General features: G+C 53.2%; 55 protein-coding genes and 1 pseudogene (1 of these 56 only partly in view). 32 read left to right on the plus strand and 24 right to left on the minus strand.

What is annotated here, in order from left to right:
- The 3 genes in view from MIB40_RS07980 to MIB40_RS07990 are tightly spaced (at most 20 nt apart) and all read right to left on the minus strand, a layout consistent with a single transcriptional unit that may run on beyond the window.
- Positions 1-242, minus strand: the start of a protein-coding gene (locus MIB40_RS07980; protein ID WP_249692776.1) for a hypothetical protein. 328 nt of this gene lie to the left of the window's left edge; 242 of the gene's 570 nt are visible here — the first part of the coding sequence; the start codon lies at positions 240-242; the stop codon falls past the left edge of the window.
- A 20-nt stretch (positions 243-262) separates the two neighbouring features.
- Positions 263-874 (minus strand): class GN sortase, encoded by a 612-nt coding sequence (locus MIB40_RS07985; RefSeq protein WP_249692777.1) that lies wholly within the window; start codon positions 872-874, stop codon positions 263-265.
- On the minus strand, positions 862-3,033 hold the full coding sequence (locus MIB40_RS07990; protein ID WP_249692778.1) for a marine proteobacterial sortase target protein: 2,172 nt from the start codon (positions 3,031-3,033) through the stop codon (positions 862-864). Before MIB40_RS07990 ends, MIB40_RS07985 begins: the two co-directional genes overlap by 13 nt.
- Positions 3,034-3,226: 193 nt before the next feature.
- Between MIB40_RS07990 and pdsR the strand changes: the two genes are divergently transcribed.
- From pdsR to MIB40_RS08005, 3 genes are read left to right on the plus strand one after another with little or no spacing between them, the layout of a single operon-like run.
- Complete coding sequence (gene pdsR, locus MIB40_RS07995) at positions 3,227-3,922, plus strand: proteobacterial dedicated sortase system response regulator (RefSeq protein ID WP_249692781.1); 696 nt, start codon at positions 3,227-3,229, stop codon at positions 3,920-3,922.
- 36 nt (positions 3,923-3,958) lie between these two features.
- Complete coding sequence (locus MIB40_RS08000; RefSeq protein WP_249692783.1) at positions 3,959-6,121, plus strand: ATP-binding protein; 2,163 nt, start codon at positions 3,959-3,961, stop codon at positions 6,119-6,121.
- A gap of 33 nt (positions 6,122-6,154) precedes the next feature.
- On the plus strand, positions 6,155-6,514 hold the full coding sequence (locus MIB40_RS08005) for a rhodanese-like domain-containing protein (protein ID WP_249692785.1): 360 nt from the start codon (positions 6,155-6,157) through the stop codon (positions 6,512-6,514).
- Between the two features lie 85 nt (positions 6,515-6,599).
- Here MIB40_RS08005 and MIB40_RS08010 read toward each other — a convergent pair whose 3' ends face one another.
- The gene (locus tag MIB40_RS08010; RefSeq protein ID WP_249692787.1) at positions 6,600-7,007 is read right to left on the minus strand and encodes a hypothetical protein; all 408 of its coding nucleotides are present in this window, start codon (positions 7,005-7,007) and stop codon (positions 6,600-6,602) included.
- 432 nt (positions 7,008-7,439) lie between these two features.
- Here MIB40_RS08010 and MIB40_RS08015 point away from each other — a divergent pair, with 432 nt between their 5' ends.
- Complete coding sequence (locus MIB40_RS08015; protein WP_249692789.1) at positions 7,440-7,601, plus strand: hypothetical protein; 162 nt, start codon at positions 7,440-7,442, stop codon at positions 7,599-7,601.
- 83 nt (positions 7,602-7,684) lie between these two features.
- Here MIB40_RS08015 and MIB40_RS08020 read toward each other — a convergent pair whose 3' ends face one another.
- Entirely contained in the window at positions 7,685-8,593 is a 909-nt protein-coding gene (locus MIB40_RS08020) for an EamA family transporter (protein WP_249692791.1), read from the minus strand.
- Positions 8,594-8,709: 116 nt separating this feature from the next.
- On the opposite strand from MIB40_RS08020, the gene MIB40_RS08025 reads away from it, so the two are divergent.
- Entirely contained in the window at positions 8,710-10,203 is a 1,494-nt protein-coding gene (locus MIB40_RS08025) for an aminotransferase-like domain-containing protein (RefSeq protein WP_249692793.1), read from the plus strand.
- Positions 10,204-10,239: 36 nt separating this feature from the next.
- Here MIB40_RS08025 and MIB40_RS08030 read toward each other — a convergent pair whose 3' ends face one another.
- From MIB40_RS08030 to MIB40_RS08040, 3 genes are all read right to left on the minus strand, one after another.
- Positions 10,240-10,602, minus strand: coding sequence for a hypothetical protein (locus MIB40_RS08030; RefSeq protein WP_249692795.1), 363 nt, complete (start codon positions 10,600-10,602; stop codon positions 10,240-10,242).
- Positions 10,603-10,871: 269 nt separating this feature from the next.
- A complete protein-coding gene (locus tag MIB40_RS08035) occupies positions 10,872-11,099 on the minus strand; it encodes a hypothetical protein (RefSeq protein WP_249692796.1) in 228 nt (75 codons plus the stop codon).
- A gap of 207 nt (positions 11,100-11,306) precedes the next feature.
- Complete coding sequence (locus MIB40_RS08040; RefSeq protein WP_249692798.1) at positions 11,307-12,278, minus strand: DMT family transporter; 972 nt, start codon at positions 12,276-12,278, stop codon at positions 11,307-11,309.
- Positions 12,279-12,395: 117 nt separating this feature from the next.
- Between MIB40_RS08040 and MIB40_RS08045 the strand changes: the two genes are divergently transcribed.
- Together MIB40_RS08045 and MIB40_RS08050 are read left to right on the plus strand one after the other, a co-directional pair.
- On the plus strand, positions 12,396-13,331 hold the full coding sequence (locus MIB40_RS08045; protein WP_249692800.1) for a LysR family transcriptional regulator: 936 nt from the start codon (positions 12,396-12,398) through the stop codon (positions 13,329-13,331).
- Between the two features lie 261 nt (positions 13,332-13,592).
- Positions 13,593-14,195: a nitroreductase family protein gene (locus tag MIB40_RS08050; RefSeq protein ID WP_249692802.1), complete on the plus strand. Its 603-nt coding sequence runs from the start codon at positions 13,593-13,595 to the stop codon at positions 14,193-14,195.
- 79 nt (positions 14,196-14,274) lie between these two features.
- Here the strand turns inward: MIB40_RS08050 and MIB40_RS08055 are convergent, their stop codons facing one another.
- Positions 14,275-14,583 carry a DUF1272 domain-containing protein gene (locus tag MIB40_RS08055; protein ID WP_249692804.1) on the minus strand — a complete coding sequence of 103 codons (309 nt, stop codon included), beginning with the start codon at positions 14,581-14,583 and terminating at the stop codon, positions 14,275-14,277.
- Positions 14,584-14,807: 224 nt separating this feature from the next.
- Between MIB40_RS08055 and MIB40_RS08060 the strand changes: the two genes are divergently transcribed.
- Positions 14,808-16,880 (plus strand): tetratricopeptide repeat protein, encoded by a 2,073-nt coding sequence (locus MIB40_RS08060; RefSeq protein WP_249692806.1) that lies wholly within the window; start codon positions 14,808-14,810, stop codon positions 16,878-16,880.
- A gap of 697 nt (positions 16,881-17,577) precedes the next feature.
- On the opposite strand, the gene MIB40_RS08065 is transcribed toward MIB40_RS08060, so the two are convergent.
- The 7 genes from MIB40_RS08065 to MIB40_RS08095 form a co-directional block, all read right to left on the minus strand.
- Positions 17,578-17,796: a hypothetical protein gene (locus MIB40_RS08065; protein WP_249692808.1), complete on the minus strand. Its 219-nt coding sequence runs from the start codon at positions 17,794-17,796 to the stop codon at positions 17,578-17,580.
- Positions 17,797-18,090: 294 nt separating this feature from the next.
- The gene (locus tag MIB40_RS08070) at positions 18,091-18,999 is read right to left on the minus strand and encodes a hydroxymethylglutaryl-CoA lyase (protein ID WP_249692809.1); all 909 of its coding nucleotides are present in this window, start codon (positions 18,997-18,999) and stop codon (positions 18,091-18,093) included.
- A 25-nt stretch (positions 19,000-19,024) separates the two neighbouring features.
- Positions 19,025-21,043, minus strand: coding sequence for an acetyl/propionyl/methylcrotonyl-CoA carboxylase subunit alpha (locus tag MIB40_RS08075; protein ID WP_249692810.1), 2,019 nt, complete (start codon positions 21,041-21,043; stop codon positions 19,025-19,027).
- 6 nt (positions 21,044-21,049) lie between these two features.
- On the minus strand, positions 21,050-21,841 hold the full coding sequence (locus MIB40_RS08080; protein WP_249692812.1) for an enoyl-CoA hydratase/isomerase family protein: 792 nt from the start codon (positions 21,839-21,841) through the stop codon (positions 21,050-21,052).
- 39 nt (positions 21,842-21,880) lie between these two features.
- Positions 21,881-23,488: a carboxyl transferase domain-containing protein gene (locus tag MIB40_RS08085; protein ID WP_249692814.1), complete on the minus strand. Its 1,608-nt coding sequence runs from the start codon at positions 23,486-23,488 to the stop codon at positions 21,881-21,883.
- 22 nt (positions 23,489-23,510) lie between these two features.
- Complete coding sequence (locus MIB40_RS08090; RefSeq protein ID WP_249692816.1) at positions 23,511-24,680, minus strand: isovaleryl-CoA dehydrogenase; 1,170 nt, start codon at positions 24,678-24,680, stop codon at positions 23,511-23,513.
- A gap of 99 nt (positions 24,681-24,779) precedes the next feature.
- Complete coding sequence (locus MIB40_RS08095) at positions 24,780-25,184, minus strand: MerR family transcriptional regulator (protein WP_249692818.1); 405 nt, start codon at positions 25,182-25,184, stop codon at positions 24,780-24,782.
- Between the two features lie 212 nt (positions 25,185-25,396).
- On the opposite strand from MIB40_RS08095, the gene MIB40_RS19730 reads away from it, so the two are divergent.
- Positions 25,397-26,506 carry a GGDEF domain-containing protein gene (locus MIB40_RS19730; protein ID WP_249692821.1) on the plus strand — a complete coding sequence of 370 codons (1,110 nt, stop codon included), beginning with the start codon at positions 25,397-25,399 and terminating at the stop codon, positions 26,504-26,506.
- Here the strand turns inward: MIB40_RS19730 and MIB40_RS08105 are convergent.
- Positions 26,500-27,477: a hypothetical protein gene (locus MIB40_RS08105; protein WP_249692823.1), complete on the minus strand. Its 978-nt coding sequence runs from the start codon at positions 27,475-27,477 to the stop codon at positions 26,500-26,502. The genes MIB40_RS19730 and MIB40_RS08105 overlap by 7 nt on opposite strands.
- A 145-nt stretch (positions 27,478-27,622) precedes the next feature.
- On the opposite strand from MIB40_RS08105, the gene MIB40_RS08110 reads away from it, so the two are divergent.
- The gene (locus tag MIB40_RS08110) at positions 27,623-28,099 is read left to right on the plus strand and encodes an Lrp/AsnC family transcriptional regulator (protein ID WP_249692824.1); all 477 of its coding nucleotides are present in this window, start codon (positions 27,623-27,625) and stop codon (positions 28,097-28,099) included.
- Positions 28,100-28,142: 43 nt separating this feature from the next.
- Here MIB40_RS08110 and MIB40_RS08115 read toward each other — a convergent pair whose 3' ends face one another.
- Positions 28,143-28,595, minus strand: coding sequence for a hypothetical protein (locus tag MIB40_RS08115; protein ID WP_249692827.1), 453 nt, complete (start codon positions 28,593-28,595; stop codon positions 28,143-28,145).
- Between the two features lie 178 nt (positions 28,596-28,773).
- On the opposite strand from MIB40_RS08115, the gene MIB40_RS08120 reads away from it, so the two are divergent.
- From MIB40_RS08120 to MIB40_RS08130, 3 genes are all read left to right on the plus strand, one after another.
- The gene (locus tag MIB40_RS08120) at positions 28,774-29,895 is read left to right on the plus strand and encodes a PQQ-dependent sugar dehydrogenase (protein ID WP_249692829.1); all 1,122 of its coding nucleotides are present in this window, start codon (positions 28,774-28,776) and stop codon (positions 29,893-29,895) included.
- A gap of 117 nt (positions 29,896-30,012) precedes the next feature.
- Positions 30,013-31,014, plus strand: coding sequence for a 23S rRNA (adenine(1618)-N(6))-methyltransferase RlmF (rlmF, locus tag MIB40_RS08125; RefSeq protein WP_249692831.1), 1,002 nt, complete (start codon positions 30,013-30,015; stop codon positions 31,012-31,014).
- Between the two features lie 98 nt (positions 31,015-31,112).
- Positions 31,113-32,297 (plus strand): aminotransferase-like domain-containing protein, encoded by a 1,185-nt coding sequence (locus MIB40_RS08130; protein WP_249692833.1) that lies wholly within the window; start codon positions 31,113-31,115, stop codon positions 32,295-32,297.
- A 104-nt stretch (positions 32,298-32,401) separates the two neighbouring features.
- Here MIB40_RS08130 and MIB40_RS08135 read toward each other — a convergent pair whose 3' ends face one another.
- Positions 32,402-33,124: an NAD-dependent epimerase/dehydratase family protein gene (locus MIB40_RS08135; protein ID WP_249692835.1), complete on the minus strand. Its 723-nt coding sequence runs from the start codon at positions 33,122-33,124 to the stop codon at positions 32,402-32,404.
- A gap of 10 nt (positions 33,125-33,134) precedes the next feature.
- The gene (locus MIB40_RS08140) at positions 33,135-33,608 is read right to left on the minus strand and encodes an Lrp/AsnC family transcriptional regulator (protein WP_249692837.1); all 474 of its coding nucleotides are present in this window, start codon (positions 33,606-33,608) and stop codon (positions 33,135-33,137) included.
- Positions 33,609-34,168: 560 nt separating this feature from the next.
- On the opposite strand from MIB40_RS08140, the gene MIB40_RS08145 reads away from it, so the two are divergent.
- The 3 genes from MIB40_RS08145 to MIB40_RS08155 all read left to right on the plus strand — a co-directional run bounded on the left by MIB40_RS08145 (position 34,169) and on the right by MIB40_RS08155 (position 35,957).
- Positions 34,169-34,495, plus strand: a complete 327-nt coding sequence (locus MIB40_RS08145) for a hypothetical protein (RefSeq protein ID WP_249692839.1) — start codon at positions 34,169-34,171, stop codon at positions 34,493-34,495.
- Between the two features lie 56 nt (positions 34,496-34,551).
- Complete coding sequence (locus MIB40_RS08150) at positions 34,552-35,469, plus strand: SdiA-regulated domain-containing protein (protein ID WP_249692841.1); 918 nt, start codon at positions 34,552-34,554, stop codon at positions 35,467-35,469.
- Positions 35,470-35,747: 278 nt separating this feature from the next.
- Positions 35,748-35,957: a cold-shock protein gene (locus MIB40_RS08155; RefSeq protein WP_249692843.1), complete on the plus strand. Its 210-nt coding sequence runs from the start codon at positions 35,748-35,750 to the stop codon at positions 35,955-35,957.
- Positions 35,958-36,067: 110 nt separating this feature from the next.
- Here the strand turns inward: MIB40_RS08155 and MIB40_RS08160 are convergent, their stop codons facing one another.
- Positions 36,068-36,796 carry a substrate-binding periplasmic protein gene (locus tag MIB40_RS08160; protein WP_249692845.1) on the minus strand — a complete coding sequence of 243 codons (729 nt, stop codon included), beginning with the start codon at positions 36,794-36,796 and terminating at the stop codon, positions 36,068-36,070.
- A gap of 383 nt (positions 36,797-37,179) precedes the next feature.
- On the opposite strand from MIB40_RS08160, the gene MIB40_RS08165 reads away from it, so the two are divergent.
- The 5 genes from MIB40_RS08165 to MIB40_RS08185 all read left to right on the plus strand — a co-directional run bounded on the left by MIB40_RS08165 (position 37,180) and on the right by MIB40_RS08185 (position 41,945).
- The gene (locus tag MIB40_RS08165) at positions 37,180-39,102 is read left to right on the plus strand and encodes a vWA domain-containing protein (protein WP_249692846.1); all 1,923 of its coding nucleotides are present in this window, start codon (positions 37,180-37,182) and stop codon (positions 39,100-39,102) included.
- A gap of 79 nt (positions 39,103-39,181) precedes the next feature.
- Entirely contained in the window at positions 39,182-39,757 is a 576-nt protein-coding gene (locus MIB40_RS08170; protein ID WP_249692848.1) for a sigma-70 family RNA polymerase sigma factor, read from the plus strand.
- Positions 39,744-40,544, plus strand: coding sequence for a hypothetical protein (locus MIB40_RS08175; protein ID WP_249692850.1), 801 nt, complete (start codon positions 39,744-39,746; stop codon positions 40,542-40,544). Before MIB40_RS08170 ends, MIB40_RS08175 begins: the two co-directional genes overlap by 14 nt.
- 83 nt (positions 40,545-40,627) lie before the next feature.
- Positions 40,628-41,101, plus strand: coding sequence for a hypothetical protein (locus MIB40_RS08180; RefSeq protein ID WP_249692852.1), 474 nt, complete (start codon positions 40,628-40,630; stop codon positions 41,099-41,101).
- 76 nt (positions 41,102-41,177) lie between these two features.
- On the plus strand, positions 41,178-41,945 hold the full coding sequence (locus tag MIB40_RS08185; protein WP_249692854.1) for a hypothetical protein: 768 nt from the start codon (positions 41,178-41,180) through the stop codon (positions 41,943-41,945).
- Between the two features lie 44 nt (positions 41,946-41,989).
- Here MIB40_RS08185 and MIB40_RS08190 read toward each other — a convergent pair whose 3' ends face one another.
- Together MIB40_RS08190 and pdxR are read right to left on the minus strand one after the other, a co-directional pair.
- Entirely contained in the window at positions 41,990-42,436 is a 447-nt protein-coding gene (locus tag MIB40_RS08190) for a YaiI/YqxD family protein (protein WP_249692856.1), read from the minus strand.
- A 92-nt stretch (positions 42,437-42,528) separates the two neighbouring features.
- A complete protein-coding gene (pdxR, locus tag MIB40_RS08195) occupies positions 42,529-43,953 on the minus strand; it encodes a MocR-like pyridoxine biosynthesis transcription factor PdxR (protein ID WP_249692858.1) in 1,425 nt (474 codons plus the stop codon).
- A 123-nt stretch (positions 43,954-44,076) separates the two neighbouring features.
- Between pdxR and MIB40_RS08200 the strand changes: the two genes are divergently transcribed.
- A complete protein-coding gene (locus MIB40_RS08200) occupies positions 44,077-44,706 on the plus strand; it encodes a pyridoxamine 5'-phosphate oxidase family protein (RefSeq protein WP_249692860.1) in 630 nt (209 codons plus the stop codon).
- Here the strand turns inward: MIB40_RS08200 and MIB40_RS08205 are convergent.
- The gene (locus tag MIB40_RS08205; RefSeq protein WP_249692862.1) at positions 44,694-45,302 is read right to left on the minus strand and encodes a TetR/AcrR family transcriptional regulator; all 609 of its coding nucleotides are present in this window, start codon (positions 45,300-45,302) and stop codon (positions 44,694-44,696) included. The genes MIB40_RS08200 and MIB40_RS08205 overlap by 13 nt on opposite strands.
- Before the next feature lie 132 nt (positions 45,303-45,434).
- Here MIB40_RS08205 and MIB40_RS08210 point away from each other — a divergent pair, with 132 nt between their 5' ends.
- The 10 genes and pseudogenes from MIB40_RS08210 (at position 45,435) to MIB40_RS08255 (ending at position 54,810) form a co-directional block, all read left to right on the plus strand.
- Positions 45,435-46,550 (plus strand): efflux RND transporter periplasmic adaptor subunit, encoded by a 1,116-nt coding sequence (locus MIB40_RS08210; RefSeq protein WP_249692864.1) that lies wholly within the window; start codon positions 45,435-45,437, stop codon positions 46,548-46,550.
- Between the two features lie 2 nt (positions 46,551-46,552).
- Positions 46,553-49,654, plus strand: coding sequence for an efflux RND transporter permease subunit (locus MIB40_RS08215; RefSeq protein WP_249692866.1), 3,102 nt, complete (start codon positions 46,553-46,555; stop codon positions 49,652-49,654).
- 103 nt (positions 49,655-49,757) lie between these two features.
- A complete protein-coding gene (locus MIB40_RS08220) occupies positions 49,758-50,210 on the plus strand; it encodes a hypothetical protein (protein WP_249692868.1) in 453 nt (150 codons plus the stop codon).
- Positions 50,211-50,335: 125 nt separating this feature from the next.
- The gene (locus MIB40_RS08225; protein WP_249692870.1) at positions 50,336-50,782 is read left to right on the plus strand and encodes a CBS domain-containing protein; all 447 of its coding nucleotides are present in this window, start codon (positions 50,336-50,338) and stop codon (positions 50,780-50,782) included.
- Positions 50,783-50,853: 71 nt separating this feature from the next.
- Complete coding sequence (locus MIB40_RS08230; RefSeq protein ID WP_249692872.1) at positions 50,854-52,167, plus strand: ArsB/NhaD family transporter; 1,314 nt, start codon at positions 50,854-50,856, stop codon at positions 52,165-52,167.
- A gap of 33 nt (positions 52,168-52,200) precedes the next feature.
- Entirely contained in the window at positions 52,201-52,377 is a 177-nt protein-coding gene (locus MIB40_RS08235; protein WP_249692874.1) for a rubredoxin, read from the plus strand.
- 12 nt (positions 52,378-52,389) lie between these two features.
- Positions 52,390-53,415, plus strand: coding sequence for an HD-GYP domain-containing protein (locus MIB40_RS08240; RefSeq protein ID WP_249692876.1), 1,026 nt, complete (start codon positions 52,390-52,392; stop codon positions 53,413-53,415).
- 56 nt (positions 53,416-53,471) lie between these two features.
- Positions 53,472-53,624: pseudogene (locus MIB40_RS08245) on the plus strand (transposase); the annotation flags it as partial.
- Positions 53,625-53,814: 190 nt separating this feature from the next.
- Complete coding sequence (locus MIB40_RS08250; protein WP_249692880.1) at positions 53,815-54,177, plus strand: hypothetical protein; 363 nt, start codon at positions 53,815-53,817, stop codon at positions 54,175-54,177.
- Between the two features lie 114 nt (positions 54,178-54,291).
- The gene (locus MIB40_RS08255; RefSeq protein ID WP_249692882.1) at positions 54,292-54,810 is read left to right on the plus strand and encodes a HEPN domain-containing protein; all 519 of its coding nucleotides are present in this window, start codon (positions 54,292-54,294) and stop codon (positions 54,808-54,810) included.
- Positions 54,811-55,000 lie beyond the last annotated feature (190 nt).

Here is a 55,000-nt window from a genome sequence, read left to right on the forward strand (position 1 = left end):
AATGCCTGCTGCCGGTCCAGTAGAGGAAATAGATAACGACTGTGGCCGGCCATGGCATGCAAGCCAGACAGGGTATGCCGGTGCAGCAAGCGATAGCAACGCGGGCCGATCGGATAATAAAGGCTCAGACGGCCAGGGGATGAATCGTCAATGTCTGATTGATCCCGGTTGCCCTGGTTGAGGCTTGCGCCACACCGGTCTGACGGAGACTCAATAGTGCGAGTTGGAGAAGCAGGGTTCATGATAGATCCTCGATTGGCGATTAAAAAAACCACCGGGGTTTTTCCGGTCCGGTGGCGGCAACGATGGCCTGCGGGATGGGCACCGCGTTGACGACATAGCGCAAGGGGCCTCCCGCTTGCAGGGCATCGAAGGGGTAGCAGGTGACCAGCAGCAGGCGATCCCCCGCGTCCAGTGACAGTTCCTGATGACGGCTGTCCGCCACCGACATAGACTCGACACGGTAATGGCGTTCCCCGTTAGGGCCTTGCAGCGTTAACCGGTCACCGGGCACCAGCTCTTGCAAACCTTCGAAGTGGGTATCCCTGTGCGCACTCAGTACTGTTGTACCGCCGCTGTTGGGCGCCGCAGAGCCCAGCAGGTGGGTAGGGGCAAAGGCCAGATTACGGCCACTGGACCCGGCCAGTACTAGTTGGTCGAGTTTGATACGAGGGATCTGCAGACGAGCGATCGGATAACCGTCGGCCCAGGGCCAGGGGCGAACGGGTTCACCCTGTTGCTGGCTTTGCTGCCAGGCGAACTGCAGCAGCTGTTGCGCAACCAGTGCCTTGGCGTGGATAAAGCTGCCCTGGGCGAAGAGCAAGGCTCCGCCCAGCAACAGAACCCATGCCAGAATTCGGATCAGGCGGAGCATGGTAGCCTCCGCAGACGAGGCATCAACAACAGTAGGCAGGCCAATGCCATCAGCAATCCGCCCAGAGCGAGCAACAGGGGAGAATCGGTGGCGGTTTGTGGGAAGGCGCTCATACGGCTACCGGCTGGCATCAGGTTAGGAATGCGGTGAGCATCCAGCCCTTCAGTCTCGGGACGAATCGGTGTGCGTTCGACGGCAATCAGGCTGGTGTATTGGCTAACCAACTGATAATCGAGGGCCAGTTTCAGAATCTGCTGGCGTAAGGTCGATGTATCCTGCTGGCCCAGTTGCTGGTCTTCCAGCTGTTGAATCTGTTCGCTTGCCCAGAGTTTGGCAATGCCTTCGGCGTCCTGACTGAGGTTTTGCAGTGGCACCCGTTGCAGCCACTGACGGTTGCCGCGACGACCCTGAACTTCAACCGTGCCTTGCAGATTGTCGAGACGGCACAGCAAGGTTAAAGGCTCGCTGGCAAACAGATCAGGAGCTTGCTCGGGGCAGTGCTCGGCGCCCTTGGGCCAGCGGATTTCGATCTCGCTTAATTGTGGCGCGTCGAGTTTGTTCAACAGCGCCTTCATCTGTTGGGACACCTCGGCGATATCGCCGATGCGAGTGTAACTGCCCTGGCCCAATCGAGCCGCCTGGCGCATAAAGAAGTGATTAGGGGCCGTGCCAATGGCTACGGTGAACAAACGTCGCTTATCGCGCTGGCGTTCGATTTGTGCCAGTAGCGCTTTTTCATTACCGACACTGCCATCGGTAATAAAAATGACCTGGCTGGTATCGGCATTGCTGCGGGCTTGCTGGAACGCGGTGGCCAATGCCGGGGCGATCTCGGTGCCGCCATTAGCGACCAGTTTATCGACGAATCGCAGGGCCTCGGCAACGCTGAACAACGATGCCTGCATGGGCTGGCTGTAGAGTGCCCGGCTGTGGGAGTTGAACTCGATGATATTGAAGTAATCGTTTTTATCGAGTCGTCCCAATGCCTGCTTGAGTGCTTCCCTGGCTTGCTGAATCGAAGTGCCGCTCATTGAGCCGGAGGTGTCGATAATAAAAATCTGTTCACGGGTCAGGGGAGAGGCGTTGACGGGTTGCTCCACCGGGGGAAGCAGTTGCAAGAGGGCATAATAGTCGCCGTTGTTGGGATGGCTGGCAGTGGTGGCGTTGTCGTTGTTAGTGCTTTTGTCCTGGGTTTCAGGGTTACTGCTTTCAGCGCTGGATGGGGTCAAAGAGTGTTTTTCCACCAACACACTGGCACTGGGTTGTTGGCCGGCCGCCGGGGTCCAGCGCAGTACAAAGTCACGATCCATGGCCACTTTTCCGGCGGCCAGACCAATCTGGTACTGGTTGTTGTTGCGCTGCACTCGCAGTGGATGGCTGGGGCTAGTGAGCTCTGCCAGCGGCATGCCGGCATTCAGGTCGATAGCAATGGCGATGCGTTGGCTGAGGCCGTTATCCTTGATCTGGAACGGAGTGATCTCCGTCGCATCGGGTACCTGATCGGTAGCGGCTGACCAACCCGGTTGGGTGTCCGCAGCGGGTTGTTGGGCCAACACTTTTCCGGGAATATAGCGAGGCGTCAGGGTCATCGGCATCAGCAAACTGTAATGTCCGCTGTCGTAAGTGACCGGTTGCAGGTAGCTGATTTCGACCCGAATTTTCGCTCCCGGAGGAATGTTGGCGACCTTGCTGCTAAACAGGTTCGGGCGATGGCGCTCTACCAGGCCGGCGGCCTTGCCGGCTGCTCGAGCCTTGGCGTAGGTGGCTTTGGCCTGGTTTTTTTCCTGTATCTCGCCTTCGATTACTCGCTCGCCAATCACAATGCGTAACCGGTCGACGGTGGCCTGGTCCGGCAACGGAAACTGGTACAGGGCTTCGGCCCAGTTTGATCCCGGATTGAGGAACTGCTGGGACAGAGTGACTCTCGCCAGGTTGGTGTTCACCTGCAAGTGAGCCCTGCTATCCAGTTGAGGTGCCGGTTCCGATGGCAGGTTGTTGCGTTTCAGCATCAATACCGCCGCTTGCAAGGGGGCTTCATCGGCGCTTGGGCTAACCGGGTGAGTGGCAGCTTGGGAATATTGCACCAGAGCCACCTGAAGAATCAGGGCCAGGGTGATTAATAGGGCATCCTGTAAGGATGATTGCCGTTGCGTGTTCACGGGATTCTCCTGCATCAATGTAAGTGAGATAAATTTGATGCTTCCCATTAAAGGCCGTGGGCGGGGCAACACTGAGGCGAGTTTCTGGCAAGTTGCTGCGCAATTGTGATCAATTGTGGCAGTCGCTTGTACGATGCCCGGTAGCACTCGATAATGGGGACCGGTATCCATTGCATTAACCGAGGAGAGCAGCATGGGGCGCAGGGTGGCACTGGTCGAGGATGAGGCCGCAATTCGGGAGAATTACCGCGCGGTATTAAGTCGCCAGGGTTATGACGTGGACGTATACGATTCTCGCCACTCCGCAATGGCAGCGTTCCGGCAACGTTTGCCGGAACTGGCGGTGATCGATGTGGGGCTCGGCGAAGAGATTGAGGGAGGGTTCGACCTGTGTCGTGAATTGCGTACCATGGCACCGCGCTTACCCATTATTTTCCTGACTGCTCGAGATGATGAGATCGACGCCATCACCGGGCTGCGCTTGGGCGCCGACGACTACCTGACAAAAGATATAAGCAGTGCTCATATAGTCGCTCGAATTGTTGCCTTGTTCCGGCGTATTGATGCGTTACGCGAAGCTCCCGAGGAACAGAACCATCTCGAATGTGGCGATCTGAAACTGGATGGCGATTGCATGGAAGCCCGTTGGCGAGGTGAGGCGGTTAAACTCACCCTGACTGAATTCTGGCTGGTCAATTGCCTGGCCCGCCATCCCGGTCATGTAAAAAACCGTCAGCAATTAATGGATGCTGCTAATGTGGTACTCGACGACAACACCATTACCTCGAATATCAAACGGGTACGAAAAAAATTCCAGGTTGTAGATAAGGAGTTCAATGCCATCGAAACCGTGTACGGATTTGGTTACCGCTGGAACCGAAATGTGTAATCCATTTTTTCCAATGCATGGGGGGGAGCTGCGTCCATGCGGTTAAGAGCACAGCTGGCGATTCTGGCTCTGGTGACCCTCGCTTTGCCTTGGGCGGGTTGCCAATATGTGCAGCAGATGGAGCAGGTGCTGCGCAAAGGTCAGGAAGCCACTGTGCTGGCCAGCGCCCGAATTCTTGGTGAGAGCCTGGGTGATCCCCGTTATTTCTATCCCGATCAGAACTACCTCGACGAGGGTGGTGTGGCTGACAGTTACGCCTATCCGTTGTTGACCCCCATGTCGATTGACGGCTACAAAGACGATTGGAGTAGTCGTGTAGCGACTCGAACCTTTACTGCTAAAAACGATAATGGCTCAACTTTTGAAGCGCGGGTAAAAATTGGTGTCAAACGCCAACCCCCGGTTGCCGACAAGGGGTTGTATATTTATCTCTCGGTGAAGGCCGATCGGGTGCATTATGTTGTCCCGAAGGTTAATTACACCGATCCGGTGGCCGGCTTTGCCAATGCTCGCCGGGCGGCTCTTTTTACTGCCGATTCGTTCTGGTTGCAGCTCGAGCAGGCGGATGGCTCCCCGTTACATCTGGTGATCCAGACTGCAGCGCCGGGCAAGGTGAAAGCCAAGCGATTGCGTTTCGAAAAAGGCCGAGCCCCGGTGTCAAACTATTCGGCGATCGCTGGCCAATGGCAGGATACGCCCGATGGCTACAATCTGGAATTGCACCTTCCCCTGAAGCAGTTTGGCCAACGCTTTGCCTTTGGCGTGATTCACCCGGACCAGGACCAGTTACAGGTGATTGGTACTGCCCTGCAAGAGCGATTATCTCCGCGCAAACTGGTTTCTGCTATTGCTCGCATGCAGCAACCAGCGGGTTATCTGATCGAACCTTCATTGTCGTTACAACAAAAACTTCCGAAGTTAGCGCTGGAAGACAGTCGCTTTTTGTTAACTGATCGTTACCAGTGGGTGTTGGCTCAGCAGGGTCAATTGTCCGATCTGATCGTGCCGGCTTACGACAGTGCCGAGGGCATTATGGCGATACTGTATCGCTGGATTCTTGATGATAATACTCGGCGATTACAGCTGATTGGACAGGATCCAGGGCGCATCAATGTGCCGGAAATCGAAAGCGCGCTGGCGGGGGAGACCTCGGTGGGTTGGTACCGTTTCGCGGACAATCGGGCCGTCGTGATGGCCGCCTACCCGGTGCGGGATAAGGACCAGATTGTTGGCGCCGTGGTGGTGCAAAAAGGTACCGGTGATATTCTCCTGTTGGCCAGTGAAGCCTGGGGAGGCTTGGTTCGAGTCAGCTTGCTGGTCACGGTTGTGGTGCTGTTGGTTCTGGTAGGCTTTGCGGCCCTGTTGAGTTGGCGTATTCGCCGCCTCAGTCGGGAAGCCGAATCGGTTATCAATGAAGACGGGCGCCTTGCTGACGTGTTCCATGGCTCAAGGGCGACGGACGAGATTGGCGAGTTGTCCCGAAGCTTTTCCCGCTTGCACCTGCGAGCCTCGCAATACACCCAATACTTGCAGGGCCTGTCGAGCAAGCTGGCTCACGAGCTGCGGACACCACTGGCGGTGATTCGCACCTCGCTGGAAAACCTGCCCGTAGATGCCGCCAATCCGGAATCCGCCGAGTACCGCGATCGGGCGTTATCGGGGGCGGATCGCTTACGCTCTATCATCGATGCTATGAGTGAAGCGCGCCGAGTGGAACAGGCTATTGCCAATGCTGAAAACGAGCGTTTTGTGCTGGATAAGGTGATCGCCGGTATGGTGTCGGCCTACGCCGATGTGTATCCAAAGCACCGTTTCCAATTTCGGCCACCGGTCACCAGTTTGCCACTGCAGGGGGATCCGGATCTGGTCGTACAGCTACTCGATAAGCTGGTGGATAACGCCACCGGGTTTGCGCCGGAAGATAGCACCATCGAGGTGGGGCTAGAACAACAGGGCGCAAACTATGTTTTATCGGTCGCAAATCGAGGGCCTTTATTACCGGATGCCATGCAACAACAGCTGTTCGATTCCATGGTATCGATGCGACCATCCAACGACGGTCGTCATCATCTGGGCTTTGGTCTCTATATCGTACGCTTGATTGCGGAATCGTTTCGAGGCAGGGTGGAAGCGAAGAATATGCCCAGTGGCGAAGGGGTGGTGTTTCGTGTGTTTCTGAGCGCACCCGCAAACCAATAATAATGATGAGAATTTATTTAAAAGGGGGAGATTGTGATTAAACCATTGAGTGAATTGGTGGCCGAAGCGCGGCAACACTGCCAAAGCATCGATATCGAAGAAGCCCTGCAGCAGATCGATACGAAACCGTCTCCCTTGCTGGTGGATGTACGTGAGCCCGGTGAAACCCAAAATCACAGTGTCAAAGGGGCCATCAACATACCTCGGGGTGTGTTGGAAATGAAAATGGCCGCCCTCTGTCACGATCCCGATCAGCCGATCCTGATCTACTGCGCTACCGGTGGTCGAGCGTCTCTGTCGGCCGTGGCATTACAGAAAATGGGCTATCGCAATGTCAAAGTGATTCAGGGGGATTGCGAATTGATCGCCAACTCAATGAATCGGGATTTATGACCGGAACGAACCTGATCAAAAACTGGCTCACGAAGCAGATTCTCCGCTTTGTGAGCCCAAATAATCGAAATCAATCAGCGGTGCACTAGAAGCAAGGCCGATACTTTCCCTTGTGCAGTTTGACCTTATCCAGTTTCATATTGTCTGATTGACGCTGATAGGTATTGTCACCAATTTTTTCATAGTTACTGCAAGAGTAAGAGCGACCATAAACGGACGTGCAGAGCTTGCCATCTTCAACTTTCCAATGACCCACGTAATGGGTGTAGCTACCCGCTTGTTCGGCTCTGCGTTCTAGCCCGTAAATTTTTCCATCAGGATCATAGTATTCGTAGAAAACCCGCTTGCCGCATTCGCTGCCTACCGGGCGATAGTTGGCTTCCAAGGTATTACCAACCAGAATTATTGCGGCTTGTTCGCCTTGGAAAACGTCACCGGCGTTGGCGAGTGAGGAGGCACTGATCAGGGCAAGGCTTAAGATGAGCTTGTTCATAAAATATCTCCTTAATAATCTCAACCAAGGGAATATTTCTTACAGCAAAATAATTGTATTAACTCGCTTTTTAAAAACATTGATTAGCGTCAGTAGGTATTCCGCTATCCGTAAATTGGTTAGGACAGCCCTGAATATATTCAGGTAGAAGTCTGGGGGGGCGAATATGGCTTTTATCAAGTCGAAGCTTGCCTCTCAATACGGGAACTGGAGGGGGATTCAGGCGAGGCAGCCATTATCAGTCGCTCAGCAGGTCCTCTAGATAGCTTCCGAGTTTATATCAGCGAATCAACGCTGTTTTAAGCAGAGTTTTTACCCTGCTTTATTGTGCTTCTTCTATAGCCATTCTTGTGTCTGATCAAGATATCCGACTATAACGCTATGGTATTCTCCATACGGATTGAAACATTGTTACTCAGTAGGATATTTACGATGAAAGAAACCATCAAGAAAGTGTTCGGTGCCAAAGAAGTTGATCCTAAAGCTGAACCGGTCGTTGAGAGTGCTGCCAAACAAGAGTCCGTCAAAGAAAATGGCGCAGGCCAACAGAGCAAGAAAGAGTCCCCCGAAGGATGCTGCGGCTCTTGCTCATAGCTGACCGTTGCTGAACGCTCCTCGTCGTGTGTGAATAAAAACCCGGAATGTATTCCGGGTTTTTTTATATCCAAGGTTCCCCCTCAGGTGGTCTGCTTAATGGTTATGGCCTCATTGTGAATTGGCCTTTTCGCCCTTCCCCAGGGCTGCCATTGGCTGATCGCCAGGCCACCCAGAATGCAGACAAAGGCCAGCAGTTTCAGGGTCGAGACCTGTTCAGCGAAAAAGTAATGGCTGCCGATCAGACCGAACACCGGCGTCAGTAAGGTAAAGGGCGCCATGGTCGACAGCGGGTATTTCAGGGTCATTCGATTCCATATCCAGTAGCCCAGTAAGGTGGTGGGATAGGCCTGGAACAGAATCGAGAACCAGACCTCTTTGCTGAACTGCCCGGGCAGAGCGGTGAACGCCTCGGCACCATGAAACAGGTAGGCCAGTAATGCCAGTGGCAGGGGCGCAAAGGCCATGCCCCACACGCTAAAGGCGAATACCTGGGTAGTGCCCGACTTCTTTACGATCAGGCTCATCAGACTCCAGCTGAAGGCGGCAATCAGGCACAGGGGCAGGCCGTTAATCGGCACGGAACCGTCGGTCAGCATCAGGCATATCATCAGGCCGATGACCGCCAGTGCGGCACCAATCCACTGCTTGAGAGCAATGCGCTCTTTCAGTACCCAATAGCCCAGCAGCATGCTCGAAATCAGGCTCATATCCATCAGCAGTCCCGCCATGCCGGCCGACACGCCCATCTGAATAGACCACACCATCATGCCCCAGATACCCACGCCGAAGGTGAGTCCGTAGGCGACCAGATAACCGGTGGCGACGCTGGGGCGGGGAATAAAAAAGATCACCGGAAAGATGGCGAAGCTGAAGCGCAGCGCGGTCAACACCATAGGATCAATACGGTCCGCCCCCAGCTTGATGGCGCTGAAGTTAAAGCCCCATAAGGCCATCAGCGCGAGTGTAATCAATAGGTCCCGGGCAGTCATACAGTGTCTCCTTACAGTTAGGCGGGCGGGCTGTGCATGGCCTATACCATCTGCTATTCTGCAAAAAGATAACAGTTACAGTTTATTTTAATAAAAAGAGTACAGTTGGTGCTGCTATGCGTTACAAAGCCCTGGCCAGTCAATTGATTGAGGAGATTCAAGCCCGAAAATGGCAGCAGGGGGAGCGCTTGCCCTCGTTGCGCCGCTTCTCGGCCCTGTACGATGTCAGCCTGACCACGGCGCAAAACTGTTACCACGCTCTGGAAGAGCAGGGTTGGCTGCTGGCCAAACCCCAATCGGGGTTTTACGTGTCTTCGCCCATGCAGGATCTTAGCGTGCCGGTAGCACCCCAATTTACCAGTACTCCCCGTGCCTTTGACGAAATCGACAGGCAGCGCTACCAGGAAGGTCCATTGGGCGAAGCGCAGCAAACCAACCCTTACATCAGTCCGCCGCTGGGCATTTCCCGGTTGAGCCCCCGGTATTTTCCCCAGCAGGCGTTTCAGCGCAGCATTAAACGGGTACATCTGCGACAGCCAGAGCTGCTGACCGAATACCCGGAACCCGCCGGAAGCAGCCCGTTGCGACGGGTATTGGCGCAGCATTTTGAGCAGTATCAATTACGCCTGAGCCCGCTGGAAGGGGTGATCACAGGGGGCTGCATCAATGCCGTCAAGCAGGCCATCGAGGTAACCACTCAAGTCGGCGACAGGGTGGCGATCAGTTCGCCAAGCTTTAATGGCTTGCTGCAGTTATTGGCTGCCCTGAACCGTGACATCGTGGAAATTCCCTGTACGGACCAGGGCATAGATCTGGTCCAGCTGGAGCAACACCTGAAAACGGGGGCTGTGCAAGCCGGGCTATTCAGCACCTCACACATGAACCCGCAGGGTACCAGTCTCAGCGATCAGCAAAAGCAGCGACTGGCCGAGTTGGCCAATCGTTACCGTGTGCCGATCATCGAAGACGATGTCTATATGGAGATTGGTTTCGGCCAGACCATGCCTCGGCCGGCAAAATACTGGGATAGTCAGGGCTATCTGCTGTGGTGTGGGTCGGTGTCGAAAACCCTGGCCAGCGGTTTGAGGTTGGGCTGGTGCTGGCCGGGGCGTTATTTGTCGGCGTACAGCCACCACAACAATGCCAGCAGCTACGGTCATAACACGTTAATGCAGGCGGCCTTGGCCGATTTTATTGTCACCGGCCAATACCAGAAGCATCTGCAAAAAGTTCGGCACCGGCTGTTCGCCAATATCTGTGCGTATCGGGCGTATTTAATGCGGTATTTGCCACCGGGCACCGCCATCAGCCAGCCAACCGGAGGCATGGTGTTGTGGGTTCAGGTGCCAGGGCTGGATGGGGATCGTTTTGAGCAAGCTATCCAGGCATCCGGGTTGGGGGTGCGCCTGGGCAAGGTGTTCACTACTCTGGACTGGTACCGGGATTGTTTCCGCGTCAATGTGGGTTGGGGGCTGGATGATGTAGTAACGGAAGGCGTCACCATCGAAACCTGCCTTGAGCAGTTAGTGAGTCTGGTCCAGCAGAGTGTTCTATCGTTGCATAAACAACAAAGTGATAGGGCGACACAGAGCCGTGCATCAAAGAGCTAAAGATTCTTGATGGCTGTTTCCCGGTGTTTGAGAAGACTAGTTGGAGTCCATTTCATCGACGCACATGACATGATCCTTGCCATTGGAATCTGTCGTTAGGCACAGCAATCTCGTTGCAGGGCAGGCGCGGGTATAGATGAACTTTCCACCTAACTGGTGGCACTCACTGGGTTTTAGCTCAACCACTAAGCCGCCAGCGTTTAACGCTTCCTGGGTAGGCCAGTTACCCAGCTGTTTTTGTTTTTTCAGCGCTTCAACCTGCTGCTTGTTTGGCGGCTGCATTTTGTCCGCCATAGGCTGTGTTGTTAATGCCGGTGCACTGGCTTTCAGATTGTCGGCAGTAGCGGGCATGGCACAAAACAGCCCCAGAGTTATCAATAGATAAAATCCGTTTTTCATGGTCACGTCCCTGTAAATTGGCATTTAAGGTGGTGGGCCGAGTGTCAAAAGAGCATTCTGGCCGAATACGTCGCTGAATCGCCGACTGTGAATTTGTCGAGAAAAGAAAAAAGATTAGGTGATAGGCGGCGCTTTCGCCTAGACATTATTGCTATCTAAATGGCTGTTTAGATTTCGATATTAAATGGGGGGGGGAAGAAGAGTATGTGCAAATTAGCACTGACACCACAGTCGCTTGTTATGTGCCACACAGTTGCTAGATATGTAAATCATGAGCGCTTCCCTGCTACCTCAGCAATTGCATCTGAAAACTGTCTTGCAGTATGTTCCAGAGCCTGCGTGACAATATCGTAGTACTCACTCCCAACGCCTGAGTATTTTTCCGTGAGCTTGGCCGTATCTATAGCCCCGCATTCTTCGAGTGCGTTGATAGATCGATTGAACCCGTCACTTAGCGCTCTAGATAGAATCGCTTCAATTTCTCGATTGTTGCTCATAGCCCTAAATCCTCTAGGCACATAACAGTTCATTCATAAGACCTTACAAGGTCGCATACATTGCAAGGTAACTCCGAACCCTATCCTTACAATAATGCAGAGGGTGCACAAGCGGCTTTGGCCTGAATATGCACACCAAAGTACGTTGGCTTTGATTTTTTCCGTGCCAAGCCAATGCGAATATTAGTACGAGCTAACCGCGGTTGATTACGCGTCTCTTGTTCTACCCAGCTGAATCAGCACCACACCCACAATTACCAATATGACCCCGGGTAGTAATACCCAGTCAAACAGCTGGGGTTCCAGGTAGAAACTCATAGCCATCACAAACACGGGCGTGAGCAAACTGTAGGCGGAGGTGCGTGCCGGGCCCAGGGTGATGGCGCCCAGTTGTTGCAGGAAAAAACTCAGCAGGGTGGTGAACAGGGCAAGGTAGGCCAACCCCCAGTACACCGATGCGGGCAGTTGATGCCACTGGCGCCAGCGTTGCGCTGTTGTTGAAGGGTTTGGCTCCATAGAAAGTTGAGAAACCAGTGAGAACATCAGCAGCAACAGGGTAGCCATCAGAATCACCCAAAAGGTCATTACCGCTACGGGCTCTTCCCGGTGCCAACGTTTGACCAGCGGTTGATAGGCGCCCAAAAACAGGCAGCCAATCATAAAGATGGCGTCCCCCTGGCTGAACTGTAGCTGCGCCAGCGCCGCCAGGTCTCCACGAAAGACCACCCAGAGGGCGCCCGCTGTGCCCAGCACCAGGCCCAGTATAAGCAGCGGCCCACTTCGCTCGCCATTAAGCAGGCGCGCATAGATCGCCGCCAATGCTGGCACGCTGGTAAAGAGCGCGCCGCTATTGAGCACGCTGCTGGTTTCAAGGCTGGCGAACATACAACAGAAGAACACAGCCAGCGGCAGTGCCAGGGCAGTATAGACGCGCAGCCGCTCAAAGCCCGGCCAGGTCAGGCCAAAGCGGTGCACAATGTAGGGAGCAAACAGCAGGCTGGCCAAGGCAAAACGCAGTAGCATCAGTTGTCCTGAATTTAGTGATGGGTCTGTCTGATTAAGGCTTTGCATCATCTCCCCGCCGACCGGAAAGGACCCGGCTACCAGCACGGTCATCAGCAATAACAGCGCATGAACGTAAAGGTAAGAAGGGGGCTGGTTGTGAGTGCTCTGGTGCATGGGGTGTACCGGTTGATGATGGCCTGACAAGCATAACTTGTCGCTTATTGACCGATAATCCGTCTTGGGGAAGAATGACTGTTGAGAAAAAGTTAACAACAACGGGTGAAAGGTTGTATGGACGGTAAACTGGAAGGCTTCGGCGCGTTGCCGGTTTTTGTGGCGGTGGTGGAAGCCGGTGGTTTTTCTCCGGCGGCCCGGCAGTTGGGGATCTCGAAATCGGCGGTCAGCAAGCGCATGACCTTGCTGGAGCAGCAGCTGGGAGTGAAACTGCTGCACCGCACCACACGTAAGCTGAGCCTGACCGAGGCTGGTGAGCATTACTTCGAGCACGCGGCCAAGGCGTATCGGGCGGCACGAGACGCCGAAGATGCGGTGTTGCAACTGCAGGGGGAACCCCAGGGCCGGTTGCGTATTAACACCCCGATGTCCTTTGGCCGCTTGCACATCGCGCCTATGATGCCGGCTTTTCTCAAACGCTACCCAAAGATCAGTATCGATATGGTGATGGATGACAAGACGGTGGATCTGGTCGATGGTGGTTTTGATCTGGCGATCCGCGCCGGTGACCTGGTCGATTCCAGCCTTATCGCGCGACCGCTGGCGCCACTGCGCAGCATGCTGTGCGCCTCCCCGGCTTATCTGGCCGAGCAGGGGACACCGGGCACATTGTCCGAGCTGGCCGAGCACAATTGCCTGGTGTTCAGCTATTCCAACGATGTGAAGGAGTGGACCTTTATCAAACCGGAGGGCAACGGGGCAGCACCACGGAAAGAAACGGTGGCGGTCAATGGCAATTTTCGAGTCAATAACAGCGAGGCGTTGCGAGAGCTGATGCTGCGAGGTGTCGGCATAGGTCGCCTGCCCACCTTTGTCACCGGCCCTGATATTCGCAGTGGCCAGCTGGTGCAGCTGTTCCCCGAATATGAGATGCCCAGCATTACCATGAACGCGGTGTTTCTTGAGCGGCAATATATGCCGGCCAAAGTACGGGCGTTTCTGGATTTTGCCCTGGACTACTTTGGCGGCGACACCCCCTACTGGGACCGGTAACGCAGCGGCTGTAAAGGGTTGATAACGGAGATAACGGAATAGGGCTGATAAGGGAATAGGGCTGATAAGTGAATAGTGCCGGCCGAGGCATAGCATCGCCCGCGGGCATTGGCTGATTAACGATAGGAGTTGTTTGGGTTTATTGGTAAGAATAACTCAACAATTATTTTCATGTTTGCTGGCTTATCCTGTTTTAAGAAACAATCTACACTGCTTTTCCATCAACTGACGACTCAGAGCGCTTGTCGCTAAGGAAAAGCCATGGAACTCTTTACTGCTATTGCCACCCGCCGTGCCGTTAAACATTACGATGCCGACGCCGTTATGCCCGACGCCGATTTTCGCCAGCTGATGGCTGCGACCTTGCTGTCTCCAACCAGTTACAACATTCAGCACTGGCGCTTTGTACGAGTGACCGACCGAACGCAGCGAAAACAGTTGCAGGATGCGGCCTGGGGGCAGGAGCAGGTATCCCGCGCCAGTGAATTGATTGTGCTCTGTGCCGATACCCAGGCCTGGCAGGATCGCCCCGAGCGTTACTGGGCCGATGCCCCGCAGGCGGCGCAAGAGATGTTGGTACCCATGCTGAAAGATTTTTACCGTGGCCGTGAACAGGTGCAGCGCGACGAAGCCATGCGCTCCTGCGGCATGGCGGCGCAAACACTTATGCTGGCCGCCAAGGCGTTGGGTTATGACAGCTGCCCGATGATCGGGTTCGATGCCGATGCGGTGGCCGAACGGATTAATCTGCCAGAACAGCATGTGATCGGCATGATGATCGCGGTTGGCAAAGCGGCCAAGCCCGCCAATGGTCGGGGAGGGCAATTGACACTGGATGAGGTGCTGATGGAAAACCGTTTTTAACTGGCTGGATGTTGGGGACCCTTTTTTGCGAGCAATCATCGCTTGATGCAGGGCTAAGGGTCTTCACCCAAAAACAGCGCTATCTGTTGGCCGGCGCGATGCGCTTTGTCGTGGCGGCAAAGGTTTTTATCTCATCCTTGCTGTACGGTGTATGAACTCTTTTGCTCGATGGCGGTTGATGTTCCAGGCAGACATTGTCACGACGCGCTGTTTTAGGGCGAATAGGTCGGTGCATAAAACCGCCGCCACAGTTTGGGCAAACATTTTCCAGTATCTCATCGACGCATTGTTGGCAGAATGTGCACTCATAGGTGCAGATCATCGCCTCTGTGGAATCGGGCGCTAAATCCTTATCGCAGCATTCACAGTTGGGGCGGATTTGTAGCATGGTTTTTAGATGCTCCTTGCATTGAAATAATCAATGCTGTCCGGGATTTTCATCATCAACAAGCTGAGCGGATATCGGTAGGTGCGCGATGATCGGTTCAATTTTTAATCATTGCTTAGTATTTAAAATGTGACTCGTTAACCCTGTCTGTGCGGGTTATTGCTGAATAACTGGTGTAAACTGGCGCGATAAATATTCATTCAGTGTATGGGTTGTACTCTTTAATGTCTCGTATTTTAAAAGCTCTTATCTTGTTAAGCATCGTGCTGGTTTCTCTGGGTTATCATTTTAGGGGTTCCATTGCGGCTTCATGGTATGAAAGGTCTGGTTCTGAAACAGCTAATGAACAATTAATTGATCAGGTAGAGCAGTATCTGAGTTCGTGGGGCGAAACGCTTAATGATGAACGGTTTTACCACAAATTGAAGATACTCAGTGAGCAGTATTGGGTCTCGTGGCATGGAATGTTCGAGACAGAAAGGCTCATTCCGGAACATTCAATTTCTGGTCAACAATACCTGCAGATGTTGCTGGATAAACAGTATGAACGTCTGACAGAAGCGCTGGAGCCACATCTTGTACCGTCGAATGAAGAACAAAGTGTGGAGATGCAATATGCGCTTAATGCATTGGACCGGGATGAAGTCTGGTTGCAATCCTATTTTGATGAATGGGTTGAGGCGACGCCTACGAAAGCTGTTCCTTATCTTGCCAGAGCTGATTATTTATTGACTCAGGGCTTGTTGGCCCGGGGGACGGATTATATTCGCAATACCCCGGAATATAACCTTGTAAAGATGCGCATGCTGTTTGAATTAAGCATGAAAGATCTCAACAAAGTTAAAAGCATCAATGATCAGACTGCGTACCCTTATGCGATACAACTCAATATTGCGATGAGGCAGGGTAGTGCTGTTTCAAAGAGAAGCATTTATGAGCAGGGGGTTAAGCGGGATCCGGAATTGAATTGGATTTACAGTACCTATCTGTCAACTCTGGCACCTAAATGGGGAGGGAGTGCTCAACAAGAAAAGCAGTTTATTGAAGAGTTGCGTTCCAAATACCAGACTTACCCATGGCTTAAGTCAAATGAAGTGTCCTGGATGATTGATCAGGTAGACGCTTTACCAGGAAAAGCCTGTGACAAAATAGCGGAATATCAAAGAGCCTATGATTTCTACACTAATAGCTGGAGTAGTTATAATTTAGGTCGTGCCTACAGTTGTGATCTGCAATTTGATGAAGCATTAGGATACCTTAGAGAATCTGTTGAGCGTTGGCCCTATCAGGCTATTGCGTGGAGATTAATAGGTGCCATTCAACATAAATTAGGTGATTCAGAAAGTGCTTTGGAATCCACCAGGATTGCGGCTCATTTGGATCCTTCGGATGATTTTTCGTTTTTTCAATTGGGTAATATCTCACTTTATCTTGAGCGATATGAGCGGGCAATTGTGGCCTACAATAAAGCCATCAAAGCAAACCCTGAAAAATCTGATTATTCTCAGTATCTGGAGCTGGCGGAAAACTTTCTGGCAAATCCTGGTAGCCCTCATGATTTATATTTACTGAAAGATTCCTGGGGTGGGATGGTTTCTAAAACTACTTATGTGAAAGGGCGTAAAGAGGGGAAAGCGATCATCTACGATGATCACAACAATCCGAAAGAGTATAGGTTGTATGAAAATGATGTTTTCACGAAGCTGACCCGATTACACCCCGATGGTAGTGTGTCTACAGTGCTTAGCATTAAGGGTGATAAGATCGATGGCCCTTACCAGGAGATCTCTGTTTCTGGCAATGTGATTTCAACCGGAGTACTTGATGCTGGTTTGCCGGAAGGAGATATGAATGTTTTCTTTGAGAATGGCCAATCTCTTTTGACTAACCATTATCAGAAAGGGAAAAAGCTTACGCCAACCAAATTTAATGTGCCCGCGCAGAATCTTAATGGGGTGACCGGGGTTTCAATAGCATCGGGGGCCATGTCCCATATAGGGTCTCCACTCAATCAAACCTCAAAATTCAGTTTTGATGGCGATCCTATCTTTATCTATACGGCTCTCGATGGCATCCAAGGGCAAGATAATAAACTGAACGTAGAATTCTTTGACGCGGCGGGAAATCGTGCTTTTGAATATTTGACCGTATTGCAAAATAGCGGAGATGGTTTTAATTTTAGTTCTGTCTATTACACTCCGGATCCCGCTAAGGATCAGCCGGGAGAGTGGACGGTAACAGCTTCTCTAAATTCTGAGTTATTTGATAGCTATACCATTTCCGTCAACGACCGGTAAATGAATTTTGATTGTATAAGATCGTAGTTTTTTTAAGTGCGATCGGCCTTGCGTTGGTGGTTACCCTGAAAGCTTAGGGGTGTGTCCAAGGTAAGGCTTTTCCCTTCCCCCCCCCTAAGTGCTAAATCTTTATCGCAGTATTTGCAGCTGGAGCGGAGTTGTAGCATGGTGGGTAGCCTCCTTGTATCGAAATAACTCTTATTAAAAATATAATCTTACTATATTTAGAGTTAAATATTGGGGGTGAGCTTTTAATTGGATTTCAGATGCTGACCGATTATGGGGTGGTAGAGATTGCAATTTAGAGGGGGTGATTAGGACTGTCAGTAATTTTTTGAGAGAGTTATAGGAAGGGTTCTTGTTCTGGGGCTGATCAATCTTTTCCAGCTTTAATTAAATGTACTGAGAATATCTTGCCATGTTTCACCAAGTGCAGAAAATCGATCATTATTGTGTGAGATTATAATTAGTTCGCCTGCTATAAATACTAAAACTGAAAACACTGAGGCTACTGTGATTTGATTTGTTCTGGTTGTGACTGTTTTCCAATCCCAGGCTAGATAAATGACAGGAGAAAAAGCAACGATTCCCCATAGTAGAGTTTGGAATGCAAAGATTCCGATCGTGATTATTGTCATTATGGCCAGAATAGGGATAAGAAATACTAATGCTAGACCCATTTTTTTTGTACCTATACTTATTGAAATATGCTGCTAAGTTTTATTATTTCTATTGAATTTTCTGGTTTTTCTATTGCAGGAACTATTAGGGAGTGCTGATTAATCCATGCAGAACCCAAATAGTCTGTAAGGAATAAATCATTGAGGACAACTCTAATGTCTTCTGCTGTTCTTGCCTTCAATAGAATATGAGTTAACCCCCATAATCTATTTATTTTAATTGGCGCATGGCTCATCTGGTTCGGCTCCCCATTCTTATTTACTGTCAGCTATTAACTTACCAGCGATGCGCTCGAATTTTAATTTGATCCCTGGCATATGGGCTTAACAGCGGGTTAAAAGGCAAAGCTTTCTTTACCTTTAAGGGCGGAATTAATTTTTTGGGGTTCAAACTTTACGTGTATGCATGAGGGAGATTCCATTCTTGATTCAACCGGTCCGTGGTTGATGTTAGTGTCATAGCGACTTGGCTATTACTGAATAATTATGTTTATTAAATCATGGAGAGAGAGGTGATAAAAGCAGTGTTTTTACACACTGCTCCCCGCCATCGCATTACCCACCCGCGACCCATTACTACGTCCCAAAGCCTGGGTAATAAACTGACCGGTTTCGACCAGCTTGGTCAGGTCGATACCATGCTCGATGCCCAGTCCATTTAACAGATAGACCACATCTTCGGTGGCGACATTACCCGAGGCGCCTTTGGCGTAGGGGCAGCCCCCCAGGCCGGCAACGGAACTGTCGATCACTCGTATGCCGCGTAGAAGGGATGCATAAATATTGGCAATGGCCTGACCGTAAGTGTCGTGCAGGTGCACAGCCAATTGATCGATGGGGACCTCTTTGGCGACCGCGTCGAGCATGACATTAACGCTGGCCGGTGTACCGACACCAATGGTGTCGCCCAGGGATATTTCGTAGCAGCCCAGCTCCAGCAACTGCCGGGAGACTCGGGCAACGAGGCTGGGATCCACCTCGCCCTCGTAAGGGCAACCCACCACGCAGGAGACGTAACCCCGCACCGGTACGCCGGCCTTGCGAGCCACGTCCATCACCGGGGTAAAGCGTTGCAGGCTTTCATCGATCGAGCAGTTGATGTTTTTCTGACTGAAGGCTTCGGAGGCGGCGGCAAAAATGGCCAGCTCGGAAGCGCCCACTTCGAGTGCCCGTTCGGCGCCTTTCAGGTTGGGGGTAAGTGCGGCGTAGCTGACCTCATCCTGACGTTTCATTGCACGAAACACTTCGTCGCTGCCCGCCATCTGGGGCACCCACTTGGGGTTTACAAAACTGCCGGCTTCGATGGTACGCAAACCGGCCCTGGCCAACCGCTCTATCAGTTGTACTTTTACCTCGGTACTGATCGGCTGCTGCTCGTTTTGCAAGCCATCACGGGGGCCGACTTCGACGATGCGCACGCGCGTGGGTAATCTGTCCATTGCGTTTTCCTCTCGTGATATGGCCTTATGCCGGATTGGTTTCGAACTCTACCAGTTCGCTACCGCCATCGACCAGATCACCACTGTTATAGAAGAAAGAAACCACCCGGCCATCGGCGGGGGCACGAATACTGTGCTCCATCTTCATCGCCTCCATCACCAGCAGGGCATCGCCCTTGGCAACCTCGCTGCCGGGTTCGACCAGCAGCGTCACGATGGTGCCATTCATGGGAGCGCTCAGGCCACCGGCATTCTGGTCGCTGTCCTGGTCACCCAGATCCGGTTTCTGCAATCGAAAACTGATCGCGTTGTTCGCGGTGTAAAGGCTGATTATGCCGTCGTGTTCGCTGACTGTGGCGTTCAGCTGGTAACCGTCGAGGTTGGCCCGCAGCTGGTTACCCTCCAGCACGCCTCGGGCATCACTGCAATAGGTCGCATCAGAGCCGGTGATACGGTAGCCGCAACCCGCGCCGCTGCGACGTTGCTCTACGGTTAAGGGGTACGCCTGCTCGTGCAGCAACAACGTAAAATCCTGTTGGCTGGGCGCATTGAGTCGCCAGCCGTCGGTGTTGTGCCAGGGCGATGAGGGGTCGCGCGAATGCCCGGCCGATTGCTCGGCGCTTTGTTGCTGGCGTAACACCAGATAGAGTGCTGCCAGTGGCAGATCCTGACCAAGGCGCTCCTCGCCGTCGAGGAAAATCGCTGCATGGTGTTTGTCGATAAAGCCGGTATCGAGATCGGCATCGCGGAACGGCTGGCAATTGGCCAGGTTGTAGAGAAATTCCAGGTTGGTGGTCATGCCACTGATGCGGTATTCACCCAGTGCACGGGTTAGTCGTGACAGTGCGCGATCACGATCTTCATCCCACACAATCAATTTGGCGATCATGGGATCATAGAAAACACTCACTTCATCGCCTTGGCGCACGCCCGAATCCACCCGCACATGCTGACTGTTAACCGGTGGCTGCAAAAAGCTCAAGGTGCCGGTGACGGGCAGAAAATCGTTGTCGGGATCTTCGGCGTAGACGCGGGCCTCAAAAGCATGGCCATGAATACGCAGCTCCTGTTGTTGCAGAGGCAGGGGTTCGCCACTGGCCACCCGCAGCTGCCATTCCACCAGATCCTGACCGGTGATCATTTCGGTGACCGGATGCTCAACCTGCAGGCGTGTATTCATCTCCATAAAATAAAAGGAACCATCACTATCGAGCAGGAACTCGACGGTGCCAGCGCCTTCATAATCGATCGCCTGGGCGGCCCGAATCGCCGCTTCACCCATCTGCTGACGCAGGGCCTCATGCATGCCGGGGGCCGGGGCTTCCTCAATCACTTTCTGGTGCCGGCGCTGGACCGAGCAATCCCGTTCAAACAGATAGACCGCGTTACCCTGTTGGTCGCAAAACACCTGAATTTCCACATGGCGTGGCTGCGTCAGGTATTTTTCAACCAGCATGCGATCGTCGCCAAAGGCATTCAGGGATTCACGCTTGGCGGCGGCCAGGGCCTCGTCAAATTCGTCGGCGCTCCAGACCTGGCGCATGCCCTTACCACCACCGCCTGCGGTGGCTTTGAGCAGTACTGGATAACCCATCTCGTCGCTGGCCTGTTTCAGCAAAGCGGGGCTCTGGTCGTCGCCGTGGTAACCAGGCACCAGCGGCACACCGGCTTTTTCCATAATCTGTTTGGCGGCCGACTTCGAACCCATGGCTTCAATAGCGCCCACGGGCGGGCCAATAAACACCAGCTTTTCTTGCTTACAGCGGTTACAGAAGTCGGCGTTTTCCGACAAAAAACCATAACCCGGATGTATCGCCTGAGCGCCGGTGCGCAGCGCGGCCTCAATCACCTTGTCACCCAGCAGGTAGGATTCGCGAGACGGCGCAGCCCCTATATGGACGGCTTCGTCGGCCATGGTGACGTGCAGGGCATCGCGATCGGCATCGCTGTAAACCGCCACCGTGGAGATGCCCAGGCGTTGGGCGGTGCGAATAACCCGGCAGGCAATTTCGCCCCGATTGGCAATCAGTATCTTGTTGAACATGCTGACTTACTCCTTGATCCAGGGGGCCGGTTGTTTGTCGAGAAAAGCGCCCAGACCCTGTTGCCCTTCATCGGATACGCGAATGGTGGCGATGCGTTCGCTGGTACTGGCGATCAGGTCGTCATTGATGTTGCGGCCCGCCACATCAAACAGCAATTGCTTGGCGGCGGCGACCGCCTGTGGGCCGTTTTGCAGCAGCTGCTGGATGATCTCCTCCAGCTGGCTATCAAGCTCCTCTTCATCGACCACTTCGCTGACCAGTCCCAGGTTGAGGGCGCGCTCGGCACTGAAACGCTCGGCGCTGATAAAATAACGCCGCGCGGCGCGTTGTCCGATGGCATTGATCACATAGGGCGAGATAGTTGCCGGCACCAGACCGATGCGTACCTCGCTGAGGCAGAAGCTGGCACGGCTGGCGGAGATGGCTATATCACAACAACTGACCAGGCCTACAGCGCCACCAAAGGCAGCACCCTGAACGCGAGCAATGGTCGGTTTCGGCATGCTGTTAAGCAGCTTCAACATATTGGCCAGGGCGTTAGCGTCACGCAGATTTTCCTCAAACGAATAGCCCGCCATGCGCTTCATCCAGTTAAGGTCTGCACCGGCGGAAAAACTGCGCCCGGTGGAGGCCAGTACCAGGGCTCGAACGCTATTGTCTGCTGATAAAGAGGTAAAACAATCGCTTAGCGAAGCGATCATTGTGTCGTCAAAAGCGTTGTGTTTATCCGGGTTGTTCAGGGTGACGGTAGCAATTCCCCGGCTATCAATTTCACAGATTACAGTTTCGTTAGACATGATATTAGCTCATTATTTTATGTCGTCTTAACGACTCAATTACATGCGGAAAACACCGAAGCGCGTGTCATCAATTTCCTTGTTCATAGCGGCAGAAATAGACAGGCCCAATACCATGCGGGTATCCGCCGGATCGATCACGCCGTCATCCCACAGGCGCGCCGAGGCAAAATAGGGGTGACCCTGATGCTCGTAAGTATCGATGATGGGTTGCTTGAAACGTTGTTCTTCACTGTCGCTCCAGGCCTCGCCTCGCTTCTCTTTCTGGTCCCGTTTAACCTGAGCCAGTACGCCTGCGGCCTGTTCGCCACCCATAACCGAAATACGGGCATTGGGCCACATAAACAGAAAGCGCGGGTCGTAGGCACGGCCACACATACCATAGTTTCCGGCGCCAAAAGAGCCGCCGATCAGTACGGTGAATTTGGGCACTTGAGCGCTGGCGACAGCGGTGACCATCTTGGCACCATGCTTGGCGATACCGCCTTGCTCGTATTGCGAGCCGACCATAAAGCCGGTGATGTTCTGCAGGAACAGCAGGGGGATTTTTCGTTGCGCGCAGAGTTCGATAAAGTGCGCGCCTTTTTGCGCCGATTCGCTGAACAGAATGCCGTTGTTGGCAACAATACCTACCGGGTAGCCGAAGATGCGGGCAAAGCCGCACACCAGTGTGGTGCCGTAAAGCGCTTTGAATTCGTCGAATTCCGAGCCATCAACCAGTCGTGCAATGACTTCACGCACGTCGTAAGGCTGGCGAGCATCCTTGGGAATAATGCCGTACAGGTCTTGTGCATCAAACAGGGGCTCAACCACCGGGGCCACATCGCATTGCTGGGGCTTGACCCGGTTAAGGCGGGATACCGCCTGGCGGGCCAGTTGCAGGGCGTGGTGATCGTTTTGCGCGTAATGATCGGCCACGCCGGAGGTGCGACAGTGCACGTCAGCGCCGCCGAGTTCTTCTGCGCTGACCACTTCGCCGGTAGCGGCTTTGACCAGGGGCGGTCCGCCGAGAAAAATGGTGCCCTGTTCGCGCACGATGATCGACTCGTCGGCCATGGCAGGTACATAAGCGCCACCCGCAGTACAGGAACCCATGACTACGGCGATCTGTGGAATGCCCTGCGCCGACATATTGGCCTGGTTAAAAAAGATGCGGCCAAAGTGTTCGCGATCGGGAAACACCTCATCCTGCTGTGGCAAATTGGCGCCGCCGGAATCGACCAGATAGATACAGGGCAGATTGTTTTCCCGGGCGATGGTTTGCGCACGCAGATGTTTCTTGACGGTTAACGGGTAATAGGTGCCGCCCTTGACGGTGGCATCGTTGGCAACAATGACGCACTCTTCGCCGCTGACCCGCCCGATGCCGGTAATGATGCCCGCGCCCGGGACATGATCGTCGTATACCTCATGGGCGGCGAGCTGGGAAAACTCCAGAAAGGGCGCGCCGGGGTCCAGTAACCCTTGTACGCGATCTCGAGGCAATAATTTGCCTCGAGAAAGATGACGATCTCTTGCTTTTTCTCCGCCGCCGAGTTTTACGCCGTCGAGCTGTGTCTGCAGATCGTCAACCTGCGCCTGCATGTGTTGGCTGTTTTCCGCAAACTCGGCGCTGCGGGTATTGATGCCTGAAGTGAGTATCGCCATGGTAGTGGTTCCCCGACCCGAGTTACTTGGTTTCGTTAAACAGTTCGCGACCAATCAGCATGCGGCGGATTTCGCTGGTGCCGGCGCCAATTTCATACAGCTTGGCATCACGCAACAAGCGGCCGGTCGGGAACTCGTTGATGTAACCATTGCCGCCCAGGGTCTGGATCGCCTGCAGGGCCATCTGGGTAGCCCGCTCGGCGGTATAGAGAATCACGGCGGCAGCATCTTTACGGGATTCCTTACCCTTGTCGCACGCCTTGGCCACGGCATAGAGGTAGGCGCGGGAGGCACTGAGTTCGGTATACATGTCCGCCACCTTACCCTGCATCAGCTGGAATTCGCCGATCGACTGGCCGAACTGCTTACGGTCGTGGATATAGGGCACGACCACATCGAGGCAGGCTTGCATAATGCCGACCGGACCGCCGGAAAGCACGGTGCGTTCGTAGTCCAGACCGCTCATTAGCACCTTGACCCCTTCGCCTTCGTTACCGAGAATATTTTCGGCCGGTACTTTGCAATCCTGAAAGACCAGTTCGCAGGTGTTGGAGCCACGCATGCCCAGCTTGTCGAGTTTCTGGTGACGGCTAAAACCGGGGAAGTCACGCTCGACGATAAAGGCGGTCATGCCCCAGGCGCCTTTGGTCGTGTCGGTCTTGGCGTAGATCACGTAGGTGTTGGCGTCGGGGCCATTGGTGATCCACATCTTGTTGCCATTGAGGACATAATGCTCGCCCTGGCGCTCGGCTTTGAGTTTCATGCTGACCACATCACTGCCGGCATTGGGTTCCGACATGGCGAGGGCGCCAATATGCTCGCCGGAGCAGAGCTTGGGCAGGTACTTGCGCTTTTGTTCTTCGTTACCGTTTTTGAAAATCTGATTCACGCACAGGTTGGAATGGGCACCATAGGAGAGACCGACGGAGGCCGAAGCGCGGGAGATCTCTTCCATGGCAATAGTGTGGGCCAGATAGCCCATATTGCTGCCACCGTACTCTTCCGACACGGTGATGCCCAGCAGGCCCATGTCACCAAACTTGCGCCACATGTCCATGGGGAATTCGTTGCTGCGATCGATCTCTTCGGCACGGGGAGCCAGCTCGGCCTGGCAAAATTGATAAACCGCGTCGCGCAGCATGTCGATCTCTTCGCTTAGATCAAAATTCAGGGTGGGATAGCTGGTGTTCATATTGTCTCCTCGCGGAACCGGGCGGCTCCATTGTGTGTCTGTTTTTTTTCTTGGTTTGAAATTGCTAGGTTGCCTGATGGTCTGGATCGAATTGGTTATTCAGGTGTCGGTAACACCCATCTCCTGCAGGGCATCGATGCAGCGTTGCTCCGATTCCTGCAGGTCCAGCATCATCAATTCGATGTCGTGCAGCTGTTGTTGCAGGGTCGCCTTGCGGCTGCGTACGTGATTGATCAAGGCTTTCAGCTGTTGCTCGTTATTTTGTCCCGGGCTGTACATTTCGATGATGTCCCGGCTTTCCTCCAGGCTAAAGCCGAGACGCTTACCCCTGAGAATCAGTTTGAGTTTGGTGCGATCGGCGGGGGAGTAGACCCGGGTCTGGCCTTTGCGCTGGGGCGTTAATAAGCCCTTGTCTTCGTAGAAGCGAATGGTGCGGGTGGTGATGTCGAACTCCTTGGCGAGTTCGGAGATGCTATATGTGCTGGGGCGTGACGGAGTATTCATAAAAGGACTTCGCTAATGACTGAAGTCCATTGTAGGGTTGGTTTACGTTAACGTAAAGGTAAAAATGGCGATATAAAAGGTCGCTTTTAACGACGAACTATCAGCCAATGCGTCCATCTATCCATTAACTGCACTATAACTCTGTGCGTTAGTACCAGCTTTGGGGTATAAACCTTGTTCGGACAGGATGTCTCGGTTGGGGTGAATAGGAAGTGGGCAGAAAAATTCTGAAATGGTGGCGGCGTGGAAGTCTGATTGGCGTCCGCGGCCTGGAGTTTTCGGATCGTCAACGTGTCGTGGTCATTAATCAGTTTGTGATACTGGCCCTGATGATCACCCTGTCTTACCAGATCACTTACCTGTTGACCGACTTCGAGCGTATGCGGCCGTTAATGGTCGTTCACTCCGTCACCATGCTGGTGCTACTTATGGCCTTATGGGCCAACTACCAGCGCTCGCACATTACGGCGGCATTGCTGGCGCTGGGCGCGCCGACCCTGATCCAGATACCCATCGTCACCTATTTGATCAGTGCCGATTCCGGGCTGCATATTTTTCTCCTGAGTGGTGGTGTGCTGACCTTTTTGGTCTTCTCTGATCGGCTGCGATGGCTGCGTTACGGATTACTGTTGGTCTCTACGGTGCTTTTTATGGTGCTCGACCAATATTGTAAGGCGGAGATAGCGCCGGTGCAGTTGTCGTCCGAACAGCTGGTGGTGATGCGGGTGCTGAATATCGCCGGTTTTGTCCTGATGCTCTATATCCTGTCCTATCTGTTTCATGGCCAGCTGATACAGCAGCGGAGGCGTATTCAGCGCCAGGCGAGAGCGTTGGCCTTGCTGGCCAATACCGATGACCTGACCCAGTTGCCGAACCGTCGCCGAATAATCTCCGAAGCCCAGCCCAATGGGCTGTTTAAAGGGGTGGTGGCGATCGCCGATATTGATCATTTCAAGGGCGTAAACGATCGTCATGGTCATGCGGTGGGCGATGCCATCCTGAAGGGGGTGGCGGAGATTATGGAGGCCTCTATCCGTGATATTGACACTGTCGGCCGGTGGGGTGGGGAGGAGTTTATTTTCCTGCTCAGTCATAGTTCGCCGGAAGAAGCGCGGCTGGTGCTGGAGCGTGTCCGTGAGCAGATCGAAGCCTACGAGCTCAACTTTCAATCCAGGGATTATCGCGTGACCATTTCCATCGGCATGGCGGTGATGAATCAGCACAGGAGCTTCGATGAGGCGCTGCGTATCGCGGATGCAGCGCTCTATCGGGGCAAGCGTCTGGGGCGTAACTGTGTAGTGGATGAAGCAGTCGCCTACTGATCCAGCACCCGCTCGGCGGATGGTGATTCTGCCACACTGGTACGACGCCAACAGCGCGCGATAACGGCCATCACCACAATGGCGAAGGCCAGCCGGCCCCAGAGAATGGAATACAGGTCGGCACCTAGTAAGAGTATCAACAGGGTGTCTTCGATCAGGCTGTGGGCCAGACCGAGAAAGCAGATGGTCAGTATCATATCCCGCCGGCTGATCTCTCCCGAGCGCGCCTCGGCGATCAGCAGGCCGGCGCCAAAACTGAGTCCAAGGGTTATGCCGATAATGGTCACGTGGGTGGCTTCACGCCCCACCTGCAACACGCGAAGTAGAGGCGACAGCAACCAGTGCATAAGTTTTTCGATACCCAGCCAGCGCAACAGCCGGAGCAGGGTCATGAGGGCGCTGATGATCAGAAAGATCGTGGCAAACAACCATAGTTGGTCAATCGCCCAGGCCGCTAAACTTTCGGCCTGGGCTTCGGGTTGCCACAGCATTATTGCCGGTTGTTGCTGCCAGTTGCCCCAGCTGTATATCTGGTGAGTCAGTGCCGCCAGTGTCAGGGCGCCACCGATACGCAGCATTAGGGTGACTCGCCAACGAACCCCCACCAGTTTGGCGACGGCGCCCTCGGTGGGTAAGGAGTGGGCTACCAGAATCAAGATGCCCAGTACGCTGACCTGAGCCACGCTGAGACTTTCTCCTCCGGCCAATTCATAGAATACCACCATCGCGGTATACAGGTTGGTCAGGATGGCGGCAGCCCACACCAGCCCTATGCTGGCGGGCAGGCCAACCAATTCCATCAAGGGAGACAGCAGCCAGCTGAGCCATTGGGTGGCGCCGAAACTATCGAGTAGTTTAACCAGCAAAATGGCGGGTAGCATCACCTTTACCAGCACCCAGTAGACCCGCAGGATCTCCAGAGAATGACTACGCAGTTGTTGGGGTAAAGCTTTTATATCAAGGGGTTGCATGGGGCGTCCTGGCCAAGTTGGTATCGTCAGCGATTAGTGATTGAGGCAGGCGACAGTATATCGATGGCAGATAAAATAATTCTTTGAAAGCGCGATAAAACTTGCTAATAATTTCTTATTGAATTCGATATAAGAAATATTATTAATGTCAGCTTCGATAGATCGTCTGGATACGGCCATTCTGAAACAGTTGCAACAGGACTGTTCGGTCACCAACCAACAGCTTGCCGAACGCGTCGGCTTGTCGCCACCGGCCTGCCTGAAACGGGTGCGCAAGCTAAAGCAAAGCGGGTTGATCAAGCAGCAAGTCGCTTTGCTGGACCAGGAGCAGCTGGGTGCCTGTCTCCATATGGTGGTGGAAGTAGAGATGGAGCGTGATCGTTATGATCTCTATCAGCAATTTGCTAAACGGGTCAACGCGGCCGAAGAGGTTAAGCAGTGCTATCAGGTGACGGGGGAAGTAGATTTTGTCTTGATCGTGGTGGTGGCGGACATGGTGGCTTATGAAGCGTTTTGCCGACAGGTTCTTTACGCGGAAGCCAATATGAAAAACTTCCGTACGCTGATCTCGATGAAGCGGGTAAAGTTCGATACATCCGCCGTGCTACCGGCCAGCGACTAGCGCCCTGTTGCCAGAACGCGTCGCCTGATTCCCTGGTTGAGGGTTACTGTGCCAGGGTTCTCGGGCTTTCCTTCAAAAAGGCAAAGCACAGCCCGGCCGCGAGTCCGCACAGACATTGGGTCATAAAGCCTGACCAACCTCGAGCACCGGCAATCAATGTGATCTCCAGAATAGGGTGCATCAGCAATAGCATGGCGGCAAATGCGACCGCTCCGGCTAAGGGGTACAGCACTCGTGGGGACAGGGAGAACTTGCGTAGCAGCCAGGCGGTCAGGGCAAAGGCGATGGCCAGGCCGATGGTGATAATGACGCCGTAGGTGGGCAGTAAGCCCAGTAAGTCATCCAGTGTGGCCCGGGCTCTTACCTCGGCGGGTACCGAGACGCCGAGACTTGCCAGCTCATTGAGTACTAACTGGGTATGGCTGAAGCAGGCCAGGACAATGGCGCTGAGACAGGAGATCACAAAGGCGATGATAAGGCGGGTACGGGAAGACACTCAAAGACTCCGTCAAAATGGATAGCTCATTCAGCCACAGCCATTGCTTGATGCCAAGTCCCAGCGCTCACTTGGCTTCTTTGCCATCCAGCTGGCAAAACGCTAGTCGATGTTTGGGGGCTCTGGCATTATGATTGTTTACTATGGACTCTATCTATTGTGTCGACGGGAGATAACGATGCCTGCACTAACGCCGATTTTTCATCGCTTGGGCCGAATTTTTGCACCCCTGTTTATTGTGCTACCGGGGCTCGCCGTCGCCGCTGACAAGGTCGGTTATGAACTACAGGTCGTGGCCGATGGTCTGAATCATCCCTGGTCCCTGTCGTTTTTGCCCGGCGGCAGCATGCTGGTCACCGAGCGTCCCGGTCAGCTGCAATTGATCAGCGCCGAAGGCCAGGTTAGCCCGGTGAGCGGTGTACCCGAGGTGTTCCATCGTAGCCAGGGCGGGTTATTTGAAGCGGTGCCTCACCCGGACTACGCGATTAACAAGCTGGTTTACCTGACCTATGCCTGGGGCGATGGCAGTGCCAACGCTACTCGGCTGGCCCGTGCTCGTCTCGAGGGTAACGCGCTAAAGGGGCTTGAGGTGCTGTTTACCGTGGCGCCTTTGAAAGATACTCCCGTGCATTACGGTGGCCGCATGGCCTTTATGCCCGATGGCACCCTGTTGCTGACCACTGGTGATGGCTTTGATTATCGGGAGGCGTCGCAGAAGCTCGATAGCTTGCTGGGTAAGGTCGTACGCCTCAACGATGATGGCTCGATTCCGGCGGATAACCCCTTTGTCGGGCAAGCCGGTGCACGGCCCGAGATATACAGCTATGGTCACCGAAACCCCCAGGGGCTGCTCTACGACGAAGACTCGGGTACCGTCTACTTGCATGAACACGGACCCAAGGGGGGCGATGAGATCAATATCATCGAGCCGGGTAATAACTATGGCTGGCCAGTGATTACCTACGGCCGGGATTACTCCGGAGCCTCTATCTCGCCCTACACCGAATACGAAGGTATGGAACAACCGCTGCTGCACTGGACACCCTCTATTGCACCATCAGGTATGGCCCTGTACCGAGGTAAGGATTTTCCCCAGTGGCAAGGCAATCTGTTGGCGGGAGCCCTGGCAGCACGTCAGGTACGAAGCGTAGAGCTTGATCAGGGGCAGGTAGTTGATCAACAGGTGCTGTTTGATGAGCTGGGGGAGCGGGTTCGGGATGTGCGAACCAGCCCCGAGGGTGACCTGTATTTACTGATCGACAGCAATAACGGGGCTCTGTATCGAGTCGTACCCAAGTAACCGGTATCGAGTAGCACCCAAATAACTGGTATTGGATTGTCTCCAAAGAATCGAACCGGTTGATTTCTCTTTAACTCATAAGCGCTGACTCGGGTCGGCGCCGGTATATCGATCGCTATGTCTCAACCTCGTCGTCCCGCGCGTGCTGCCCGTCGATCCGGCAATAAGGCCAGTCGACGCCCTGGCGGACTGCACCCAAGGAATCTTCATCAGGGGCGTTATGATCTGGAACGTCTCTGTCGCCGTAGCCCGTCCTTATCGCGCTTTTTAATCACCAGCCCCCGGGGTGAGGCGACCATCAACTTTGCCGATGCTGACGCGGTTTTCGCTTTGAACCAGACGCTATTGGCAGAGTATTACCAGGTCGACCATTGGCAGTTGCCTGAGGGGTATCTCTGTCCACCGATTCCGGGACGAGCAGATCTTATTCACTATGCGGCGGATCTGTTGGCCCGAATCAATGATGGTAAGACGCTGACCGGCAGTCAGGTCAGGGTGTTGGATATTGGCACGGGGGCCAATTGCATCTACCCGATTATTGGTGCCCGTAGTTATGGCTGGCATTTTGTGGGCACGGATATCGATCCGGTGTCGATTGCCGCTGCCAAAACGATTGTAGAGGCTAATGCTTGCCTGAAAGGGCGCATCAAGCTGATTCAGCAGCAACCGGGATCCATCTTTGGCGGGCTCGCTGGCGAACGGTTTCATCTGAGCCTGTGCAATCCGCCGTTTTACGCTTCAGAAACCGAGGCTAGAACGGCCAACCTGCGCAAACGGGAGAACCTGTCTCGAAGTAAAGGTGGTGCTGTACGCCAATCTGATATGCCAGAACGCAACTTTGCCGGGCAGCGTGCAGAGCTCTGGTGCCCCGGTGGTGAGCGGCAGTTTTTGCAGCAAATGATCGACGAAAGTCAGGGGCTCGCCAGCCAGGTGTGCTGGTTCACCAGTCTGGTTTCCAACGGGGATAATATAGCGGCGTTAAAAAAACGTCTCAAAATGCGTCAAGCCGTTCAGGTTGAAGTGATTCCGATGGCCCAGGGGCAGAAAGTCAGTCGTATTCTGGCCTGGAGCTTTTTGTCGGCCGAGCAGCAGTTGAGGTGGCGACCCCTGGAAGGGTAGCGAGTCGCGTTGATCCGGGTTGCTGCCGGGACTCAGGCCCTGAAACCTGTTACATTTTGCGTCTTCAGTCATCCTCATGGACGGAATTTTTTCCTGTTATGGACAGCCTTTTTGCCGACCGCATCAATGATGTGCCCCGCTCCTTTATTCGTGAAATCCTTAAGGTGGCCCTCGACCCCTCGGTGATCTCCTTTGCCGGCGGCTTGCCCAACCGCGAGTTTTTTCCCGCCGAAGAGCTGCAACAGGCGACGGAGCAGGTGTTTGCCCTGCAGGGACGGGATCTGTTTCAGTACAGTAGTTCGGAAGGGTTTCTTCCCTTGCGGGAATGGATTGCCAAGCGTTATCGCGATACCCAGGGGCTGGATATTTCGGCCGACTCGATCCTGATCACCAGTGGTTCGCAGCAGGGGCTGGATCTGCTGGGGAAGGTGTTACTCAACGAAGGGGATGGCTTGTTGATGGAGGCGCCGGGTTATCTGGGTGCTATTCAGGCGTTTTCCATTTATCGCCCCGAGTTTCTGAATGTGGCGGTCAATGAGCAGGGCATGGTGCTGGAGGAGCTGGATCGCCAATTACAGGGCACATCGCCCAAGCTGGCCTATACCGTACCGAATTTTCAAAACCCCTCGGGTATCAGCTACAGCGATGCCAATCGTCAGGCGGTGGCTGAACGCCTAAAGGGTAAGAACTGTATCCTGATCGAAGATAACCCATACGGAGACCTTCGGTTCAGCGGCGACCCCGTAGCCTCCTTTTATAATCGCCTGCCTGAACAAACGGTGCTGCTGGGGTCGTTTTCCAAATGTGTGATTCCGGGTTTCCGGCTGGGTTGGATGGTCGCTCCGGAGCCATTGATGCAGAAACTGTTGGTGGCCAAGCAGGCGACCGATTTACACACCAGCCATTTCACCCAATGCATCGTGCATCAATACCTGATGAATCATGATATCGATGCCCACCTGAAAACCATCATTGACGCTTACGGAAGCCAGTGCCGTGCCATGATGGCAGCAATGGATCGTCATTTTCCGGATACAGTGCACTACACCAGGCCCGATGGTGGCATGTTTTTATGGGCAAGCCTGCCCGAATCGTTATCGGCGATGGCGCTGTTTGAGCTGGCGGTTAAGCAGCAGGTGGTTTTTGTCCCTGGCGATCCCTTCTATACCGACCGCAGTAATAGCTCGACCCTTCGTTTGAGTTTCTCCTGTGTCGATGCCGAGACTATTGATGTCGGGATTGAACGGCTTGGCCGAGCTATGGGTGAAATGCTTGCCAAATAACCTACGCACGAGCTCTCTTGAAAGTGTTTTTGGGCGAGTTCATATCTGTGAAAAGAGCGTCAAATAGAATTTTGTGTCGATATATTGAAATATGCGACAAGCATCTACCTGTGACCATCTCCGCTGTTGTTCGAGGGTAGATGTTCTTGGTTATTGGCGCCTTGCATATCGACTGACTGTATTTCTTTTATTCCGCTCAGCTCATCTAGCGATTGAAGGTGTATCGCCGCCGCCAGATCGGCAACGTCGAGGGGTTGAAAGCGGCCTAATCCCGGCAACAAGCAAAGGGCTTTGACTATAGGAAAGCTTAGTCTTTCATTCAGTCGTGGAGGATTACGCCGAGCGTGAAGCATGGAGGGTCGATAGATACACAACCCTGGCAGATTTAAGTTGCGTAATGCAGTTTCCATCTCCCCCTTGGTGCGGCTGTAGTAATTGGGTGAGCGAGCGCTTACACCTAGCGAGCTCACAACATGAAATTGCGCGACCTTATGCCGCTGTACCCAGCGTCCCAGTTCTATTACATAATCCCGATCGACTCGGGCGAAAGCAGCAACAGAGCCGGCTTGCTTCAGAGTTGTGCCCAGGCAACAAAATACTCGGTCGACAGGCGAGTCTTCATCTGAAGAGATCTGGAATTTACTTAAATCATCCAGAGTAAGCAGGTGCTCACATACCTTGGGGCGGCCGGAGAATGAAGTAGTACGGTAATGAAGTATATGAACCTCACTATAACGAGGGTCGTCCAACAAGCGCTGGGTTAACAGCTGGCCGCTGGCGCCTGTAGCGCCGACGATGAGTGCTCGCAGAGTGTTGGGTTGAGTCATGGCTTGGTCCCTAGCGGATATGATCCAGTGGCAGTTCGGTATTATCGATCACGCGTCGCATGACGAAGCTGGAATGGACGCCACTAACCCCTTTAATGCGGGTCAACGTGTTCAGCAGGAACTCCTGATAATGATCCATATCGACGACGATTACCTTGACTAGATAGTCGGCCGATTGGCCCGTGATCAGGCAGCATTCGAGCACCTCGGGGCACTTGTTCAGTGTCGATTCAAAGAGTTCGAATCGATCCGGTGTATGCCGATCCATGCTGACCTGAATATAAGCGGTGAGTTTTAAGCCCAGTTCGGAGCGATCGAGGATGGTGACGTGTTTCTCGATAATGCCGGATTCTTCCAGTTGCTTGACCCGGCGTGAGCAGGGAGAGGGTGATAATCCGATTTTTTCTGCCAGTTCCAGATTGCTGATGCGGCCATTACGTTGCATCTCTTGCAGAATACGACGATCCATTCGGTCCAGTGACATGGGGCTGTCCTCAATTGAAAACTACAGCTTAGCATGCGAAATCCAGTGCTCGAGTAATATATTGCGTATTTATTGCTTAATGGGGATATATATTGCTTTCATGTCGTAGTAATAGGGTGAATAAGCAATCATGTATCCCGCTTCTCGACGTAGAATAACCCCGTGGTAACGCACATGGCCTGTGACACCGAAATCGCCCGGCCTCTTCACAAGAGAGGGGAAAGCGTAAGGGAAGGTGCTTTTATCAGAGCAGTCACAGGGAGCCCGTATCTGGGGTGGACCGGCAGGCCAGATTAACCGCTATTCTTGTTCAAGACGCCCCAGCTGGGGCGTTTTTTCTTTTCGCCTCAGGCTTCTTCTTTGTGTGTCATATTCTCCAGGCTTTGCTATATCGAGGCCGGTTCGGCGCAGACGGGTTGTTTTCGACAACTTGACCGTTCTGAATAGTCTCGAAACGCAGCTACACTGAATGTTTGATATGAATGCCAGGAGCTTGAGGGCTTCTGGATCATTGCCGGCCCTGTTGTTTTGGCCGCATCGTTTACTATAGGGGGGGCGGTATGAGGGATGTTGTCTTGGGATTATGCATCCTTGGGTCTATGGTGCTTGGGTACTTTTTCGCCATGGATGATCATCAGCAGTGGATGCACTGGCCTATCTATATCTCCTTGTTATCGCTGGCAGCCCTGGTCGCGACACCGCTGAAGTGGCGATCATCAAACGATGATTCTGCTGTGCAAACACAGTTTGACTTTGTGAGTCGCTGGACGGACAGGATTCCGGAGCCGGTCAAGAAATCCTTTTCTATCTTTCTCGCTATTGTTTTGGGCGGTGTGCTGGCGGCACTTGCGACCAAGTTGGGGGTTCCGCTGCCGACGGGTGAATAAACGGCGTAGCCTGGCCTGGCGTAACACTGGCTCAGTTGTTCTAAATAAGGGCATATATGCGAAAAGTAACGCGTCGATTCCTGTTGTTTGGCGGATTCTGTCTCTGTGGGCTGGCTATTGTGTCCCTGCTCGATTGGGATGATCAGCTGTTAAACCGCTTCGTAAAGTGGCGCCATTCGGACCACCACTCGACTTTACAGGGACGGTGGCAGTTGCACTCTGCCGTGAAGTCCTTGCCAGCCACGGGGGGAGAGTTATCCGGCCTTACCTGGTCTGAGAAAACACAAACGCTGTTTGCTGTGCGCAATAAACCCGCGGCGATTTTGGAGTTGGACAGGGATGGCCGCTTGTTGCGCACAATCAATGTTGCTGGAGTTTCAGATCCTGAGGCCATTGTGTGGCTTGATGGAGATCGCTTTGCGATCGCCGATGAACGCAACCAAACGCTGTATGCCTTTTCGATTGATCCGGGGGTAACAGCGCTGGATGTCAGCAAGGCCCATCATCTATCCCTTGGGATCGAGCTCAATGGTAATAAGGGTTTTGAGGGGCTGGCTTATGATCGCAACAAGCAGCGACTCTATGTTGCCAAGGAACGTGAGCCTCAGCGATTGTATGTTCTGGGTGGTTATACGGGGACGACAAGGGATCAATTGAATATTCAGCGGCTGGATGACTGGCAAGGTCGCAGTAATTTCTTTATGAGTGACTTCTCTGGGTTGCAGTTTGTAGCTCAAACGGGTCATTTGCTGGTACTTAGTGACGAGTCGTCCCTGTTGGTTGAGCTGAGCGGTTTCGGTGAGTTGATTGCCTTTATGGAACTGGATTCGGGCTTTTTGGGGCTCAGCGAGGCTGTTCCGCAAGCTGAGGGTGTGACTCTGGGTCCCGAGGGAGACCTTTTTATTGTGAGTGAGCCGGATCTTTTTTATCGCTTTACCAAAACGGATCAGGTTCAAACAGGTGATGATGGATAGTTAATGATGTTGACCATTAGAGACGTGTTAATCGCTATACTCGAGCTAGTGCGCATGATGGGAGATGCTGGCGAGAGCCCCAAGCTGTAAAATTCTTTGACTCGGGTACTGTATTGCTATAATCTCGCGCGCAGCTAGAAAGAAAGCCTTTTGTTTACATGCTCCGTTCGTGATTGTTAAGTATTTTCTCGACCTGTAGTTTCTAAGTGTGAGTCTATTTTTTCCGCTACATCCGCCTCTTGAAGGCACACATTTTTATTAAATTGCAGGAGACTATTATGTCTAATACTACAACTGGTACAGTAAAGTGGTTCAACGAATCTAAAGGTTTTGGTTTCATCGAGCAGGAGTCTGGTCCTGACGTTTTTGCTCACTTCAGCGCCATCACCGGTTCTGGCTTCAAAACTTTGGCCGAAGGCCAGCGCGTTGAGTTCACCGTAACTCAAGGCCAGAAAGGTCCTCAAGCTGAGAACATCGTAGCTTTGTAAGCCTTTTGCACGCATCAGCGTGCGAAGATTACAAGATACAAAAAAGGCGAGCCCAAGGGTTCGCCTTTTTTTATGCCTGATTTTCAGGAGTTTGCCTCCCGGGCTGGGCATTATTCGGCGGCTTGCACTCGCTCCGAGATCAGCGAAGCATTTGGCCGGCCTGTCAGAACCCGCAGCGCATCGGTAACCTCTTCCACCAACGCAACATGCTTCTTGTTCAGGTAGTGGTATAAAAGCGTTGTCTGGATGGGCGGAGACAGGGCCTCTATACTGCGCAGGCCGGCTCTTTTCAAGGCCAGTGTGCCGACCGACTCTGGTACCACAGCCACATCGATTCGTTGTTTGTCGAGCATGAGCATGAGTTGTTCCGCGTCATTCACACGAACGACATCGGCATTTAGCAGTCGGCGGTCGATTTCCACGTATCCAGCAACAATACCTACCTTGTAGGGCAGCAAGCTGGCCCAGCCATCCACTTGAAAGCGGTTTTGAGCAGTAACGAAGGCGGCCACGGGGTGGGAGGCAATGGGCACGGGGATTCGGATCAAGCTGGGAAGAAATGACTCCGCGCCCTTTACTCGTAAGGCTTCACCATCGATATCTTCATTGTTCTCGGCGGATAGCAGTGAGCGCTTTGCGGGCATTTCCAGAATTTCGATCTCATAGCCAACCTGGGCATAGGCTTTTGTTAATAAGGGTTTAATGCGGGTAATGCTGCCAAAGTCATTGACGGTCGAAAATCGCAGGACCTCATCGGTTGCCGCCATGTCGGGCCGCTCTTCGGCTGTCGCCGTAACGGAGAAGAGGCACAGCACCAGAGTTGGTAACAGATTGTCCATAATGGTCTCCATCGCACAGAGGCTGATGGAATGAGTCCTTTTTCCTGTGTCTTTTTGCCCGGTTCCTTGAGCATCATGTCCGGTTAGAGGTCGGTTGGGCCTCTTACAGATATGATCCGATTCCCTGCAAAAACTGTGGTCTGAGGCCGTTGTTGTTAAAGGCTGCAGTTTTCCCTAAAGCAGGTTACGGCTAGTTTCTGAACTGGTGTGGAGAATCAATATCCCCTTACTAGGCAGGATTATAGACACTTTTGCATTGCGGGTAAGTGGTCCCTGGTGACCTTTTTTGGGACAAATGTCCCTATCCAGAGAATAAATGAAAGATTTTTAACCCTTTTGCAGTAGCTGGGCGTTTATAGGGGGAAAACACCAAGGAGATAAATATGAACCCCCCGACTTACGGACACATCTTGACTCTAAGCGCTTTGGGAGCGCTATTGGCCCTCCAGGGCTGTGGTAACTCCCAGCAGCCTGCAGACGTTGAATCTTCGGGTACGTCTACCTCGATTCAACATCCCGAGTTGAAACCTCAAGAAGCGGTAAAACGCAAAGAGCAGGATCAGAGTGTTGATTTGATCGACCGGCTTGCCGGCGGGCCAATGGTTCAGTACCAACAAGCCCAGGGTAAGCCTTCGAATGAAAATGCAGCCAGTAAGCGATTACAGCGCTTGAGATCAGCGCCGGCACTATCGGTGATGCAAGAATCTGAAGCGATGTTGATGCCCGGTGATGCGGTGGCGCCAATGTATGGCCAGATCACCGACCGGGAAAACTACCTTGTAATAGAGGCCAATGCCGTAAAACGAGTCAGTGAGCATCCGGTTTCAACCTTCAGCGTCGATGTCGATACGGGCAGTTACAGTAATGTTCGTCGTATGCTCAAGGCGGGTCAGCTACCGCCGTCCAATGCCGTGCGCATCGAAGAGATGTTGAACTATTTTGACTACGCCTATCCTGGTCCTCAATCCACTAACCTGCCCTTTGTGGTCAATACGGAGATGGCACCAGCGCCCTGGGACTCGCAACGGGTTCTGTTGCGGATAGGGCTGCAAGGATATGAGGTGCCCAGTGCCCAGCGTCCGGCGAGCAATCTGGTATTTCTGGTCGATGTTTCCGGGTCGATGCAAAGCCCTGACAAACTGCCGTTACTGAAGCGTTCATTGCAGATGCTGACGCGCCAAATGCGCCCCGAAGATCGAATTTCCCTGGTGGTATACGCCGGAGCATCCGGTGTGGTGCTGAAACCGACACCAGGAAATCGTCAGGCGGAAATCAGTCAAGCGCTGCAGCAGTTGGAAGCCGGGGGCTCTACCAATGGCGGGGCAGGTATCGAGCTGGCCTACCTGATGGCTCAGCAAGCCTTTATCGAGGGCGGTATCAACCGGGTCGTATTGGCAACCGATGGTGATTTTAATGTCGGAACTGTCAATCAGGATACACTGAAAAACCTGATCGAACGACGTCGACAATCCGGAATCAGCCTGACCACGCTGGGTTTTGGCCAAGGTAATTACAACGATGCCCTGATGGAACAACTGGCTGATGTTGGCAATGGCAATCATGCCTACATCGATACTCTCAATGAGGCGCGTAAAGTGTTGGTCGATGAGCTGGGCTCAACCCTGCAAACCATTGCCAGTGACGTTAAAATCCAGATCGAGTTCAATCCGGCCAAGGTGTCTGAGTACCGCTTGATTGGGTATGAAAATCGGCTACTGGCCCGGGAAGATTTTACCAACGATAAAGTCGATGCCGGCGACATCGGAGCAGGACACAATGTTACGGCGCTCTATGAATTGACCCTGCAGGGCGGCAGAGCGGAGCGAATCGAACCTTTGCGTTACGGCACCATGTCCGAAAAACGCGCGTTACCTGACAGTCAGGAGCTCGCATTTTTGCGCCTGCGTTATAAGTTGCCTGGTCAGAGCCAGAGTCGTTTGCTGGAGCAACCTTTGAATACCAGTGCACTGCATAATAACCTGGAGGACAGCAGCGAGAGTTTGCGTTTTGCGGCGGCGGTTGCGGGTTTCGGGCAACTGTTACGCGGAGGCCATTATACCAATCAGTTTGATTATGAGGGTGTTGCGCAGTTGGCTGCCGGCGCTCGTGGTCAGGACCTGTACGGTTATCGAGGAGAGTTTTTGCAGTTGGTACACAGCGCTCGTGAGCTGTCTCGAATGTCACAGCAGTCTCAATCTTCCCAGCCATCTCAGGACGAGCATCTGGATCCTCTGGTAGAGCGACCCGGCAAAGGCAAGAGCCGACTATTGCAGGTCATGCCCCAGCCTCTATCAGTAGTGCAGTAACTGGCGTTGTGATCGGGCATATTTCAACAGGGGTGGGTGATACTCATCTCTGTTATTTTGCTGACTGGCGTCTTAAGCTATGACCATGCGAACCCTCGAACAACTGGATGATCACGACCTGATGCTGCGTTTTGGTGAAGGCGAGGCAGAGGCCTTTGAGTTACTCTACCAACGCCACCGTCGAGGTCTCTATTGTTATTTCTTGCGTCAATGCTCTCAACCCATGCTTGCGGAAGATCTTTATCAGGATGTGTGGGGGCGTGTTATTGCTGCCGCCAGTCAGTATCGTCCCGAGGCGCGCTTTGATACCTGGTTATACCGTATCGCCCATAATCGGCTGGTTGACCATTATCGACGTCCGGCCATGGTCTCGGTCGGTGTGGAACATGAGGCCATTGCACCGGATTGCGGCCCTCATGATATGGCGGAGCAACAACAACAGGCACAGTTGTTACGACATTGTTTGCAGCAGTTACCTTCTCCCCAGCTGGAAGCCTTTATGTTGAAGGAGGAGGTGGGGTTCAATGCGCCTATGGTGGCGGAAGTCGTGGGTGCTTCGGTCGAGGCGACCAAAAGCCGATTGCGTTATGCTTATCAAAAATTACGAGACTGTGTCACTAATAAGTGGCAGGAGGTGAGTCGTGAACGAGCCTGAATCTCCTACAGATGAGCAGTTTGTACGGTCTCTGTACCACAGTCTGGAAGCAGAGGAACCGAGCGCTAAACTGGATGAGAAAATCCTCAATACCGCGCGCTTGGATGCAAAAAAACGTCGGTCCGACACCTCTCTGGCAAAATGGCACCGCTGGCAATGGCCGACTTCGGTGGCGGCGACCCTGGTCCTGGGAAGTTTGATTTATCTGTACCAAATGCCGGCCTCCCCCCCAGAGTTTCTGTTGGATGATGCCCCTCTGGATTCGTCTTCGAGTGTTCCGGCCAAGCCCGGTTCTGCTTCCGGGATAGGGTTGCAGCAGAAGGTGATGCCTTCGGATGCTATCTCTTCGCAGGGTGACACTTCAGCCGTGCCACGACAGCAATCGAACGCCGCCAAACGCCTTGATGATACCGGTCCGCCGCAAAGCATTGGCTTTGAAAGTCGTGAGAAAAGCGCTCAAAGGGCAGAATCTGTATCCGAAGCGGCTGCAATGGAGAGCGATTTATCCACCCGTTCAGCACCCGAAAGCATTACAGCTTACCCTGCGAGGCAACCCGCCTTGTCGCTCGAGGAAAAGCCGAATCGATCAGCGGGTAAAGCGGCCGTTGAAACCGATCTAGGCGACAAAGAGGAGTTGGAGCTACCATCCCCCCAGCAATGGCTAGACTCAATTCAGCATCTGCTCGACAGCGGGGAGACAGAAGAAGCGCAGCGAATGTTTAGTGAATTTCGAGTTCATTATCCCGATTTTCCTGTCGGCCAGGCGTTGCAAGAAGCTCTGGAATAAGCCGGCGCCTTGTTCAAGCAGCCGCAATGTCCCCGCCCGTCTATTATGGGTTAAGGCCAGAGTGCTGCAGAGTGAAGAGGAATATGAATCAATCCAACCAAAACAAGGTCCATGGTGCCTGGCTCATTCAGCCGACATCGGAAAGAGTGCTCCTGGTGTGGGTTTCCGGACGCTGGAACCGAGAAGCCGTGAAGCAGTATGGTCAAGATTTAGCTAGGCTGTTACCGCCTCGGTATATTGAGCAGACTTGGGGGGCGATAGTGTTTGCTAATAATTGGGGGATGGCAACCCGCGATTCGGAACCTGAAATTATCAAGCTTCGAAGCTGGGCCATTGATCATGGACAAAGAGGCACAGTCTATCTGTTTGACCGATTGTTCCCCCGCCTGCAGATTGAATCGGTAATGAGTTCCAATCAGGCTGGCAATATTCCTCTGGTTTTTAAAAGCAATGTTGACGATGCCATTCTTTGGCTGGAAGACAAGGGCTTTAGCGTCCCGCGAGAGGAGGTGGAAAATTTTTTTGCAGCGCTTCCTGTTGATGAATCAGAGGATTAACCCGGGTTAATGCGACTTGCACTTCATCTGGGCATGCTGGGCACTTGATCTGAAGATAATCATAAACCGGGACCTTATGTTACAGATTCGTTGGTTGGGCTATGGACTGCTTACGCTGCTGTTGCTACTGGCGCTGGCTCTATTGTTACTGTTTATCTGGCCTCGACCCAGCTTTGATATGGCGCCGGCACGGGACTTCGGCTGGCGCCTGCCGACACTGGACCAGGCCAACTACGATTACCGCGTACGGGACGATGGTCGGCTCGAAATCCGTTTGCAGCATCCGGTGCTGGAGGGCGTTTCTCCGGCCATGTTGAGCTGGTGGTATCAGCAGCTTCCTATAGGTCGAGCCGACTGGAACGGCGAGAAATACAGCTATTACCATCTGTTTCATCCCAGCGAGCACGGGGTGATTCGCCTGCTGGAGCCGGCTGCTGATGGTTCTGAGGGTATAGGCGTTGGTGCCCTGGTCTACCGCCAGGAGCGTTTTGGCCCATTTTTCAGTAAAGGCAGTGGACGAATTCTGAGCTTCAATCAGCAGGGTATGTTGGTTGCGCCCTCCATGGGGCCCCTGACATTCGGACGGATCGAACATCGTTTTGTGGCAGAAAACGGAGGCACCAGCTACAGCGTTCACGCACTGTTGGGCTCGGAAGTACCGATCATCGGGCCGATTATTAACCGTTACATCGCCAGCAAACGCTTTCCTCCCCCGGTCTTGCAGCAATGGTTACGGCATCAAGTAGAAGAGGTGGGTACCTTGCCCTATTTTTTGCCCGAGCTCTATCGGCGCGCCCATCCGGTTTTGGAACAAAAAGGTGTTTTAGATTCCGAATCGGCCTGAATTTATTGGCTGATCCACCGCTCAGCAAACGAAGCGGTCACTCCTCAGTTGGCCTGCGCCAACAGGCGATCGAGAGTATTGGCAAAGCGTTGCCGATCCTGCTGGCTAAACTTGGCTGGACCACCGAGCTGTTCACCGCTGCTGCGCAATTCTTCCATAAGATTACGCATGGCCAAACGCTGGCGAATGGTTTCCGGGGTATAGAGTTCTCCTCGGGGGTTAATCGCCAGGGCTTTCTTTTCTACCACTTCCGCCGCCAGAGGAATATCGGCAGTGACCACCAGATCACCGGCGCTGAGTTGTTGCACGATATGGTTATCGGCGACATCGAATCCTGCCGGCACCTGTACCGACTGAATCAGGTTACCCGCCGGCGTGGCCAGAGGCTGGTTGGCGACCAGAGTCAGTGATGTCTCGGTGCGCTGTGCGGCACGAAACAGGATATCTTTGATCACCTTGGGGCAGGCGTCGGCATCGACCCAGATCTGCATGGTTTCTCCTTATGTGAGCCGGATCGATTCTGTCATAAAACGCATGCATCCAACATCGGCAAATGAGTTTATTAATCCAGGATACCGTTTCGCTACGGACTCATCAGAGCCTTTTGCAACAAATCAACGGCGTTGTCGAGGGTTGCTTCGTCGTACCCGGCAAAGCCGATCATCAGGCCGTTCATACCCTGTTTGGTTGCATAATGCGGTGACAGGGACCTGACTCCCAGACCCAGGTTTTGCGCATCTTTAGCCAGTTTTTTATCGCTGAGGTTGGGGCACAGATAGACCGAATGCATGCCACCGTCTTCGTGTAATAGCTGGAGCCTGTCCGATAGCGGAAGCATCTGTTGGTGCAGGTGTTGTTGACGTTGTCGGTAGAGTTTGCGCATGCGACGCAGGTGACTGGCAAAGTAGCCGCGCTGCATAAACTCCGCCAGGGCGGCCTGGCTGGTGACGGATGTGCCGCCGTCCAGATGACGCCGCGCCTTGCTAAAGGGAGTGACCAAAGGCGGCGGGACGACCAGATAACCGAGGCGAATACCGGGGAACATAATGCGACTGAAGGTGCCGCTGTAGATCACCTTGTCGTGGTTATCCAGCCCTTGCAGAGCCATCAAGGGCGATCCGCGAAAACGAAATTCGCTGTCGTAATCATCTTCGATGATCCAGCTGTTGTGGGTCTTGGCCCAGTCGAGCAGTTGCAAGCGTCTTTCCAGGCTTAATGTAAAACCGAGCGGATAGTTTCGTGATGGCGTAATAATGGCCATGGCCGCTTCGGTCGAATCCGGTAGCTGAAAGCCGGATGCATCCACCGGACACGCCATTGCTCGAGCGTTCACAGTATCTAGCATCGCACTGATACCCGTAAAACCCGGATCTTCCACCAGAACGGGTTGTCCGGGATCAAGCAACAGGGCAGCGGCGCATTGCAGGGCTTGTTGCGAGCCTGAAAATACCAGTACCTGTTCAGGTTCGCAGCGTATGCCTCGGCTCTGGCGCAGGTAGTCGCACAGGTGGGTCTGGAGTTCGGGTAAACCGACCACGGGAGTCGAATGATGTTTTCCTGCGAGCGCGCAGCAGCGCCGCCAGCGTTGCCAGGGAAAGGCATCGAGTGCTGGCCTTCCAGGGGTTAGTGGTCGATCCCAGCCCAGTGTGCTGCTTGGTGCGTGGTTTATTAATCGTTGCCCCAAAGAGGAGAGGGTCGGTGCTGGTTTGGCAGTGGAGGCGAATTCCTGCTGGGCGCCTTGCAGGGGGTGGTCCGGCAAATTCTGTTCAACCCAGGTTCCGGCGCCGTGGCGTGAATGGATATAGCCCTCGGCTTGTAGCAGTTCCAGAGCGTTTTTCACTGTATTGCGAGAGAGTTGCAGTTGCTGGCTGAGGGCTCGACTGGAAGGCAGACGCTCTCCCGGGTGCAGTTGTCCGCGCAGAATGGCATCACGCAGTTGTCGATAGAGTTGTCGATAACGGGGAGTAGGGTCCTGCTCGAAAACCTGTATGCCAGCCAGAGGTTGCATTAAGTGGGCCTGCTTATTTTGCGTAAGTGGATCTTTGTTTGGACCCATTTTGTCCGTACATTGCCGGTATCGCAAATCGACCGTCCCGAGAGGATGGTTAAGAGCAATTCCAGGAGGATAAAAATGGCAACGATTGCAATGACAGAGCGTACCAGGGTGCGGCGGGGACCGAAGCGGGCCGAGTATTCAAGGGATACTATCAACCAGATTCTCGATGAGGCCCTGGTGTGCCATCTTGCCGCTAATCGAGACTCTGTGCCCATGGTGCAACCGACTTTGCACTGGCGAATGGGGGACCAGCTCTATGTTCACGGCTCATCGAAAAATGGTCTGTTCAAAGCGCTTTTGCAGGGGCAGACCGGTTGCGTTACGGTCACTTTGCTCGATGGTCTGGTGTATGCCCGGTCCGAATTTAGCCATTCGGTTAACTACCGTTCGGTGATGTTGTATGGCAAAGCCCGTTTGGTCAGTGAGGATGCGGAGAAGCAGGCCGCATTGCGGCAATTGATGGTGCGTTTCCGGGAAGGTCGAGTGACCGGACAGGCGCGCTCGCCCAATGAAGCCGAGCTCAAGGCTACCTCGGTGCTGGCGTTTGATATTGATGAGGCTTCGGCCAAGGTGCGGGCTACCGGCCCTTCCTGTAATCCCGAAGATCTGGCCTGGCCGGTCTGGACCGGGGTAATTCCCGTATCAACGGTGTTAGGGACGCCGGTGCCCTGGGATGACGAGAGGCAGGCGTTTCAACAACCGTAGGCGCGCATAAAGGTATCGACGCAGTTTTGCACGTAGTGTTGAGTTTCTTCCTCTGGCCGGGGCTCGACATTGAGCTCCAGTCGCAGGCGCGATTCACCATGAATCATCATTAAAAACTGGACGGCGGCGAAGCGGGGCTGCTCGATATTGAGCAGTCCTTGTTGGTGAAACTGCAGCAGCAGAAACTCGACCTGATCAAACATATTGCCCGGGCCTTCGGCAAAAAAGAGTCGGGAGAGTTGGGGGTGTGTTTCGGCCTGGGCAACGCAGGTACGAAAAACGTGCACAGCTTCCTGGGTTTGCAACAGTTCGGAGAACCGAAAGGCCAGAGTGGTGAGGGCGCTACGGGGGTCTTTGAGCTTCTTGAACGCTTCGGCATCCAGTTGATGACTGGTGCATTTGCTGCGAATGGAGGCGCTGAACAGCTCTTCCTTGCCGCCGGCGAAATGACTGTAGACCGTCTGCTTGGAAACGTTAGCACGCTGGGCGATCTGATCCATGCTGGTATTTTCAAAGCCCTGCTCGATAAACAGGCAAATAGCGGAGTCGAGGATGCTATCCCGTTTTTCTTCGCTCTTACTGCGGTTTCTCACCATAGAACCTATCTCAACTTATTTAACAGTACGATGACTATAGAACTAATCGGTTTAAATCAAACTAGACAGTCCAGTCTACTCTAATTAAAATAGACTCATCAGTCCAGTATTAGACTATGAAAGGATCTCAACATGCCTGCTTTCGCAGCTTTTCCCGCCCCGATGCTTCTGGGTGTCCTCTGTTCCCTTCTTCTATTATCCGGTTGCAGCGACAGCAACAGCGCTGACACCGAGCAACCCTATACCCATTTAGCCCAGGGTGAGCATCTGGTTCAACAGGCAGGCTACGAAGCGGAACGTCGCTTTATTGGCAGTGTTCAGGTTAAGGAGCAAGCCGAGTTGGGCTTTGAGTTGGCCGGTAAGGTCGCTGAAATTTTTGTCGACGAGGGTGAAGCTGTGACCGCCGGTGATCCTCTGGTGCGCCTCGATACTCGACTGTTGGATACCGAACAGCGTCAGTTGGAAGCCCAGCAGGAAGAGCTGGTGGCCGAGCTCAAGCTGGTGGACTCGAATCTCAAGCGTATTCGATCCCTGAACAGCAGTGGTTTTGCTTCCCAGCAGAGTCTCGACGAGCTTGAAAGCCGGCGGGAAGCCTTGCTGGCCAAGCAGTCTCGCACCAAGGCCGAGCTTAGCGCGGTGCATTTGCGTCTGGAAAAATCCTTGTTGCGTGCCCCCTTCGATGCGGTGGTTGATGAGCGTCTGACCTCGCCGGGCAGTGTGGTAGCGGCTGGAACGCCGGCACTGTCACTGCTTTTACGCGGCAGCGCCGAGGTCAAGGTGGGGGTTCCTGTTCGACTGTTAAAGCAATTACGGCCGCAGATGCCAATTAATGTGGGTGGCGAGCTGTTTGAGGCCAGCCTGATTACTCGAGGCCATAACGTGGACCCGGTAACCCGAACCGTTCAGTTGCGCCTGCAATTGCCCGTCGAGGCGACGGTAGTCAATGGCCAGATGGCTCAGCTGCTGGTAGAAGAGCATGTCGAGGAGCCCGGTTTCTGGGTGCCCCTGACTGCCCTGACCGATGGCATTCGAGGGCTCTGGAATGTGTTCGTAATGAAACCTCTGGAGGACGGTAGCCATTATCAGCTGGTGGCCAGAGATGTGCGCATTCTTTATGCGGATCGAGAACGGGCGTTTATCAGTGGCAGTCTGGCGGATAATGAGCTGTTGCTGAGCACCGGGCTGCATCGCCTGGTACCCGGGCAGCAGGTGCGCCTGGCGGCGAATGATACGGCTCAGGAGAAGTAGTCATGATTCGCAGCTTTGTTACCAATGGCCGCCTGGTTTCGCTGGTCATTGCGATTCTGGTGGTCGCTGGTCTGGGGGCACTGAGCGCCTTGCCGAGAACAGAAGACCCTAGAATCATTAGTCGTTATGCGACAGTGATTACTAACTTCCCGGGAGCCAGCGCGGAACGTGTCGAGGCTCTGGTGACCGAGCCGATCGAGAACCGGTTGCGCAAGCTGTCGGAAATCAAACTGATCACATCGACCAGTCGTCCGGGTATTTCCCTGGTCAAGATTGAACTCAAGGCGGAGATTGTAGACCCTGACCCGGTCTGGTCCAAGGCTCGGGATTTGCTGGGGGAAGTGGAGTTGACTCTACCTCAGGGAGTGGGCAGTCCCTCTCTGGACGACGACAAGGGGTACGCCTTTACCCGAATTATTGCGCTGAACTGGGTCGGTCCAGGTGAGCTGGATCTGGCGACGTTGGGCCGTTATGGCAAAGAGCTGCAAAGCCGTATGCGCGCCATGCCGGGCACCGATTACGTTGAGATCTATGGCGCACCGGAGGAAGAAATTCTGGTCGAGGTGGACCAGCATCTGGCCAGCGCCATGCAGCTGTCTCCCCAGGATATCTCCAACCGAATCGCCGCCGCCGATGCCAAGGTCACGGCCGGCCGACTGGTGAACGATAACAACCAGCTTCAGGTTGAATTGATGGGTGCATTGGATTCGCTGGAACGAATCCGCGATATTCCCCTGCGTACCGATGCCCAGGGCTTTGTTTATCGGGTCGGGGATCTGGCCCATGTTGAACGGGCCGTGCAGTGGCCACTGGAAGAACTCTCCCTGGTCGATGGCAAGAGTTCCGTCGTGGTCGCTGTGCGCATGGGACCGAGCCAGCGTGTCGATCGCTGGAGTGAACGACTGGACCGGGAACAAGCACGTTTCGCCAGCCTGTTGCCAAGCAATGTTGAGCTTGAAATCCTGTTTGACCAGAGCGGCTATACCAACGACCGTCTCGGCACCCTGGCGAGTAATGTCTTGATCGGTTTTGTCATTATCTCCGTGGTATTGCTGATCACCCTGGGCTGGCGTTCGGCGATGATTGTCGCCAGTTCGCTACCATTGACCGTGCTTTTTACCCTGGCGTGCATGAATTATTACGGCTTGCCGATTCACCAGATGTCGGTCACCGGTTTGGTGGTGGCGTTGGGAATCATGGTCGATAACGCGATCGTGATGGCCGATAGTATCCAGTTCCTGCGTCAAAAGGGGCGCTCGGCTATCGAGGCTGTTATGGAGTCGGTACATCACCTCTGGTTGCCGTTATTGGGTTCAACCTTGACGACGATCCTGGCCTTTATGCCGATTGTTTTGATGCCGGGCTCGGCCGGCGAGTTCGTCGGTGGTATTGCCCTCAGTGTGATCTTCTCCCTGATCGGCTCTTATCTGATCTCTCACACCTTGGTGGCCGGTTTGGCCGGGCGTTTTCTGCCGCCCGGAGCTCCCGAAGACCATCATTGGTATAACCGGGGGTTGACGTTGCCCTGGCTATCAAATGGTTTTCATCGTGCCTTGGAAGCTGCATTAGAGCGACCCTGGACTACCCTGCTGATTGTCTCGCTGGTGCCCCTGGCAGGCTTTAAAGCGGCTGGCGAATTGACCGAGCAATTTTTCCCGGCTTCCGACCGGGATATGTTCCAGATCGAACTCTTTATGCCGGCCCAAACCAGCCTGACCGCCACCCATCGAATGACCGAGCGGATCAGCCAGCGCTTGCATGCCGAGGAGGAGATCGAAAGCGTGCAGTGGTTTGTGGGGAATAACGCCCCGAGTTTCTACTACAACCTGATTCCTTCGCAGCAGGGCGCGCAGAACTACGCGCAGGCGATGGTCAAGGCGGTCGATTTCAAAGCCGCCAATCGCCTGATCCCCGAGCTGCAGTTGATACTCGATGATGAGTTGCCCTCCGCCCAGATTCTGGTGCGCAAGCTGGAACAAGGCCCTCCCTTCGATGCGCCGGTCGAGGTACGTATTTTTGGTCCCAGCCTCAATACTCTGAAACAGCTGGGTGATCGGGCACGGCAAATTCTGTCGGAAACCGAATCGGTAATTCATACCCGTGCCAGCCTGCAACCCGGCACGCCCAAGGTCTGGCTGACCGTTAATGAAGAAGCCAGCTTGCAGGGTGGCATGACCTTGACGGCGATTGCCGGGCAGTTGCGCAACTCGCTGGAAGGCAGTGTGCAAGGCTCGATTCTGGAATCCACCGAGTCGATCCCTGTGCGGGTGCGGGTGGCCAGCGAGCTGCGTCGTCAGCCCGGGCAGTTGGGTGATATCAGTATCACTCCGAATCAGGGCGACAGCGTGCCCCTGTCGGCGTTGACCGATGTCAGTATTGAGCCCAGCCGCGGTGCGATACGACGACGCGACGGCGAGCGGGTGAATACCATTGCGGGCTATATTCGAGCCGGAGTCTTACCGGCGACCGTATTGGAAGCCTATCAGGAGCGGCTCGCGGAAGAGGGCTTCGAGCTGCCCACTGGCTATCGCCTGGAAGTGGGTGGTGAATCGGCTGAGCGGGATGAAGCCGTGGGCAACCTGCTGGTGGATATTGGCGTTATCCTGACTCTGCTGGTAACGGTATTGGTGCTCTCGTTTAACAGCTTCCGTTTGAGTGTGTTGATTTTGGTGACGGCCGTGCAGGCAGCAGGCCTGGGTTTACTCAGTCTGTACCTGTTCGATTATGCCTTTGGTTTTAATGTCATCATCGGGCTATTGGGTCTGATGGGGCTGGCGATTAACGCCTCGATCGTTATCCTGGCTGAATTACGGGCCGACCCGGAAGCGGTCCAGGGCAACCCGAAAGCGATCGTCGGGGCGGTGGAAGTCTGTACGCGGCACATCACCTCAACCACGATCACGACGCTGGGAGGCTTTATGCCGTTGATGCTTGAAGGGGGTGGTTTCTGGCCTCCCTTCGCTGTTGCGGTCGCGGGCGGTACGTTGTTGACCACTCTGTTGTCGTTCTTCTTTGTGCCGGCGGCGTTTCTTTTGATGAGTCGCTACCGTGCCTTCGAGGCGACTGAGCAACCTCAGCCAGAGGCTGTCACCGAAAACGCCTGAGGGTAAAAATCTGCAGCCGAATGGACGACTGGATTCGGCTTCAGTGCTACCCTCAACTAATATCAGGTTTACCTTCAAGCAGGCTGTTTTACAGATTTTTTTTATGAATTCCAGCAAAGCCCATGGCCAATACAGGCTCAACGTAGTGGATCAGGTGATCCATATTAAGTACACGGGATCTTTTAACGAAGAGGGCTTCAACGCATTTCGGGATGGGGTTCGGGATCGCCTGTATCAGCATAATCTGGGTCAAAAAGCCTGGGGCACCATTGATGATATCAGCGACTGGAAACTGTCGGTGCCCGAAACCGCGGGGCCGATACGCAGCTCGGTTATCGATTCCGTTCGGGTTAACCGTCGTTATATTGCGCTGGTCGATAGCAAGCAAGGTTTAGCGAGAGAACTTTTCCTGTCCTACATACGCGACATCGATGGCCTGGAGTGTCGCGTTTTTACTGATGAGGCCGACGCCTGGGATTGGTATCGTGAACTGGGTCTGGTTGAACGCGAGCCCGAACAGGCCTCAGCGCCAGGCGCGTCTACTGCAAATCAATAACTTCCGTCTCTAGTCTGGCCACCTGGCACTACCCTCTGGGGTTTGTGCCGGGTAGCTATTGGCTTTCCCCTGCCTGTCTATCCATAATGGAGGAAACTCCAATATTTCGACCGGGGAGGTGATGAATGAATTTGGGCGCTTCTGCACAGATGACCAGTACCCTGAGTAAAGGGGATACCCTGGAGAAGTTGTTTCGGGACTGTGCCGACTATCGGGTCTCGACGCTACCGGTGGTGGATCAACAAGGCATTATCTGTGGGGCTGTCAGTCTTCACGATCTGCTGGCGGAAATGATGTTGCCGGACTACCTCGCCAAGGCGGCTCATGTCCTGGGGGATGAAGCCGCAATGTTGCATGCCATAGAACCCGATATGGACGAGTGGTGCAGCAAGCTGATCGATGATTACATCACCGACAAGTTCTATCTGGTAACGCCAGAGTCTTCATTAACCAAGGGCCTGGCCTTGATGACAGGTAAGGGCACCAGTTGCCTTTTCGTGGTCGAGAATGATACCTATCGTGGCATTGTCACTCGTATCACTATCGTCCAACGGCTGCTCGATAAACTCTAACAAAAGCCGTTGCACGAACAACAAAACTCATTAGAAGCATAGAACAATAAGATCACAGGGAGTTGGGGGATATGGAAAGCGAAGCCGGTTTCACAACCGCCATGGGTGTCGCATTGGCGACTATGGTGCTGGCCTATATTGTTATTTTTACCGAGCTGATTCATCGCTCCAGTGCAGCACTGGCCGGTGGCATCCTGATGATTGGCGTGGGCACCTGGATGGGGTTTTATTCGCAAACCGCAGCGGTGCAAGCGATCGATGCCAATACCATGTTTCTGTTGATCAGCATGATGATGATGGTGGTCATGCTGCGTCCAACGGGGGGCTTTGAATACCTGGCGATAAAAATTGCCAAGGCCTCCGGCAGTGATCCCCGTCGTTTGCTGGTGTTTCTCTGTATTGCGGTCAGTGTCATCAGTATGTTCCTGGATAATGTCACCACGGTGCTGATCTTTGCACCGCTGACCGTGCTGATCACCCGTTTGCTGAACATTAACCCGCTACCTTTTTTAATGGCCGAGGCCATGTTGTCGAACATCGGTGGTGCTTCCACTCTGGTGGGTGACCCGCCCAACATCATGATCGGTAGTGCGGGCAATATCGATTTCATGACCTTTATACTGAATATGGGCCCGATCATTTGCGTGGTCTGGTTTTGCACCATTGGCCTGACGTTGTTCCTGTTTCGTGAATACCTCAATCAACCCATTACCGTTGAGCTGGATCTGGATGAGAGTAAAGCGATCAAGGATCCAGTGGCGCTGAAGAAAACCCTGTTTGCCCTGTCCATTACCATTATCCTGTTTTTTGTGCATCACCATTTCCACCTGTTTCCCTCCTATGTCGCCTTTATCGGGGCGGCCATTGCTCTGGTGCTGGTGCAACCCGATCCGGAGACACTCTATGGTGAGATGGAGTGGTCGGTGCTGGTCTTTTTTGCCGGCCTGTTTGTGATCGTGGGAGGGGTGGAGTCCTCCGGTTTGCTCGATTTGGTGGGCTTTGAATTAGCGGACTTTGCCAAGCAGGAAGATCAGCTATTGCTGGCCTGTATTCTATTGATGTGGGTGGCGGCGGTGCTCAGTGCCATTGTCGATAACATTCCCTTTACCGTCACTATGATTCCCATCGTGCAGGGATTGGAAGCCCAGGGCGTGCCCGTGTTGCCATTGTGGTGGGCGCTGGCCATTGGCGTTGGGATAGGCGGTAATGGCTCGCACATCGGGGCTACCGCAAACGTCATCTGTGTCACAGAATCGGAGCGTTGCGGGATTCCGGAAGCGCGTATCACACCCATGCTGTGGTTGCGCAAAGGCTTGCCGATGATGGTTTTTAGTCTGATCATGGCCACCATCGCATTTAGCGTTGGTTTTGACTATTTGCGCTAAACTGGAGTTATGTCGATTCGGAGTCAGGCGGTTATGACAGCACGTCAATATCATTGCGATATTTGTGATTATGTGTACGATCCTGCGCTCGGCTGTCCGGAAGAGGGCATTGCCCCGGGTACCCCCTGGGAAGAGATTGCCGAAGACTGGGTTTGCCCCGAATGCGGAGCCCCCAAAAACCTGTTCAGTGAAAGCCTTGAGAGCGAGTAGTACGAGATACCTATGGGCAAGTTGAGTGGTATTGTCTCCCAGAATGCAGATCAGCTGTGTTTGGGTATGTACGTCAAGCTACCCAACAGCTGGCTGGATCACCCCTTTATTCGTAACGAATTTTTGATCAAAACCCCGGCCCAGCTGGAGAAGCTAAAACGCTGCAAGATCGAACGTTTCGATATTGATCTGTCCCGAAGCCAGTTGCCCGATGACTGGTCCCAGAGTTCGAGTCAGGCTAACGAGCCAGAGCATCAGGAAGCCGCTGAGGAAGATGAAGTCTTACCGGCCTGGAATCCGGATACGCTGGTACCGGAAGCGCTGAAAGAAGCCTTGCATGACAAAAAGATGGACCCGCAAACACGCTCATCCGCAGTTTATTTGCACTCCCGGGAACTGATGAATCGTTTGCTGGAAACGCCCACCGCCGAAAATCTGAAAGCCTCCAAAAAAGCCATCACCTCGATCACCGATTTGATCCTGCACGATCCGGAGACGGCCTCCAATATGCTTCGCATCACCAGCCACGATTTTTACACCTACACCCACTCGGTCAATGTGGGGGTGACCAGCATCATGTTGGCCAAGGCGATGTTCGGCCAATCCGATCGCCACGATATGCACGAACTGGGTGCCGGCTTTTTTCTGCACGATCTGGGCAAAGTTAACATACGCCCCGAGGTGATCAATAAACCGGGAAAACTGACCGACGAAGAGATGCGGCATATGCGCACGCACCCTTTTAAAGGCTTCAAGTTATTGGAAAAAAGCGGTGAACTCACCGAAGAGAGCCGCATTATCGTACTGCAACACCACGAGCGTGCTGACGGTACCGGCTACCCCAAACAGCTGCGCAACAAGGATATCCATATCTACGGCAAAATCTGCTGCATGGCCGATGTGTTCGATGCCCTGACCGCCGAACGCTCCTACAAACAGGCCATGACCCCCTATGAGGCACTGGTTCTCATGCGCGACAAAATGGCCGACCATTTTGATAAGGATCTGTTTGAAAAGTTTGTGCATCTGATGCATTGATAGAAAGCGACTAGCTATCGTCTTTTATATGATCTATAGGGTATGGTGCGCTGAGTAAACAGATCTACAGTTATCGTATGTCAGTGTTCGAGCCGGTGTTCGGTACTATAGGCACCAATAAAGGCTTAAACCGCTTCTCGTTACGAGAAAAGAAGAAGGTACAAGGGCAATGGCGATTGTTCTGTTTGGTCCATAACATCGAAAACTAATGAATTACGAAGCGATCGCTTAACCACAGAGCTATCCACACAAACCCCCGATCCTGCTCGCATAAGGGGTGATTATGTTGAATGGGATTGGTTAAATTACCGAAAACGAAAATTAAGAAATGAAGGTTGTGGAGAACGATGTTGTGATTGTTGTTTTTCTACAGCCTCGTTATACGAGGTGAATTTACACTTGGAATTTGAATGGTATGTAGAAGTAAATGAAATTAGCTATGGTCAAAATGCAGCCTTAGTTAATCTCTATCATTTTCTTTTCAAGCCAAAAGGGTACAAGGATACAAAGAGACATTCTTTGAAATTTAGAGATAGTTCCCTGGCGTATTTTAAGGAAGATTCATTTTTTTGGCATATTGAGTATTCAAAAATTTCACATCTGGAGTGGCCAGAAAACTTTGATCCAGCCTCGGTATTTGATAACTCATATCTGGTGTATATTCATACTAACGATAGTGATAAATATGCTTTTGACTGTAGTTTGAGTAGTGGATGTCTCAAAAAAGTGCAAGAAGAAGTAAGTAATCGAAGAATCGTTTAACAAGGTTGTGCAGTCTGGCCTCCGTCCACTGTCATATTTTATGTAAAACCCGCACAAAAGGTGCCAGTAGCCTCCGGCAGTTGACGACGGCGTTATAAGAATTGAGAATTCAGAATGACTCTTATAGAAGATACAAAAATCAAGTTAGAGGAGATATTCCTCAATTACGGATTTAATGATAAGCGAAAGCCACATAAAGAAGCTTTTGCCTTGGCACATTATATAAAATCAAAAGAATTTCTTGCTGCTTCAAAAATTCTGAAAAACAATTACATAGAGCTTTCTCAGCCATATTTACACCTGCTAGCACAATCTGTTGAGCTGGCTATTAAAGGTTATATGATTTCATGCGGTGAAGAGCCAAAAAAAATCCATGATCTAGTAAAGTTAACATCAAAAGCTGAGGATCTGGGACTAAAGTTAGAGCAAAAAGAGGCTTCTTCCATAGTTTTACTTAATCACTATTTTTTTCAAGATCTTATTACGGAAACAAAATTTAAAACTAGATATCCGACTGAATTTCAAGAGGCCATAGGAGGCCCAGTACCCGATCATAATATAGTGGAAGGATTCTATGAGTCTATATCTTTACAAGCAAAGCGAAGGTGCGATTTTCTAAACCAACTTATGTAAGCTTAAAAAATTTCTGGGGTCAGGCCTTATATTTGACGTTTCGGTTCTCACTATCGAACAAGTGTGAAATGTAAGGTCTGTTCCTCGGAATTTATGGGGTCAGGCCTAATAAGATGACTCGCCTCCCACCCTAAACTAGGCTGAAGGTGACGAAACCCAAGAGGCGAATCATCATGAATATTCAAACACT

The sequence above is a fragment of the Aestuariirhabdus haliotis genome, from assembly GCF_023509475.1.
GTDB classification, from domain to species: Bacteria; Pseudomonadota; Gammaproteobacteria; order Pseudomonadales; family Aestuariirhabdaceae; genus Aestuariirhabdus; species Aestuariirhabdus haliotis.

What these genes read in the sequence shown, in the direction of transcription:
- MIB40_RS07985 (WP_249692777.1), bottom strand. Translation starts at nt 874, where the DNA reads ATGCTCCGCCTGATCCGAATTCTGGCATGGGTTCTGTTGCTGGGCGGA.
- pdsR (WP_249692781.1), top strand. Translation starts at nt 3,227, where the DNA reads ATGGGGCGCAGGGTGGCACTGGTCGAGGATGAGGCCGCAATTCGGGAG.
- MIB40_RS08000 (WP_249692783.1), top strand. Translation starts at nt 3,959, where the DNA reads ATGCGGTTAAGAGCACAGCTGGCGATTCTGGCTCTGGTGACCCTCGCT.
- MIB40_RS08010 (WP_249692787.1), bottom strand. Translation starts at nt 7,007, where the DNA reads ATGAACAAGCTCATCTTAAGCCTTGCCCTGATCAGTGCCTCCTCACTC.
- MIB40_RS08015 (WP_249692789.1), top strand. Translation starts at nt 7,440, where the DNA reads ATGAAAGAAACCATCAAGAAAGTGTTCGGTGCCAAAGAAGTTGATCCT.
- MIB40_RS08020 (WP_249692791.1), bottom strand. Translation starts at nt 8,593, where the DNA reads ATGACTGCCCGGGACCTATTGATTACACTCGCGCTGATGGCCTTATGG.
- MIB40_RS08025 (WP_249692793.1), top strand. Translation starts at nt 8,710, where the DNA reads ATGCGTTACAAAGCCCTGGCCAGTCAATTGATTGAGGAGATTCAAGCC.
- MIB40_RS08030 (WP_249692795.1), bottom strand. Translation starts at nt 10,602, where the DNA reads ATGAAAAACGGATTTTATCTATTGATAACTCTGGGGCTGTTTTGTGCC.
- MIB40_RS08035 (WP_249692796.1), bottom strand. Translation starts at nt 11,099, where the DNA reads ATGAGCAACAATCGAGAAATTGAAGCGATTCTATCTAGAGCGCTAAGT.
- MIB40_RS08040 (WP_249692798.1), bottom strand. Translation starts at nt 12,278, where the DNA reads ATGCACCAGAGCACTCACAACCAGCCCCCTTCTTACCTTTACGTTCAT.
- MIB40_RS08045 (WP_249692800.1), top strand. Translation starts at nt 12,396, where the DNA reads ATGGACGGTAAACTGGAAGGCTTCGGCGCGTTGCCGGTTTTTGTGGCG.
- MIB40_RS08050 (WP_249692802.1), top strand. Translation starts at nt 13,593, where the DNA reads ATGGAACTCTTTACTGCTATTGCCACCCGCCGTGCCGTTAAACATTAC.
- MIB40_RS08055 (WP_249692804.1), bottom strand. Translation starts at nt 14,583, where the DNA reads ATGCTACAAATCCGCCCCAACTGTGAATGCTGCGATAAGGATTTAGCG.
- MIB40_RS08060 (WP_249692806.1), top strand. Translation starts at nt 14,808, where the DNA reads ATGTCTCGTATTTTAAAAGCTCTTATCTTGTTAAGCATCGTGCTGGTT.
- MIB40_RS08065 (WP_249692808.1), bottom strand. Translation starts at nt 17,796, where the DNA reads ATGAGCCATGCGCCAATTAAAATAAATAGATTATGGGGGTTAACTCAT.
- MIB40_RS08070 (WP_249692809.1), bottom strand. Translation starts at nt 18,999, where the DNA reads ATGGACAGATTACCCACGCGCGTGCGCATCGTCGAAGTCGGCCCCCGT.
- MIB40_RS08075 (WP_249692810.1), bottom strand. Translation starts at nt 21,043, where the DNA reads ATGTTCAACAAGATACTGATTGCCAATCGGGGCGAAATTGCCTGCCGG.
- MIB40_RS08080 (WP_249692812.1), bottom strand. Translation starts at nt 21,841, where the DNA reads ATGTCTAACGAAACTGTAATCTGTGAAATTGATAGCCGGGGAATTGCT.
- MIB40_RS08085 (WP_249692814.1), bottom strand. Translation starts at nt 23,488, where the DNA reads ATGGCGATACTCACTTCAGGCATCAATACCCGCAGCGCCGAGTTTGCG.
- MIB40_RS08090 (WP_249692816.1), bottom strand. Translation starts at nt 24,680, where the DNA reads ATGAACACCAGCTATCCCACCCTGAATTTTGATCTAAGCGAAGAGATC.
- MIB40_RS08095 (WP_249692818.1), bottom strand. Translation starts at nt 25,184, where the DNA reads ATGAATACTCCGTCACGCCCCAGCACATATAGCATCTCCGAACTCGCC.
- MIB40_RS08105 (WP_249692823.1), bottom strand. Translation starts at nt 27,477, where the DNA reads ATGCAACCCCTTGATATAAAAGCTTTACCCCAACAACTGCGTAGTCAT.
- MIB40_RS08110 (WP_249692824.1), top strand. Translation starts at nt 27,623, where the DNA reads ATGTCAGCTTCGATAGATCGTCTGGATACGGCCATTCTGAAACAGTTG.
- MIB40_RS08120 (WP_249692829.1), top strand. Translation starts at nt 28,774, where the DNA reads ATGCCTGCACTAACGCCGATTTTTCATCGCTTGGGCCGAATTTTTGCA.
- rlmF (WP_249692831.1), top strand. Translation starts at nt 30,013, where the DNA reads ATGTCTCAACCTCGTCGTCCCGCGCGTGCTGCCCGTCGATCCGGCAAT.
- MIB40_RS08130 (WP_249692833.1), top strand. Translation starts at nt 31,113, where the DNA reads ATGGACAGCCTTTTTGCCGACCGCATCAATGATGTGCCCCGCTCCTTT.
- MIB40_RS08135 (WP_249692835.1), bottom strand. Translation starts at nt 33,124, where the DNA reads ATGACTCAACCCAACACTCTGCGAGCACTCATCGTCGGCGCTACAGGC.
- MIB40_RS08140 (WP_249692837.1), bottom strand. Translation starts at nt 33,608, where the DNA reads ATGTCACTGGACCGAATGGATCGTCGTATTCTGCAAGAGATGCAACGT.
- MIB40_RS08145 (WP_249692839.1), top strand. Translation starts at nt 34,169, where the DNA reads ATGAGGGATGTTGTCTTGGGATTATGCATCCTTGGGTCTATGGTGCTT.
- MIB40_RS08150 (WP_249692841.1), top strand. Translation starts at nt 34,552, where the DNA reads ATGCGAAAAGTAACGCGTCGATTCCTGTTGTTTGGCGGATTCTGTCTC.
- MIB40_RS08155 (WP_249692843.1), top strand. Translation starts at nt 35,748, where the DNA reads ATGTCTAATACTACAACTGGTACAGTAAAGTGGTTCAACGAATCTAAA.
- MIB40_RS08160 (WP_249692845.1), bottom strand. Translation starts at nt 36,796, where the DNA reads ATGGACAATCTGTTACCAACTCTGGTGCTGTGCCTCTTCTCCGTTACG.
- MIB40_RS08165 (WP_249692846.1), top strand. Translation starts at nt 37,180, where the DNA reads ATGAACCCCCCGACTTACGGACACATCTTGACTCTAAGCGCTTTGGGA.
- MIB40_RS08170 (WP_249692848.1), top strand. Translation starts at nt 39,182, where the DNA reads ATGACCATGCGAACCCTCGAACAACTGGATGATCACGACCTGATGCTG.
- MIB40_RS08180 (WP_249692852.1), top strand. Translation starts at nt 40,628, where the DNA reads ATGAATCAATCCAACCAAAACAAGGTCCATGGTGCCTGGCTCATTCAG.
- MIB40_RS08185 (WP_249692854.1), top strand. Translation starts at nt 41,178, where the DNA reads ATGTTACAGATTCGTTGGTTGGGCTATGGACTGCTTACGCTGCTGTTG.
- MIB40_RS08190 (WP_249692856.1), bottom strand. Translation starts at nt 42,436, where the DNA reads ATGCAGATCTGGGTCGATGCCGACGCCTGCCCCAAGGTGATCAAAGAT.
- pdxR (WP_249692858.1), bottom strand. Translation starts at nt 43,953, where the DNA reads ATGCAACCTCTGGCTGGCATACAGGTTTTCGAGCAGGACCCTACTCCC.
- MIB40_RS08200 (WP_249692860.1), top strand. Translation starts at nt 44,077, where the DNA reads ATGGCAACGATTGCAATGACAGAGCGTACCAGGGTGCGGCGGGGACCG.
- MIB40_RS08205 (WP_249692862.1), bottom strand. Translation starts at nt 45,302, where the DNA reads ATGGTGAGAAACCGCAGTAAGAGCGAAGAAAAACGGGATAGCATCCTC.
- MIB40_RS08210 (WP_249692864.1), top strand. Translation starts at nt 45,435, where the DNA reads ATGCCTGCTTTCGCAGCTTTTCCCGCCCCGATGCTTCTGGGTGTCCTC.
- MIB40_RS08215 (WP_249692866.1), top strand. Translation starts at nt 46,553, where the DNA reads ATGATTCGCAGCTTTGTTACCAATGGCCGCCTGGTTTCGCTGGTCATT.
- MIB40_RS08220 (WP_249692868.1), top strand. Translation starts at nt 49,758, where the DNA reads ATGAATTCCAGCAAAGCCCATGGCCAATACAGGCTCAACGTAGTGGAT.
- MIB40_RS08225 (WP_249692870.1), top strand. Translation starts at nt 50,336, where the DNA reads ATGAATTTGGGCGCTTCTGCACAGATGACCAGTACCCTGAGTAAAGGG.
- MIB40_RS08230 (WP_249692872.1), top strand. Translation starts at nt 50,854, where the DNA reads ATGGAAAGCGAAGCCGGTTTCACAACCGCCATGGGTGTCGCATTGGCG.
- MIB40_RS08235 (WP_249692874.1), top strand. Translation starts at nt 52,201, where the DNA reads ATGACAGCACGTCAATATCATTGCGATATTTGTGATTATGTGTACGAT.
- MIB40_RS08240 (WP_249692876.1), top strand. Translation starts at nt 52,390, where the DNA reads ATGGGCAAGTTGAGTGGTATTGTCTCCCAGAATGCAGATCAGCTGTGT.
- MIB40_RS08255 (WP_249692882.1), top strand. Translation starts at nt 54,292, where the DNA reads ATGACTCTTATAGAAGATACAAAAATCAAGTTAGAGGAGATATTCCTC.